The sequence below is a fragment of the Marinomonas phaeophyticola genome (assembly GCF_026966905.1).
Lineage (GTDB): Bacteria > Pseudomonadota > Gammaproteobacteria > Pseudomonadales > Marinomonadaceae > Marinomonas > Marinomonas phaeophyticola.
Map to the genome: position 1 here is coordinate 517,434 of NZ_JAPUBN010000013.1, position 57,671 is coordinate 575,104.

At 39.8% G+C, this 57,671-nt stretch carries 53 protein-coding genes and 4 pseudogenes (1 of these 57 only partly in view); 36 read left to right on the plus strand and 21 right to left on the minus strand.

Going from position 1 to position 57,671, the window contains the following annotated elements; all coding sequences use genetic code 11:
• The 8 genes and pseudogenes from lpxD to tilS form a co-directional block, all read left to right on the plus strand.
• Nucleotides 1–302 carry the 3' portion of a UDP-3-O-(3-hydroxymyristoyl)glucosamine N-acyltransferase gene (gene lpxD / locus O1D97_RS08595; protein ID WP_269124696.1) on the plus strand. Its footprint begins 727 nt before the window's first position, so the window shows 302 of its 1,029 coding nt (coding positions 728–1,029); its start codon lies beyond the left edge, outside the window; the stop codon is at nucleotides 300–302.
• Nucleotides 303–316: 14 nt separating this feature from the next.
• Nucleotides 317–754, plus strand: coding sequence for a 3-hydroxyacyl-ACP dehydratase FabZ (gene fabZ / locus O1D97_RS08600; protein ID WP_269124697.1), 438 nt, complete (start codon nucleotides 317–319; stop codon nucleotides 752–754).
• Entirely contained in the window at nucleotides 754–1,542 is a 789-nt protein-coding gene (gene lpxA, locus O1D97_RS08605) for an acyl-ACP--UDP-N-acetylglucosamine O-acyltransferase (protein ID WP_269124699.1), read from the plus strand. The genes fabZ and lpxA overlap by 1 nt, the downstream gene beginning before the upstream one ends.
• A gap of 84 nt (nucleotides 1,543–1,626) precedes the next feature.
• Nucleotides 1,627–2,799 carry a lipid-A-disaccharide synthase gene (lpxB, locus tag O1D97_RS08610; protein WP_269124701.1) on the plus strand — a complete coding sequence of 391 codons (1,173 nt, stop codon included), beginning with the start codon at nucleotides 1,627–1,629 and terminating at the stop codon, nucleotides 2,797–2,799.
• Nucleotides 2,799–3,397: pseudogene (gene rnhB / locus O1D97_RS08615) on the plus strand (ribonuclease HII). Before lpxB ends, rnhB begins: the two are co-directional and overlap by 1 nt.
• A gap of 4 nt (nucleotides 3,398–3,401) precedes the next feature.
• The gene (gene dnaE, locus O1D97_RS08620) at nucleotides 3,402–6,875 is read left to right on the plus strand and encodes a DNA polymerase III subunit alpha (RefSeq protein ID WP_269124703.1); all 3,474 of its coding nucleotides are present in this window, start codon (nucleotides 3,402–3,404) and stop codon (nucleotides 6,873–6,875) included.
• Between the two features lie 116 nt (nucleotides 6,876–6,991).
• Nucleotides 6,992–7,938: pseudogene (accA, locus tag O1D97_RS08625) on the plus strand (acetyl-CoA carboxylase carboxyl transferase subunit alpha).
• Nucleotides 7,939–8,019: 81 nt separating this feature from the next.
• Nucleotides 8,020–9,327 carry a tRNA lysidine(34) synthetase TilS gene (tilS, locus tag O1D97_RS08630; RefSeq protein WP_269124705.1) on the plus strand — a complete coding sequence of 436 codons (1,308 nt, stop codon included), beginning with the start codon at nucleotides 8,020–8,022 and terminating at the stop codon, nucleotides 9,325–9,327.
• 97 nt (nucleotides 9,328–9,424) lie between these two features.
• Here the strand turns inward: tilS and O1D97_RS08635 are convergent, their stop codons facing one another.
• The 3 genes from O1D97_RS08635 to dapA form a co-directional block, all read right to left on the minus strand.
• On the minus strand, nucleotides 9,425–9,652 hold the full coding sequence (locus tag O1D97_RS08635; RefSeq protein WP_269124707.1) for a hypothetical protein: 228 nt from the start codon (nucleotides 9,650–9,652) through the stop codon (nucleotides 9,425–9,427).
• 65 nt (nucleotides 9,653–9,717) lie between these two features.
• On the minus strand, nucleotides 9,718–10,884 hold the full coding sequence (locus O1D97_RS08640; protein WP_269124708.1) for an MFS transporter: 1,167 nt from the start codon (nucleotides 10,882–10,884) through the stop codon (nucleotides 9,718–9,720).
• A 163-nt stretch (nucleotides 10,885–11,047) separates the two neighbouring features.
• Nucleotides 11,048–11,920 (minus strand): 4-hydroxy-tetrahydrodipicolinate synthase, encoded by an 873-nt coding sequence (dapA, locus tag O1D97_RS08645; RefSeq protein ID WP_269124710.1) that lies wholly within the window; start codon nucleotides 11,918–11,920, stop codon nucleotides 11,048–11,050.
• Nucleotides 11,921–12,627: 707 nt separating this feature from the next.
• Here dapA and O1D97_RS08650 point away from each other — a divergent pair.
• The 3 genes and pseudogenes from O1D97_RS08650 to O1D97_RS19890 all read left to right on the plus strand — a co-directional run.
• Nucleotides 12,628–13,041, plus strand: a pseudogene (locus O1D97_RS08650) (pPIWI-associating nuclease domain-containing protein); the annotation flags it as partial.
• A gap of 30 nt (nucleotides 13,042–13,071) precedes the next feature.
• Entirely contained in the window at nucleotides 13,072–13,305 is a 234-nt protein-coding gene (locus O1D97_RS08655) for a pPIWI-associating nuclease domain-containing protein (RefSeq protein WP_269124828.1), read from the plus strand.
• The gene (locus tag O1D97_RS19890) at nucleotides 13,268–13,444 is read left to right on the plus strand and encodes a pPIWI-associating nuclease domain-containing protein (protein ID WP_428981109.1); all 177 of its coding nucleotides are present in this window, start codon (nucleotides 13,268–13,270) and stop codon (nucleotides 13,442–13,444) included. Before O1D97_RS08655 ends, O1D97_RS19890 begins: the two co-directional genes overlap by 38 nt.
• A gap of 133 nt (nucleotides 13,445–13,577) precedes the next feature.
• Here the strand turns inward: O1D97_RS19890 and O1D97_RS08660 are convergent, their stop codons facing one another.
• Together O1D97_RS08660 and O1D97_RS08665 are read right to left on the minus strand one after the other, a co-directional pair.
• Entirely contained in the window at nucleotides 13,578–13,856 is a 279-nt protein-coding gene (locus O1D97_RS08660) for a type II toxin-antitoxin system RelE/ParE family toxin (protein ID WP_269124712.1), read from the minus strand.
• Nucleotides 13,853–14,137, minus strand: coding sequence for a damage-inducible protein J (locus O1D97_RS08665; protein ID WP_269124714.1), 285 nt, complete (start codon nucleotides 14,135–14,137; stop codon nucleotides 13,853–13,855). Before O1D97_RS08665 ends, O1D97_RS08660 begins: the two co-directional genes overlap by 4 nt.
• A 341-nt stretch (nucleotides 14,138–14,478) precedes the next feature.
• Here O1D97_RS08665 and O1D97_RS08670 point away from each other — a divergent pair, with 341 nt between their 5' ends.
• The 14 genes and pseudogenes from O1D97_RS08670 to rpoS all read left to right on the plus strand — a co-directional run bounded on the left by O1D97_RS08670 (nucleotide 14,479) and on the right by rpoS (nucleotide 27,387).
• Nucleotides 14,479–14,904, plus strand: coding sequence for a hypothetical protein (locus tag O1D97_RS08670; RefSeq protein WP_269124715.1), 426 nt, complete (start codon nucleotides 14,479–14,481; stop codon nucleotides 14,902–14,904).
• Nucleotides 14,905–15,083: 179 nt separating this feature from the next.
• The gene (locus O1D97_RS08675; RefSeq protein WP_269124717.1) at nucleotides 15,084–15,452 is read left to right on the plus strand and encodes a MazG nucleotide pyrophosphohydrolase domain-containing protein; all 369 of its coding nucleotides are present in this window, start codon (nucleotides 15,084–15,086) and stop codon (nucleotides 15,450–15,452) included.
• A gap of 301 nt (nucleotides 15,453–15,753) precedes the next feature.
• A complete protein-coding gene (locus O1D97_RS08680; RefSeq protein WP_269124718.1) occupies nucleotides 15,754–17,025 on the plus strand; it encodes a DEAD/DEAH box helicase in 1,272 nt (423 codons plus the stop codon).
• 327 nt (nucleotides 17,026–17,352) lie between these two features.
• Entirely contained in the window at nucleotides 17,353–18,987 is a 1,635-nt protein-coding gene (gene pyrG / locus O1D97_RS08685) for a CTP synthase (RefSeq protein WP_269124720.1), read from the plus strand.
• Nucleotides 18,988–19,050: 63 nt separating this feature from the next.
• A complete protein-coding gene (gene eno / locus O1D97_RS08690; RefSeq protein ID WP_269124722.1) occupies nucleotides 19,051–20,346 on the plus strand; it encodes a phosphopyruvate hydratase in 1,296 nt (431 codons plus the stop codon).
• A gap of 113 nt (nucleotides 20,347–20,459) precedes the next feature.
• Nucleotides 20,460–20,735 carry a septum formation initiator family protein gene (locus O1D97_RS08695; protein ID WP_269124724.1) on the plus strand — a complete coding sequence of 92 codons (276 nt, stop codon included), beginning with the start codon at nucleotides 20,460–20,462 and terminating at the stop codon, nucleotides 20,733–20,735.
• A complete protein-coding gene (gene ispD, locus O1D97_RS08700) occupies nucleotides 20,732–21,439 on the plus strand; it encodes a 2-C-methyl-D-erythritol 4-phosphate cytidylyltransferase (protein WP_269124726.1) in 708 nt (235 codons plus the stop codon). The genes O1D97_RS08695 and ispD overlap by 4 nt, the downstream gene beginning before the upstream one ends.
• An 88-nt stretch (nucleotides 21,440–21,527) precedes the next feature.
• A pseudogene (ispF, locus tag O1D97_RS08705) lies at nucleotides 21,528–22,009 on the plus strand (2-C-methyl-D-erythritol 2,4-cyclodiphosphate synthase).
• A gap of 75 nt (nucleotides 22,010–22,084) precedes the next feature.
• Nucleotides 22,085–23,179: a tRNA pseudouridine(13) synthase TruD gene (truD, locus tag O1D97_RS08710; protein ID WP_269124729.1), complete on the plus strand. Its 1,095-nt coding sequence runs from the start codon at nucleotides 22,085–22,087 to the stop codon at nucleotides 23,177–23,179.
• Complete coding sequence (gene surE, locus O1D97_RS08715) at nucleotides 23,157–23,903, plus strand: 5'/3'-nucleotidase SurE (protein ID WP_269124830.1); 747 nt, start codon at nucleotides 23,157–23,159, stop codon at nucleotides 23,901–23,903. Before truD ends, surE begins: the two co-directional genes overlap by 23 nt.
• Complete coding sequence (locus O1D97_RS08720; protein WP_269124730.1) at nucleotides 23,900–24,562, plus strand: protein-L-isoaspartate(D-aspartate) O-methyltransferase; 663 nt, start codon at nucleotides 23,900–23,902, stop codon at nucleotides 24,560–24,562. Before surE ends, O1D97_RS08720 begins: the two co-directional genes overlap by 4 nt.
• Nucleotides 24,555–25,472, plus strand: a complete 918-nt coding sequence (locus O1D97_RS08725) for a DUF368 domain-containing protein (protein WP_269124732.1) — start codon at nucleotides 24,555–24,557, stop codon at nucleotides 25,470–25,472. The genes O1D97_RS08720 and O1D97_RS08725 overlap by 8 nt, the downstream gene beginning before the upstream one ends.
• 44 nt (nucleotides 25,473–25,516) lie before the next feature.
• Nucleotides 25,517–26,362, plus strand: coding sequence for a peptidoglycan DD-metalloendopeptidase family protein (locus O1D97_RS08730; RefSeq protein WP_269124734.1), 846 nt, complete (start codon nucleotides 25,517–25,519; stop codon nucleotides 26,360–26,362).
• A 32-nt stretch (nucleotides 26,363–26,394) separates the two neighbouring features.
• Nucleotides 26,395–27,387, plus strand: coding sequence for an RNA polymerase sigma factor RpoS (gene rpoS, locus O1D97_RS08735; protein ID WP_269124736.1), 993 nt, complete (start codon nucleotides 26,395–26,397; stop codon nucleotides 27,385–27,387).
• Nucleotides 27,388–27,425: 38 nt separating this feature from the next.
• On the opposite strand, the gene O1D97_RS08740 is transcribed toward rpoS, so the two are convergent.
• Complete coding sequence (locus O1D97_RS08740; RefSeq protein ID WP_269124738.1) at nucleotides 27,426–28,892, minus strand: AhpA/YtjB family protein; 1,467 nt, start codon at nucleotides 28,890–28,892, stop codon at nucleotides 27,426–27,428.
• A 143-nt stretch (nucleotides 28,893–29,035) separates the two neighbouring features.
• Between O1D97_RS08740 and serB the strand changes: the two genes are divergently transcribed.
• Both serB and O1D97_RS08750 read left to right on the plus strand, forming a co-directional pair.
• Complete coding sequence (serB, locus tag O1D97_RS08745; RefSeq protein ID WP_269124740.1) at nucleotides 29,036–29,956, plus strand: phosphoserine phosphatase SerB; 921 nt, start codon at nucleotides 29,036–29,038, stop codon at nucleotides 29,954–29,956.
• Between the two features lie 31 nt (nucleotides 29,957–29,987).
• Nucleotides 29,988–30,896: a LysR family transcriptional regulator gene (locus tag O1D97_RS08750; protein ID WP_269124749.1), complete on the plus strand. Its 909-nt coding sequence runs from the start codon at nucleotides 29,988–29,990 to the stop codon at nucleotides 30,894–30,896.
• 65 nt (nucleotides 30,897–30,961) lie between these two features.
• Here the strand turns inward: O1D97_RS08750 and O1D97_RS08755 are convergent, their stop codons facing one another.
• From O1D97_RS08755 to moaA, 4 genes are read right to left on the minus strand one after another with little or no spacing between them, the layout of a single operon-like run.
• The gene (locus O1D97_RS08755; protein ID WP_269124751.1) at nucleotides 30,962–31,390 is read right to left on the minus strand and encodes a hypothetical protein; all 429 of its coding nucleotides are present in this window, start codon (nucleotides 31,388–31,390) and stop codon (nucleotides 30,962–30,964) included.
• Between the two features lie 53 nt (nucleotides 31,391–31,443).
• Nucleotides 31,444–32,649, minus strand: a complete 1,206-nt coding sequence (locus tag O1D97_RS08760) for a molybdopterin molybdotransferase MoeA (RefSeq protein WP_269124753.1) — start codon at nucleotides 32,647–32,649, stop codon at nucleotides 31,444–31,446.
• Between the two features lie 41 nt (nucleotides 32,650–32,690).
• Entirely contained in the window at nucleotides 32,691–33,215 is a 525-nt protein-coding gene (moaB, locus tag O1D97_RS08765) for a molybdenum cofactor biosynthesis protein B (RefSeq protein WP_269124755.1), read from the minus strand.
• A 15-nt stretch (nucleotides 33,216–33,230) separates the two neighbouring features.
• Nucleotides 33,231–34,256: a GTP 3',8-cyclase MoaA gene (gene moaA, locus O1D97_RS08770; RefSeq protein WP_269124756.1), complete on the minus strand. Its 1,026-nt coding sequence runs from the start codon at nucleotides 34,254–34,256 to the stop codon at nucleotides 33,231–33,233.
• A 161-nt stretch (nucleotides 34,257–34,417) separates the two neighbouring features.
• Between moaA and O1D97_RS08775 the strand changes: the two genes are divergently transcribed.
• The gene (locus tag O1D97_RS08775) at nucleotides 34,418–35,278 is read left to right on the plus strand and encodes an acyl-CoA thioesterase (RefSeq protein WP_269124758.1); all 861 of its coding nucleotides are present in this window, start codon (nucleotides 34,418–34,420) and stop codon (nucleotides 35,276–35,278) included.
• A gap of 15 nt (nucleotides 35,279–35,293) precedes the next feature.
• Here O1D97_RS08775 and queG read toward each other — a convergent pair whose 3' ends face one another.
• Together queG and O1D97_RS08785 are read right to left on the minus strand one after the other, a co-directional pair.
• Nucleotides 35,294–36,349: a tRNA epoxyqueuosine(34) reductase QueG gene (queG, locus tag O1D97_RS08780; protein WP_269124760.1), complete on the minus strand. Its 1,056-nt coding sequence runs from the start codon at nucleotides 36,347–36,349 to the stop codon at nucleotides 35,294–35,296.
• 132 nt (nucleotides 36,350–36,481) lie between these two features.
• On the minus strand, nucleotides 36,482–36,742 hold the full coding sequence (locus O1D97_RS08785; RefSeq protein WP_269124762.1) for a hypothetical protein: 261 nt from the start codon (nucleotides 36,740–36,742) through the stop codon (nucleotides 36,482–36,484).
• Between the two features lie 423 nt (nucleotides 36,743–37,165).
• Between O1D97_RS08785 and O1D97_RS08790 the strand changes: the two genes are divergently transcribed.
• Both O1D97_RS08790 and ilvN read left to right on the plus strand, forming a co-directional pair.
• Nucleotides 37,166–38,884, plus strand: coding sequence for an acetolactate synthase 3 large subunit (locus O1D97_RS08790; RefSeq protein ID WP_269124764.1), 1,719 nt, complete (start codon nucleotides 37,166–37,168; stop codon nucleotides 38,882–38,884).
• 1 nt (nucleotide 38,885) lies between these two features.
• Nucleotides 38,886–39,377, plus strand: coding sequence for an acetolactate synthase small subunit (gene ilvN, locus O1D97_RS08795; RefSeq protein WP_269124766.1), 492 nt, complete (start codon nucleotides 38,886–38,888; stop codon nucleotides 39,375–39,377).
• Between the two features lie 131 nt (nucleotides 39,378–39,508).
• Here ilvN and ilvY read toward each other — a convergent pair whose 3' ends face one another.
• Nucleotides 39,509–40,396, minus strand: a complete 888-nt coding sequence (gene ilvY / locus O1D97_RS08800; RefSeq protein ID WP_269124769.1) for an HTH-type transcriptional activator IlvY — start codon at nucleotides 40,394–40,396, stop codon at nucleotides 39,509–39,511.
• 155 nt (nucleotides 40,397–40,551) lie between these two features.
• Nucleotides 40,552–41,748, minus strand: coding sequence for an amino acid aminotransferase (locus tag O1D97_RS08805; protein ID WP_269124771.1), 1,197 nt, complete (start codon nucleotides 41,746–41,748; stop codon nucleotides 40,552–40,554).
• A gap of 369 nt (nucleotides 41,749–42,117) precedes the next feature.
• Between O1D97_RS08805 and O1D97_RS08810 the strand changes: the two genes are divergently transcribed.
• Nucleotides 42,118–43,323, plus strand: a complete 1,206-nt coding sequence (locus O1D97_RS08810; protein WP_269124773.1) for a GGDEF domain-containing protein — start codon at nucleotides 42,118–42,120, stop codon at nucleotides 43,321–43,323.
• The gene (locus tag O1D97_RS08815) at nucleotides 43,320–44,093 is read left to right on the plus strand and encodes an EAL domain-containing protein (protein WP_269124775.1); all 774 of its coding nucleotides are present in this window, start codon (nucleotides 43,320–43,322) and stop codon (nucleotides 44,091–44,093) included. Before O1D97_RS08810 ends, O1D97_RS08815 begins: the two co-directional genes overlap by 4 nt.
• 64 nt (nucleotides 44,094–44,157) lie before the next feature.
• Here the strand turns inward: O1D97_RS08815 and O1D97_RS08820 are convergent, their stop codons facing one another.
• The 4 genes from O1D97_RS08820 to O1D97_RS08835 form a co-directional block, all read right to left on the minus strand.
• Complete coding sequence (locus tag O1D97_RS08820) at nucleotides 44,158–45,252, minus strand: GGDEF domain-containing protein (protein WP_269124777.1); 1,095 nt, start codon at nucleotides 45,250–45,252, stop codon at nucleotides 44,158–44,160.
• 409 nt (nucleotides 45,253–45,661) lie between these two features.
• Nucleotides 45,662–48,424 (minus strand): EAL domain-containing protein, encoded by a 2,763-nt coding sequence (locus O1D97_RS08825; protein WP_269124779.1) that lies wholly within the window; start codon nucleotides 48,422–48,424, stop codon nucleotides 45,662–45,664.
• Between the two features lie 370 nt (nucleotides 48,425–48,794).
• Nucleotides 48,795–51,314: an ATP-dependent helicase HrpB gene (gene hrpB, locus O1D97_RS08830; protein WP_269124780.1), complete on the minus strand. Its 2,520-nt coding sequence runs from the start codon at nucleotides 51,312–51,314 to the stop codon at nucleotides 48,795–48,797.
• Nucleotides 51,315–51,393: 79 nt separating this feature from the next.
• Nucleotides 51,394–51,708 (minus strand): 2Fe-2S iron-sulfur cluster-binding protein, encoded by a 315-nt coding sequence (locus O1D97_RS08835; RefSeq protein ID WP_269124781.1) that lies wholly within the window; start codon nucleotides 51,706–51,708, stop codon nucleotides 51,394–51,396.
• A 197-nt stretch (nucleotides 51,709–51,905) separates the two neighbouring features.
• On the opposite strand from O1D97_RS08835, the gene O1D97_RS08840 reads away from it, so the two are divergent.
• The 4 genes from O1D97_RS08840 (at nucleotide 51,906) to glsB (ending at nucleotide 54,834) form a co-directional block, all read left to right on the plus strand.
• Entirely contained in the window at nucleotides 51,906–52,796 is an 891-nt protein-coding gene (locus O1D97_RS08840; protein WP_269124782.1) for an AEC family transporter, read from the plus strand.
• A gap of 38 nt (nucleotides 52,797–52,834) precedes the next feature.
• Nucleotides 52,835–53,377: a mechanosensitive ion channel family protein gene (locus O1D97_RS08845; protein ID WP_269124784.1), complete on the plus strand. Its 543-nt coding sequence runs from the start codon at nucleotides 52,835–52,837 to the stop codon at nucleotides 53,375–53,377.
• Between the two features lie 97 nt (nucleotides 53,378–53,474).
• A complete protein-coding gene (locus O1D97_RS08850) occupies nucleotides 53,475–53,750 on the plus strand; it encodes a hypothetical protein (protein WP_269124786.1) in 276 nt (91 codons plus the stop codon).
• A gap of 175 nt (nucleotides 53,751–53,925) precedes the next feature.
• Nucleotides 53,926–54,834 carry a glutaminase B gene (gene glsB / locus O1D97_RS08855; RefSeq protein WP_269124788.1) on the plus strand — a complete coding sequence of 303 codons (909 nt, stop codon included), beginning with the start codon at nucleotides 53,926–53,928 and terminating at the stop codon, nucleotides 54,832–54,834.
• Between the two features lie 90 nt (nucleotides 54,835–54,924).
• Here the strand turns inward: glsB and O1D97_RS08860 are convergent, their stop codons facing one another.
• From O1D97_RS08860 to O1D97_RS08870, 3 genes are read right to left on the minus strand one after another with little or no spacing between them, the layout of a single operon-like run.
• On the minus strand, nucleotides 54,925–55,077 hold the full coding sequence (locus tag O1D97_RS08860; RefSeq protein WP_269124790.1) for a hypothetical protein: 153 nt from the start codon (nucleotides 55,075–55,077) through the stop codon (nucleotides 54,925–54,927).
• Nucleotides 55,077–56,072, minus strand: coding sequence for a cytochrome d ubiquinol oxidase subunit II (gene cydB, locus O1D97_RS08865; RefSeq protein WP_269124792.1), 996 nt, complete (start codon nucleotides 56,070–56,072; stop codon nucleotides 55,077–55,079). Before cydB ends, O1D97_RS08860 begins: the two co-directional genes overlap by 1 nt.
• The gene (locus O1D97_RS08870; RefSeq protein WP_269124794.1) at nucleotides 56,072–57,481 is read right to left on the minus strand and encodes a cytochrome ubiquinol oxidase subunit I; all 1,410 of its coding nucleotides are present in this window, start codon (nucleotides 57,479–57,481) and stop codon (nucleotides 56,072–56,074) included. The genes cydB and O1D97_RS08870 overlap by 1 nt, the downstream gene beginning before the upstream one ends.
• Between the last annotated feature and the right edge of the window lie 190 nt (nucleotides 57,482–57,671).

A 57,671-nucleotide genomic window follows, 5' to 3' on the forward strand; every position in this document is an offset into this window, starting at 1 on the left:
AAATTGGTGATAATACCGCTATTGCAGGTTGTGCTGCGATAGCTGGAAGTACAATTATTGGGAAAAACTGTACTATAGCTGGTGGTGTTGGTGTTATTGGTCATTTAAATATTGTCGATAATGTGCATATTACGGCTATGAGTTTAGTGAGTAAATCGATCACTGTTCCTGGATCTTATTCATCTGGAACTGGGTTAGATTCGACAGAAAAGTGGCGGCGATCAGCGGCGCGACTTAGACGAATTGATGAAATGGCAAAAACGATTGCTCAATTGGAAAAACAAATAAACAAGTTAAATTAAAAGGTCGATATTAAATGATGGATGTGAAAGAAATCCGCCAGTACTTGCCGCATAGATATCCTTTTTTACTCGTGGATAGAGTGGTTGAACTAAATTTAGGCGATTCAATAGTGGCATATAAAAATGTGACTATTAATGAGCCTTTTTTTAATGGTCATTTTCCTGATCATCCTGTTATGCCTGGCGTATTAATTATTGAAGCTATGGCTCAAGCAGCTGGTATTTTAGGTTTCAAAACGATGGATAAAACACCACAAGATGGTTCCATCTATTATTTTGTCGGATCTGATAAGACTCGTTTTAAGCGCCCAGTTGTTCCTGGTGACCGCTTACAATTAGACGCTAAAATTGTTACTGAAAAACGTGGCATTTGGAAATTTGAATGTAAAGCTACCGTTGATGGTGAGCTTGCATGTTCAGCAACAATCTTGTGTGCAGATAGGAAGGTTTAGTGAGCATTCATCCTACCGCTATTGTTGACTCTGGCGCTGAGATCGATTCAAACGTTGAAGTAGGTGCCTTTTCTATTATTGGACCTAACGTGAAGATTGGTTCAGGTACTGTAGTGAAATCCCATGTTGTAATTAATGGGCATACGACAATAGGCCGTGATAATGAGATATATCAGTTCTCTTCGGTAGGTGAAGCGAACCAAGATAAGAAATACAAAGGTGAACCAACACGATTAATCATCGGTGATGGTAATGTTATCCGAGAAAATGCAACGATACACAGAGGCACAGTCCAAGATAACTCTGAAACGGTAATCGGTAATGGTAACTTGTTTATGGCAAGTACCCATATCGGACATGATTGTATTATTGGTAGTAATAATATCATGGCGAATTACGCCGCTTTAGCCGGACACGTTACTATTGGTGATAGTATCTTGCTAGGTGGATATACTGGTGTTCATCAGTTCTGTCATGTTGGCTCTTTTAGTATGTGCGGCATGGGATCTATGGTTACAAAAGATGTGCCTGAATACGTTATGGTTTCTGGAAACCCTTCAAGTGCTCATGGAATGAATTTTGAAGGGATGAAGCGACGAGGCATGAGTGCTGAAGTGATCAAGGCTTTGAAAAACTCCTATAAAATTGTCTATTTAAAAGGTCTGAAACTAGATGATGCTTTATCTGAATTGGAGCAAACACTAGCGAAAGATTTTCAAGAGGTTGAGGCTTTTGTTCAATCCTTTAGGCAGTCAACACGGGGTGTTATTCGACCGGGTAAAAAATAAATAAAAAACCCCAGTTTATCTGGGGTTTTTTTATGACAGAAGATTGCTATTGGCTTAAACAACGGTAAAAGAGTGTTTTGTTATATGAGTGAAAAGTCATCGAAACCACGGTATGTTATTGTTGCTGGAGAAGCTTCTGGGGACATTCTTGGTGCTAATTTAATTGAGTCTTTAAGAAAACGTTGTCCGGACGCTCTTTTTGAAGGAATCGGTGGCCCATTAATGGAAGCTCAAGGTTTCCAAAGTCTAGTACCTATGGACAGGTTATCTGTCATGGGGCTAGTTGAAGTGTTAGGCCGTTTACCTGAACTGCTAAAAATTCGTAAACACGTGTATACAAATTGTCTTGACAATCCTCCCTTGGCTTTTATTGGTATTGATTCCCCGGATTTTACCTTACCTTTGGAGCGAAAGTTAAAAGATAAAGGGATACTAGCGGTTCACTACGTGAGTCCATCTGTTTGGGCATGGCGTCAAAAGCGTATTTTTAAGATTAAAAAATCCGTGGATTTAATGCTGGCCTTGTTTCCTTTTGAGATGCCTATCTACCAACAACATGGTATCCCCGTCGTATGTGTTGGACACACTCTAGCGGATGATATCCCACTGATGTGTGATAGAGCCGTAGCTAGAGCTCAGCTTAATATGGGTGAATCTAATGCCCCTGTTTTTGCGATCCTACCAGGGTCAAGACGGGGGGAGGTAGAGCGGTTAGCGCCTTTATTTATTGCATCCATGTCAGAAATACTGAGACAGCAGTCCGATGTTCGCTTTATTATTCCCGCTGTTAATGATGATAGACGTGAGCAAATCACTGAACTGCTCAATGCCGCTAATGTTGATGCCATAGTGGTAAATGGTCAGTCCAGAGATGTTATGATCGCGGCGGATGCCATACTGTTGGCTTCGGGCACCGCCGCATTAGAAGGCATGCTAGTGAAAAGACCGATGGTGGTTGCGTATCGTTTTACTAAATTAACCTATGCCATAATGTCTCGTATGATCAAAGTACCCTATGTGTCTTTGCCTAATCTATTGGCAAACAAAGCGCTGGTACCTGAGCTAATTCAGGATAAAGCTACCCCAAAGAATTTGGCGTCTACCTTGCTACGTACATGGAAAGCATTTGAAGCAGACCAAGAAATCCAACAAACCTATTTAGATCTGCATTTAATGTTACGGAAACAAGCAGGAGACACCGCTGCCGAGGCCATCGTTAATTTAGTGGAAAAAACACATATGAGGAAGGGGAACTAATGGAGCCTTTTGTAAGTGATTTGTATAAAGGGGTTTTATTTGCCGGAGTTGATGAAGCGGGTCGTGGTCCCCTTGCTGGAGATGTGGTGGCGGCGGCTGTCATTCTGGACCCCAATAAGCCGATTTTAGGGTTGGCCGATTCGAAAAAACTGTCGGAAAAAAACGTGAGGCTTTGTCTTTAGAAATTAAAGAAAAAGCACTTGCCTACTGTATTGCTCGTGCCGATGTGGCTGAGATTGATGAGCTTAATATCTTACATGCCAGCATGTTAGCCATGACAAGGGCGGTTAATGGATTAGCCATTGTGCCTGAGCATGCTTTAATTGATGGTAATCGTGTGCCGTTAAATTTGGTTTGTCCTGCGGAAGCGGTAGTGAAAGGTGATGCACGTGAGGCGTCTATCTCTGCCGCCTCAATACTGGCGAAAGTACAAAGAGATGTTGAAATCGTCGCATTAGCTGAAAAGTATCCGGGTTATGGTCTTGAGAAACATAAAGGCTATCCAACTGCACAACATTTATTAGCGCTTGAAAAACTAGGGGTTACTCCAATTCATCGTAGTAGCTTTTCTCCTGTAAAAAAAATTCTACAAAGGTAATTTTGTGAGTCGTTCATTCATTCATTTACGAGTACATACTGAATTTTCTTTGGTTGATGGCTTAGTGAAAGTTAAAGGCTTGTTGGCGGCAACGGAAAAGTTAAACATGCCCGCCGTAGCTATTTCTGATGAAAATAATTTATGTGGATTTGTTCGCTTCTATAAAGGGGCTATGTCGAGTGGTATAAAGCCTCTTTGTGGTGCCGATGTTATGGTTGCTGCTCATGGAGAATTAGAACATAACTCCAGGTTTACCTTGTTAGCCATGAATAATAAGGGTTATAAAAATATAATCGAAGTGATTTCGAAAGGGTATCAGCTTGGGCAGCATCAAGGTCGACCGGTTATTAAAGCGGAATGGCTGGAGCAACATAGTGATGATGTGATTGCTATTTCTGGTGCTCAATATGGCGATATAGGGCAATATTTAGATTCTAATCAAATAGAGCTGGCCAAGCAGCAGTTGCAACATTGGATGAAAATTTATCCCAATCGCTTTTATATCGAGTTACAGAGAACAGGGCGTAAAGGTGAGGAAGACTATATACATTCTGTGGTGCCGCTAGCCGAAGCGTTTTCTTGTCCTGTCGTAGCAACGAATGATGTTCGATTTTTAAAACGTGACGATTTTGAAGCCCATGAAGCAAGAGTTTGTATTCATGATGGGGTGACACTAGATGATCCAAGAAGACCTAAACGTTATTCTGAAGAGCAATATCTAAAGTCTCCAGCAGAAATGGAAGCACTATTTGAAGACATTCCTGAAGCCTTAGAAAATACGGTCGAGATTGCCAAACGTTGTAATGTGGATGTGTTGCTTGGGGAATATTTCTTACCTGATTTCCCTGTGCCGACAGGCATGACAATGGATGAGTATTTTCGTAAGTTATCTCACGATGGTTTGAAAGTCCGTTTTGATTTTCTAGTGAAAAAATACGGCAAGCGAGTAGAAGACCGAAGACAAGAATATATAGATCGATTAGAGTTCGAACTGAATATCATTCTGCAAATGGGGTTTCCGGGTTACTTCCTTATCGTAATGGACTTCATTCAATGGGCTAAAGATAACGACATTCCTGTGGGCCCAGGTCGTGGTTCTGGTGCCGGGTCTTTGGTGGCCTATGTTCTGAATATCACCGATTTAGACCCTCTGGAATACGATCTGCTCTTCGAACGTTTCCTAAACCCAGAGCGTGTATCTATGCCCGATTTCGATATCGATTTCTGTATGGAAAACCGTGATAAAGTCATTGATTATGTTGCTCAAACTTATGGTAGAGACGCCGTCTCACAGATTATTACCTTTGGTGCGATGGCGGCCAAAGCCGTAGTGCGTGACGTAGCGCGAGTTCAAGGTCGACCTTACAGTCTAGGGGATAAACTTTCTAAGCTGATCCCTTTTGAAATTGGCATGACACTTAAAAAAGCCTTAGAAGCTGAACCCGCGTTGCAAGAGTTTATTGACTCTGACGAAGATGCGGCTGAAATTATGGAAATGGCGTTTTCGTTAGAAGGTGTAGTACGTAACTTCGGTAAGCATGCGGGCGGAGTGGTGATTGCCCCGACCAAGTTAACCGATTTTGCCCCTTTGTATTGTGAAGAAGATGGTTCTGGTCTTGTCACCCAATACGATAAAAATGACGTTGAAGAAGCGGGTTTGGTGAAGTTTGACTTCTTAGGTTTGAAAACCCTGACGGTGGTGGATTGGGCCGTAAAAAACATCAATCAAATTAATGCCTATGACGGTAAGCCAGATCTAGATATTAGCTTGATTGATTTGGAAGAAAAAACCACTTATGACCTGCTTCAACGTGCGGAGACAACGGCGGTATTCCAATTAGAGTCCCGAGGTATGAAGGAGTTGATAAAAAAACTTCTGCCTTCTCGTTTTGAAGATATTATCGCCTTGGTTGCCTTATATCGCCCCGGTCCTTTGGGATCAGGCATGGTAGACGACTTTATTAACCGTAAGCACGGACGAGCTGAACTTGCCTTTCCTCATGTAGATTATCAACATGATGACTTGATTCCAGTACTTGAACCAACCTACGGCATTATCTTGTATCAAGAGCAGGTAATGCAGATTGCTCAGGTATTGGCGCGTTTTAGCTTAGGTGGAGCCGATTTACTCCGTCGTGCGATGGGTAAGAAAAAGCCTGAAGTCATGGCGGAACAACGTTTAATTTTTATGGAGGGCGCGAGTAAGCACGGTGTTGATAAAGATCTAGCCGGTAACATTTTTGATTTGATGGAAAAATTTGCCGGCTATGGTTTTAACAAATCTCACTCAGCCGCCTACGCTTTGGTTTCCTATCAAACGGCATGGTTGAAGAACCATTATCCAGCACCTTTTATGGCCGCTGTGTTATCGGCCGATATGCAGAATACAGATAAAATAGTGATCTTTATTGAAGAGTGTCGAGCGATGAAGTTGACGCTTCAATTACCGAACGTGAATGAGTCCATGTACAAATTCACCGTGAATCCAAATAATGAAATTGTTTATGGTTTAGGTGCGATTAAAGGGGTAGGTGAAGGGCCAATTGAAGCGATTGTTGACGCTAGAAAAGATGGGCCATTTAAGCATATCTTTGATTTCTGTGAACGTGTTGGTCGTAAAGTGAATAAGCGGGTAATGGAGGCTTTGGTACGTTCTGGCGCATTTGATACCATTGGGCCCAACAGAGCGACCTTGTTTGAAAGTATCTCGGGAGCGTTAAAAAGAGCCGATCAAAGTGCGAAGAGCCAAGATGCTGGCATGATGGATTTATTTGGCATCGCTGTAGAAGAAACCATTGAGTCGGCTTATGACGAAAATGGGGTGCAAATGGAATGGCCTAGTCGTCAGCGTTTAGATGGTGAAAAAGACACCTTAGGGCTCTATGTTACCGGACATCCAATTGATGACTATGAAAGAGAGATTCGTCGCTTTGCACGGGCTCGTATTGTGGATTTACAGCCAAAGCGTGAAGCGCAAATTATTGCGGGTTTAATTGTTGATCTTCGTATTACTAAAAGTAAAAAAGGTGGCAACATTGCTTTTGTTACATTGGATGATCGATCCGCTCGAATTGAAGTAACGGTTTTTCCAGATTCCTATGAAGAGTTCCGTCATGTCATCGTGAAAGATCAAGTGGTTGTGATTGAAGGGGAGATTAGCGTTGATGAATTTAGAGGCGGACAAAAAGTCATAGCGCGAAAAGTATTAGACTTCCCTCAAGCTCGAGTGCGTTATGTAGAAGCATTACGAATCAACTGGTTAAAAGACGAAGTAAGTGAAAAAGACATTACTATTTTGTCTGATTGCATGAAACCTTATGTTGGCGACGGTTGTGATGTGGTCATTACGTTTACAACCGATAAGGCTCAAGGGGATGTTCGTCTGGGCCCAAACTGGAAAATTATGCCCGATGACCAATTAATACACGAACTTCAGAAACATTACGGTAAACAAAATGTTCAGCTCGTGTATAATTAACCCATTTTACAGTTATTAAGAGTTAGAACGTTACGATAAGGTAGCGATAGGGATAGCAAGAAAACTCGATTGTGTTTTTTCTTGTTCTCGATGAACCATACAGCAGTGTGTATACCATGAATTTAAATTACTTACCTTTTGAACAGCCAATTGCTGAACTTGAGCAAAAAATTGAAGAACTTCGTTTAGTCGGCAACGACAATAAACTCAACATAGGCGATGAAATCAGTCGTCTAGAAGAAAAAAAGTGGCTTTAACCCAAAGCTTGTTTAGTAATTTGGGTGCATGGGAAGTATCACAACTTGCTCGTCACCCAAAGCGTCCTTATACCTTGGATTACATTGAGCATGCCTTTACGGATTTTGAAGAAATGCACGGGGATCGTCATTATGCTGACGATCGGGCGATTGTAGGTGGTATTGCTCGTTTAGATGGCCGTCCAGTGATGGTGATTGGCCATCAAAAAGGTCGTGAAGTGAAAGAGAAAGTTTTACGTAACTTTGGTATGCCTCGCCCTGAAGGGTATCGTAAAGCATTGCGCTTAATGGAAACGGCGGAACGTTTTAAAATGCCGATCATTACTCTTATTGACACCCCTGGGGCGTATCCTGGTATTGGTGCCGAAGAGCGTGGTCAAAGTGAAGCCATTGCTTTTAATTTAGCTGTAATGTCGCGTTTAAAAACCCCAATCATTTCTACCGTAATTGGTGAAGGTGGTTCTGGTGGTGCATTGGCTATAGGGGTTTGTGACGAACTCATGATGCTGCAATACGGTACTTATTCTGTTATTTCCCCAGAAGGCTGTGCTTCTATTTTGTGGAAGAGTGCTGATCGAGCATCGGATGCGGCAAAAGCAATGGGTATAACCTCTGATCGCCTAAAAGAATTAGGTATAGTGGACACCATTGTTCCAGAACCTATGGGAGGCGCTCATATTGCTCATGCACAAATGGCGCAAAGCTTAAAAGAAAATATTCTTGCTGCACTTGAACGTATGGACGAGTTTAGTATGGATGAATTGTTAGAGCGTCGTTATAGCCGTTTAATGTCTTACGGTCTGTAATTTCTCTAATCAAGAATAGCCTCCTTTATAGGGGGCTTTTTTGTTTGTAATGTGGCTCTATTTTATTTGGAGTGTTTGTCTATGCCTATTTCACTAAAAAAAGAAGATATTAATTTCTTACAATCAAATCAAATTGACACCCTTGTTATTGGTTTGAGTGGAGGTGTGGATTCGATGGTGCTATTGCATGCAATTGTGCAACTGGCTTTGTCTAAAAAGGTGATAGCCGTACATGTGCATCATGGGCTTAGTAAGAATGCGGATGATTGGTTATCGCATTGTGAGCGGTTTAGCCAAACCTTAGCTGTCCCTTTTTATAGTCATCGAGTGTCATTGGATTTAGATAAAGGCTCATTAGAAGAAAAAGCGAGGGATGCTCGATACAAAGTGCTTGAAGAATATATCTCGCCTAAAAGTGTGCTGTTATTAGGTCATCATATGGGAGACCAGGCAGAAACCATACTTTTTCGTTTATTAAGAGGGACCGGAGGAAGAGGTTTGGCTGGCATTCCTCATATTCGAAAACTGGGGCAAGGTCTTTTATTACGCCCTTTAATGCATTTGTCTAAACAAGCCCTTTACGATTACGCAAAACAGCACCATTTATCTTGGGTTGAAGACGAATCAAACTCTGATGTGCGTTATAGTAGAAACAAAATTCGAAATGAGTTAATGCCTCAGCTTAAAGCGATCGCCCCGAAAATAGAAGCGCAGCTGACCCATACAGCGAATAGAATCCACACGGATTATTCAATATTGGATCGATTAGCTGGTCGAGTGGTTGGCTCTCATATAAATGAGTGGGGTGGGCTTAGGTTAACAGACCTGCATGAACAGCCAATAGAAGAGCAAATTTACTGGTTGCAATATTATTTAAGAACACAGGATATTAATGCAACTTATGCTCAGTTAGAAAACCTAGCGAGTAGCCTTGCTGGAGAGGTTGGACAACAGCCCTTAATACAGTTATCGGATAAACGGTTGCAGCGCTTTCATGGATGTTTGTATGTATTGCCTCAGTCTGTTCCAGTTGTTACATTGCCTATTGAGGTAGGTGTTACTGTGAGCCGAGCATTTGATCAAGTGCGGGTAGAAGGTGTTGGGCAATTTGAACTCAAACCGCGTCCAAGCCAAGTTAGCTTGCTTATGCCTTCCGGTCAGCACCGGTCGTTGAAAAAATGGCTTAATGACCAACAGATACCAATTTGGTGGCGAGATCATCTACCTTATCTTTTTCAAAATGGGGTGCTGGTGGCTATAGGAAATCTTTGGCGAGAACCTGAGCAGGTTGACATCAGGATAGATTGGGTAATAAATAATAAGCTTGTGTTTCCTAAACCAAGCAAGATTCATATTCAAAACGAGCATGACTCTTGGACGCTTGAATGATTTTTAGACACTAAAGAAACTTATTTATTATTCAGAAATCCCAAGTCACTCCTTGCTGGCGCGAATACTGATATTAGCGCCAGCAAGGAGTGTCGGTTTAATTTGAATAGCGAGCGGCGTCAATGATTGACCATAGGTGAACTAATGCACCCACAATCCACATAAAGAAAAGTATCACGGTTGCGCTTAATGCATAGCACACAGCCGTTACTATAAAAAACAGAACCGCTTTCATGATGCGCCCCTGAACCAGCTGTCCCAACCCAGGTATGAAAATATTACAAATTGCGGCGATTACGTTACCGCCTGAACCTTGTTTTGCCATATTGATGTCCGTTATTAACGTCTTGTCGAGTTTTCAATTAGTTCTTAAGTGTAAGTGTAGATGCTTTAGATTGAAAGCTGTTTTCTAGCACTCACCCACACACTTAACATCGCAGCGACTATGAATGGAATCATGAGGATATTGAGTACTTCCCAGCCAAATACATTTTGCCAATAGCCCGCTAAAACACTGCCAATAGTTGCACCAGTGAAAACTAAGAAATCGTTTAACCCCTGTACTTTGGCTTTGTCGGCCGGTTCATAGGTTTTGGTCAATAGGGTAGTGGCACCAATAAAGGTAAAGTTCCAACCAATGCCAAGAAAAATCAGAGCTGTCCAAAAATACCAATAGCCAGAGCCAAACTGATTTAATATAACGCACGTCAATAATAGCAAACAACCAGATTGTATAATCTTAGTCGTACCGTATTTTTGGATTAATTTACCGGTAAAGAAAGAAGGTGCAAACATGCCCAGCACATGCCATTGAATCACGGTGGCGGTATGACCAAAATGAAATCCATGACCATGCATAGCCAGGGGCGTTGCAGTCATTACAAGTGTCATCACGGCATAACCAATGACTCCCGAGGTAATCGCGGCGACTAGATTCGGTTGCTTTAATAGCGTTTTGTAGGATCTTGGGGTACCGGTTTGCTCTTCATGGGTTGGTTGTCGAAGAGGCAGCACAAGAATGAGTAAAGTGGTAAAAATATAGAGTACTAATAAGGCCGCAAAAGCCCCGAGGTATTGGGTGTCGGGAACCATAAATTCAGCCCAAATAGCCATGTTAGGCCCTAAAATAGCGGCAATCACCCCAGCGCCCATAATCAAGCTAATGGCCTGCGGTGTTTTATCATTAGGGGCATTTTCAATCGCGGCAAATCGATATTGTTGACCGACGCCGATGGCCATTCCCAAGAGTAATGTAGCGAAACAAAATAGAACAAAGTTTTCGCTTTTTAGTGCGTAGAAAGCAATCGTAGCACCAATGATGCCAACGAGATTGCCAATGAAAAAGCCTTTTTTGCGTCCTAAGGCTCTCATCATTAACGCTGCGGGTAAGGTAATCCCCATTAGCCCTAAGAACTGAGTTGCTATTGGTAAAGTAGCTAAAGATAAGCTCGGAGCCAATTTTTGTCCAATCAAAGCCGTAACAGAGACAAGCAGAATATTGCCGGTAATCAGTAATGCTTGTCCTAGGGCCAGCCCCCAAACCGTAACTCCTAGCATGTTTGTGTCCTTTTGTTGTGTTATTGCATCATGATGAGCGGAATAATATAGCAGAATAAGAAAAGGGATTATGGCTTTTTAGATGGTCTTTTTTCATTTAAAGTTGCAATAAATGCATTTAGACAATCGATTCTTTTGTCTAAATGCATTATTTTTAGCAAAGTTAGATGAGCTGTAAGCCCATCATGGCTTGCTTGATGATTTGTTTGCTTTGATCGGATAATGGCATGACAGGTAAGCGACACTCATCCGTGCACAATCCTAATAATGACATGCCATATTTTACGCCTGCAGGACTTGGTTCGCAGAATAGGGCGTCATGCAGAGTGAAGAGTTGGTCTTGTAAGGCTTGCGCTTGAATAAACTCACCAGCTAAGCAAAGTTTATGTAACTCGGCTACTTTTGCTGGAGCAATGTTTGAAGTGACAGAGATACAACCGTGTCCACCACCTGCATTGTAAGCAACCGACGTTAAGTCGTCGCCACTTAGGAAGCTGAAGGGCTTTTGGATTAAAGCGCGTTCGCGGATTGGACGTGTAAGATCGCCCGTTGCGTCTTTTACACCAAGGATTCTTGGTAATTCAGCAAGTTTCGCCAGGGTCTCAACTTCTAATCCCACAATGGCACGAGGTGGAATGTTGTAAACCACAATCGGTAGCTCTGAGTTGTCATGTACAAAGCGATAGTGTTCATACAGGCCAGCTTGGTTGGGACGGTTGTAGTAACCTGCCACATGTAAGGTTGCATCAGCGCCGGATTTTAGAGCGTGATCTGAGTATTCAACGGCTTCGACAGGGTTATTGGAGCCCGCACCTGCGATTACAGGAACGCGTTTGTTGGTTTCTTCGACTGTGATTTCAATAACACGTTTGTGTTCTGCTTCAGACAGGGTTGGGGATTCGCCCGTGGTACCAACAGGCACCAAACCATTAATGCCCTCATCAATCTGCCAGCGCACGATGCGTCTTAAAGCGTCTTCATCCAGTTGACCATTAATAAAAGGGGTTGCTAAAGCTGTAATTGCGCCGCGAAACATAAAATTGTCCTATTTAATATGACGCCAGCAGGGGAAGTAAACAAAAAAGGAATGCCTCACAACCTGATGGCTGTCGAGGTTAAAGATACTTACTTTAAACGAGCAGCCGTAATGTAAGGTTTATTTACCTTACATTTTTTTGCTACCTGTTTATAAGAAAATACGTTCATGATGATCTCTTCAAAATTGTGCTTTTATCCTGCCTAATCCCACTGGCTGTGTCAATTAAAACTTCAACATTCTTAAGAACCTATCTCCCCTTCCCAAAACCCTAGTAGAATATAAAATATAGCTCTGGCCTTCAGGCCGACAAAGTACTTTTGAGTCATTCAAACTTTCTTGGAACGCACAAACACAAAAAGCCGGCGTCTTTTCTGCTTGCGACACTGTCGTCGTCAGCACAGAAAAAACGCAGACTTTTCATCTAGCGATCACATCACACCTAAAACGAGAATCTTCAAGGTCGGCATTTATGCCGACAAAACTATCTACCCCCGCAAGCCCTATTGGAACCTAAAATTTAGGTAGGCCCTTAGGTCAACAAAGTGTTTTAGAGGCTCGATGGTAATCGAATTTCGCCAAGCCTACGAACAAGGAGCCTTATCGACGATTGAAAAGACAACGTTGGATGGCACACTGAGTCAGTTATAGCCATGGATTCGCCACTGTATAACCGCTTAGTAGTTAAATTTCTTTTGGAATCGAGCATGGAAAAGCAAATAGAATCGTATTTGGCAACGGATTTTGAGAGGAAGTTGTTCTCGGCTTCGGCTGCGTATTTAGAGAACAAAGATGACCCGCTCAGGATTAATAGCTTTGCCTATTCTTTAAGGGAGCTTATTCGTAATGTTTTTGAGCGACGCGCTCCAGAGGAAAAGGTCAAGTCTTGCTCTTGATTCAAAAAAGAAACTGATAACGGGAAGCCAAGTAGAAAGCAGAGATATATCTATTGTGTTCAAGGTGGTCTAACTCACAAGTTCGTTTCCGACGAGTTAGGTATGGATGTTTTTGGACCATGGAAAGAGATCAAAGAAACTATCGATTCTCTTTCAAAGTTTACGCACGTCAATGAAACTACCTTCGACATAACAGATGAAAAATGCCAAAGTCTTTCTGAAGAAGCGCTTGGTATCTTACTGTCAATATTCAACATGATAGAAGATACAAGAAATGAATTACATTGTGAATTAGCCTCTCATATCGACAGCGAACTGATGAGCACATTCATTTCTAATAGCATGCCTGATATCGACATTCTCAGCCATCAAAGTTACGTTGAACACTCGGAGGTTACTGACTACGAACTAACTGACATTGATAATTTAGAGGTGATATTTAAAGGGGAAGGTGGAAGGTGTTGCTCATGTTTCTCAAAATTACGGTAAAGGTGACGATGCTTGTGAAATAAATGAGGAATACCCTTTTGAGTTTACAGGGTCTAGCAGTGTTACCAAGCCGTATGATTTATCCATACCTCCCGAAAGTATTTCAATAGATGTTAGTAGCTGGTTTGGCGAGGAATAATTTAACAAGGCTGTCTAGTACGCGCCTATCGGCGCCGAACAAATTTTCCGTTGCTCGTTTTGCACTTTAACGCTACGCTAGCACAAAAAAATCAACTACAAATTTGCCGCTAACAGCGGCGTTAGTTGCCTTCTTACTCCGGTGGAAAATTCTGTTTTTGGTGTAAAACTCGCATGATTCTAATCGTTTCACCATCAACCCAATAAGAAACAATCATTGATACTTCTGGAATAATTAGCACTCTTCCATGAAACATGTCTCTTTTTACACCCATTAGTGGATGCTCTAGTAAGCTCTCAACTTTAGTTTCAATAATTTGGTCAGTTTTTTCAGCTGCACTTGGATTAAAGTCAAAAAGAAACTCAAAGATTTTTTCACGATCATTTAGTGACTCTTCTTCCCAAAAAATCATGACTTATCTCTATTACGGATTTTTTGTTTTCTTGCTTCCATTAAGGCTTTAGCGTCATCATGTACAATAAAGTTAGCTTTTCCGTTGTCAAACTTGTTAAATGCTGCATTTATTTGTTCTTTTAACCATGTATCATGGCTCATAGATTTACGTTGTTCTTCAGCTAAGCTTTCCGTAAGTTCGCGGCATGCGTCACTTAAAGTTCTGCCTTGGCTTTCAGTCATTAGCTGCGCTAAGCGCTTAGTTTCTTCATCGACTCTAAATTGAATTCGAGTATCCATTATAAATTACCTCAAAATTATTTTTGTACACACAAATGTTAGCACTGAGGTTGTGTCAAGGCAATTAACACACCAATAATACAGGCCACCCATAAGGTTATTGATCTTTTTTTGATCACGATCTAAACTAGAAAAATCAAACTCAAGGATGAGGAAAAGAGTAATCTAAGACACCCATGTAGTTTATTTATTTCAATTAGTTAGGTGATTACACCGTATATAGATGTAAAAGAAAGTAAGTATTTGAGCGGTAATCTAGAGTTTGGGACTTCCTTTGCCGCTCTTCCTGGCGGTTTATTTGAAACTTGTAATAAAGCTGTTAGTTAAAAGGTCAGGTTAACGTGAAAAATTTTACGCTTTTATGTTTAGTCACTATATTGAGTTTCGGAGCTCTTGGTGAAACCTTTCTAGAAGGTCTTGCACTAAGTATTTCTGAAACACCGTATTCAGCCATTATTGAACCTATTAGCTATACGACCCATCATGAAATTGAAAATCACGAAATGATCACAATTGTACGAGCAAAAATGATCCGTTCTATTAGAGGGTCGCTAGCTCAAGAATTTGATTTTATTGTTGCTTCTGAAATTGGTGATACACTCGGTAAAATTGGTGAGCCAATTCTTATCTCTTTTTGTGAATTCGATGAAAATTTTTACTTTGCAGGCGTAGGTTCTGCTTTTATACCAACTAAAAACATTCAAATGCATGCAGAACGAATAGCAAAAAATGTGAGCAAGACTCAAGTTGACTATGACTTTTGTTAAATTAGGTGTTAAGTAACAGGTAACCCGGTTTATGATAAGAGCAATACAGACCCCATCATGTTATTGAATTTTCACAGTTGGGTGTCTTTGATTTCTTGTTTTAGTGTGATGATTGACTCAATTAGAGCATTAACGATCTCTTTAATTTATAACGTGTTGTGCTTTTTAGGTGGGGTTGTATGAATGAGTTTGATAAATTGCTTAGGATAGCAAAGCGTAAATCAACGTTTGATGATAGCAACAAATGGTCAAGTGGCTCAGAGACTTATCTGGTTGAAATTAAAAATGAAGTAGATGAAGTCTTAGAGGAAATGCCTAAATCTCGGAAGTGTTATTTAGAAGATGAGTTAGGCGATGTTCTTTGGGATTACCTTAATGCCTTGGTCGCTTTAGAAAAAGAAAGAGGAGTTAATGCTAGAGAGGTTATAGCGCGAGCTTGTCAAAAGTATGAAGAAAGAATATCGGCCATCGAATCAGGTGATACTTGGTCAAACATTAAAGAGAAGCAAAAAGCATCCCTAGAAAAGGAATATCAATCTAATACATAGCTCACTTTCCGTAACAAGTGTAACCTCCCATGCCGTTATGAGGTGTCCATCACTTTATTGGTACTTATATGACCACTGTCTAAAAAGAAGAGCAAACTCAAGGATGAGTTGATCATTATGATTAGGGGAAGAAGCGAATAAAATCAGTTTGCGACAGTAAGTGATTTTTTACTAAGCCTATTACCGTATCAAAACACAATAGACAAGGCCCAGTAGGGCGTCTACCATAATTTAATTCACTTAGGTTTGTAAAAATGCGCTATCATAGAGGGTTATTTTCCTAGCTTTGAGCCCTATATAAATGACCAATGTTACCATTCCTGTCAATTTCACTGAACTCGGCCTTATTTCTCCCTTGTTAGCCCGATTAACTGAGTTGGATTATCAGCAGCCAACACCGATACAGTCACAAGCCATCCCCAGTGTCTTAGCAGGACATGATCTCATCGCAGGTGCGAATACCGGTTCAGGTAAAACAGCGGCTTTTGCGTTACCTCTCTTACAGCACTTACAGTCTGATATGTCTTTAGCTGAAAAAAATGGCAAAGGTAACTATGTTAGCCGATTGATTTTAGTGCCTACTCGAGAGCTTGCGAAACAGGTAGCGGACAGCATTAAGTCTTATGCGGTTCATTTTAATGGCGCAATTAAAATCCTAGCCGTTTTTGGTGGTGTTTCGGTTAATACTCAAATGCTTGCCTTACGTGGTGGTACCGATATTTTAGTGGCAACACCGGGTCGATTGCTGGATTTGATTTCCAGTAACGCCGTTAAATTAGATAAGGTGAAAACTCTAGTTCTGGATGAAGCGGACCGCATGTTAAGTCTAGGTTTTGCCGATGAGATCGCTGAACTCTTGGCGCTAATGCCGAAGAAAAAACAAGTCTTATTATTTTCTGCCACCTTTCCAGAACAAGTGAAAACGTTAACCCAAGAATTGCTTAATAATCCTATTGAAATACAAGTGCAAAGTGCTGATGCCAGTACCTTGGTGCAGCGTGTGTTTACGGTCAATAAAGGTCAGAAAACCGCTGTCTTAGAGCACTTAGTTAAACAATATCAATGGCGACAAGCGTTGATTTTTGTGAATTCTAAAAATAGCTGTAATCATTTAGCAGATAAACTGTTGAAACGAGGGATTACAGCGGAAGTGTTTCACGGAGATAAGGCTCAAGGCGCTCGCAGTCGTGTATTAGACGGTTTTAAAAACGGTGAAGTCGATGTATTAATTGCTACCGACATTGCCGCTCGTGGTTTGGACATCGAAAAACTGCCTGTTGTCATTAATTTTGATTTACCAAGAAGTCCTGCTGACTACATGCATCGTATTGGACGAAGTGGTCGTGCCGGGGAAGTTGGATTGGCGATTTCACTTATAGACCATGAAGATTATCATCATTTCAAAGTGATTGAGAAAAAGCACAAAATTTGGCTTGAGCGAGAACAAATAGAAGGCTTTGAAGCAAATGAAGACGTCGCGATTGCAGTCGATAAGCCAATGGCTAAACCTGAAGGCAGTGGTAAGAAAAAACGTAAAAATAAAGCTTCAAGTAATATGGGCTTTGAGGGTTAAACGCGGACATAAAAAAGAGGCTTGGGCTCTGTTTGTTGATTTACGGATTTAATTGCTGAGTGTAACGGCCCTCAAACAGAAGAAAGAACTTACTGTCACTAAAAAGTCTTGGGGGTTAAGTAGTATGCTGATGGTCTGTAATCAGCGAATTTCTTTCACTTAAGGCGTTTTATACTATCGGTGAGGAAATCAAGATCACATAGGCGGGTGGATTTTTACATTGAGTGAATGGTCATCAAATGTTACTATTTTCTCCCGTCCTAATGCACACTTTGTTGTGCTATTCATACTCATACGAACATTCAATTTAAGGCGGGTTTAACACTCATGGCGACACGATATATTTTCGTCACTGGCGGCGTAGTTTCTTCTCTTGGCAAAGGCTTAACGGCTGCCTCTCTTGCTGCAATTCTTGAATCCCGTGGTTTAAAAGTGACCATGCTTAAATTGGATCCTTATATCAACGTTGATCCAGGGACAATGAGTCCTTTTCAACATGGTGAAGTTTTTGTGACCGATGACGGTGCGGAAACGGATCTTGATCTTGGTCACTATGAACGTTTCATCTCGACTAAAATGAGTAAGCGTAATAACTTTACAACCGGTCGTGTTTACCAGCATGTATTGAAGAAAGAGCGCCGTGGTGATTATCTAGGCGGTACGGTTCAGGTTATTCCTCATATTACTGACGAAATTAAACGTCGTGTGCTAATTGGTGCGGAAGGTGCTGATGTTGCTTTGGTTGAAATTGGTGGCACCGTGGGGGATATTGAATCCCAACCTTTCTTAGAAGCGGTTCGCCAATTAAAAGTAGAGTTGGGCTCTCATCGTGCAATGTTTATGCACTTAACGTTAGTACCTTATATTCGTACTGCAGGTGAAACCAAGACCAAGCCTACTCAGCACTCAGTAAAAGAACTGCGCTCAATTGGTATTCAACCTGATATTTTGATTTGTCGTTCTGAAGTGGCAATTGAAGCACCTGAACGTAAGAAAATCTCCTTATTTACCAGTGTTGATGAGCGTGCGGTCATTTCACTGCCTGACGCCGAAACTATTTACAGCATCCCAGCCATTTTGAATGAACAAGGTTTGGACAGCTTAATTGTTGAGCGCTTTAATCTTGATTGCGGTATTCCAGATATCACTATTTGGAATAAAGTGGCTAAAGCAAAATTGAACCCTGAGAAGCAAGTAAATATTGCTATGGTGGGTAAATATATGGAGCTTTTGGATGCCTATAAATCGTTAATCGAAGCAATGGATCATGCTGGAATTCATGCACGCACAAAAGTAAAGCTGCACTACATTGATTCAGAAAGTATTGAAACCAATGGCACTGAGGTGCTTAAGGGGATGGATGCCATTCTGGTTCCTGGTGGTTTCGGTGAACGCGGTGTGGAAGGTAAAATTCTAACGGCACAATACGCACGTGAAAACAAAATTCCATATTTAGGTATTTGCTTAGGTATGCAAGTAGCCGTGATTGAGTTTGCTCGAAATGTAGCGAACCTTCCTGGCGCACACAGCACAGAGTTTAATCTTAAAGCAGAGAACCCAGTTATTGGTCTAATTACAGAATGGACTAATGCAGAGGGTTCCAAAGAGATCCGGTCAGAGGAGTCCGATCTAGGTGGCACGATGCGCCTAGGTGCTCAAAACTGTAATTTGCTAGAAGGGTCAAAAGCCCACCAAGCGTATGGTAAAGCAGTTGTGAGTGAACGTCATCGTCATCGTTATGAAGTAAATAACTATTATCTTTCAGAACTTGAAGAGGCAGGTTTAACGATCTCAGGTCGTTCTGCTGATAACTCTTTGGTGGAAATGGTTGAGATTAAAGATCACCCTTGGTTTGTAGCTTGCCAGTTCCATCCTGAATTTACTTCATCACCTCGTTATGGTCATGGATTATTCAGTGCGTTTGTTCATGCGGCATTAAAATATGCTGGCAAAGAAAAGTAGTTTGAACAAACTAAGCACGAATAGTATTCATTCTTAAAAGTTTAATTTATTAAAAGGTGTGTTATGAGTCAGATTGTTGATATCAAAGCGAGAGAAGTTCTTGATTCCCGTGGTAACCCTACTGTTGAAGCCGATGTTATTTTAGCTGACGGTTCTTTTGGTTCGGCTTGTGCTCCTTCTGGTGCGTCTACTGGTTCACGTGAAGCGCTTGAGTTACGTGACGGAGATAAAAGCCGTTATTTAGGTAAAGGCGTACTAAAAGCGGTTGCTGCTGTTAATGGTCCAATTCGTGACGCCTTGCTTGGAAAAGATGCATTGGCTCAAGCTGAATTAGATAAAATCATGATTGATTTAGATGGAACTGAAAATAAATCCACTTTTGGTGCGAATGCCATTCTAGCGGTGTCTCTTGCGGCGGCAAAAGCGGCGGCTGTTTCTAAAAAAGTGCCTTTATATGCGCATATTGCTGACATAAATGGGACTTCTGGTGTCTATTCTATGCCTGTACCTATGATGAACATCATCAATGGTGGTGAGCATGCTGATAATAACGTTGATATCCAAGAGTTTATGATTCAACCTGTTGGCGCACCAAATTTCCGTGAAGCATTACGCTACGGCGCTGAGATTTTCCATGCGTTGAAAAAAGTATTAAGCGATCGTGGTTTAAGTACAGCGGTGGGTGATGAAGGTGGTTTTGCGCCAAACCTTGCTTCCAATGCAGAAGCGCTAGCGGTTATTAAAGAAGCCGTTGCTAACGCGGGTTATGAGTTAGGTAAAGACATTACATTAGCGATGGACTGTGCGGCATCTGAATTTTATGAAGACGGCCAGTATAATTTAAAAGGTGAAGGTAAAGTGTTCTCTTCAGAAGGTTTTTCTGATTACTTAGCGGATCTTTGTGAACAGTATCCTATTGTGTCTATTGAAGATGGCTTGAATGAGTCAGATTGGGAAGGCTTTGCTTACCAAACAAAAATACTCGGTGATAAAATTCAATTAGTTGGTGATGATTTATTTGTTACTAATACGAAAATTTTAAAGCGTGGTATTGATGAAGGTATTGCAAACTCAATCTTGATTAAATTTAATCAAATTGGGTCTTTGACAGAAACTCTTGAAGCGATTCGCATGGCGAAAGCGGCAGGTTATACAGCGGTTATTTCTCATCGTTCTGGTGAGACAGAAGATTCAACCATTGCAGATTTAGCGGTTGGTACTGCCGCCGGACAGATTAAAACGGGTTCATTATGCCGTTCTGATCGTGTTTCTAAATACAATCAATTACTACGTATTGAAGAGCAATTAGGTTCAAGCGTTGCATACAATGGTTTGTCTGAGATTAAAGGTCAAGCTTAATCCATTAGGCTTACTTTTAAAGGGAGAACGTGTGTTCTCCCTTTTTTTGTTTGAGTAATTCAGTACTATTGAGTTATATAAAGTAACGTAAATGTGATGTTTTTGAGAAGATTATGTGGCGTCCTGTGTTTCTGATTTTTTTAGGTGTTTTTGGATATTTAAGCTACCAGTTAATTTATGGAGAGCAAGGTATCAAGCGTCAAGAAGCGCTTGCTAAGCAAATACAATATCAAGAAAATCAAAATCAAAGGCTTTCACAACGAAATGACGCTTTGCGAGCTCAGGTTGAGAATTTACGTAAAGGAAAGGATGCGATAGAAGAACGAGTAAGAACAGAGCTTCAATACATCAAAGAAGGTGAAGTGTTTTATCGGATAGTAGATCAATGAGTGCTTGTATTTGGGTAGTCGTTCCAGCCGCGGGTGTTGGAAAAAGAATGCAATCCAACACGCCAAAACAATATTTACCACTCGGTGCCAATACGGTTTTAGATTGCACACTGGGTCAATTACTATCTCATAACAAAATAGCTGGGGTTTTACTTGGGTTAGGATCTGAAGATTCTTATTGGCCTGACTCGATTTGGTTTGGTCATGAAAAAATAAAAACCTTTGTGGGTGGTGTGGAACGTGCCGATACCGTTAGGTTAGGGCTGGATTACCTATCAAACCAACTTGGATTAAAGAATGATTTCGTTTTAGTTCATGATGCGGCTAGACCTTTAATTGCTCATCAATCTATTGATGACTTGCTTGCGAATACTAACCCCTGTGGTGGGATTTTGGCTATACCTGCAAAAGATACGATTAAGCAGAGTCTTGAAACCTCGAAGCCTTCTTGTGTCGAAAAAACCATTGATCGTAACCTTATTTGGCAGGCTCAAACGCCTCAAAAGTTCATGATCAAAACCCTAATCGATGCAATCGATTACGCTAAATCCCAAGGTGTTGAGGTTACGGATGAAAGCTCAGCCATGGAGTTATCTGGTTATCAACCAGCGTTAATTGAAGGGGATACGCGTAACTTCAAAATTACTCTACCTATTGATTTAGTTATTGCTAATGCTTTGCTAATGCATGAACCACTTCAATAGTTTGAAATATCTCAATGAATAAAAGCCACTGAATCAATGTAAAAGATGATCCGCACAACGTGATCCATTAGTTAGGAGAAAAGTCAGTATGTTGCCATTTAGAATTGGTCATGGTTTTGATGTTCATAAGTTTGGTGAAGGCGATCATATTGTTATAGGGGGGTCACTATTCCCTATGAAAAAGGCCTTATTGCTCACTCCGATGGTGATGTAGCCTTACATGCTTTAGCGGATGCCTTATTAGGCGCGGCGGCTCTTGGAGACATAGGTAAGCACTTTCCGGACACTTCCCCTGAGTTTGCCGGTGCGGATAGTCGGGTTCTGCTGCGTCATGTGATTGGGTTGCTAAGAGCGCAACAGTTTTATGTTGGCAATGTTGATATTACTATTATTGCCCAAGTGCCGAAAATGAGCCCTTATATTGAAAGCATGCGCCGTAACATCTCTGAAGATTTAGAGGTTACCCTTAACCAGGTGAATGTTAAAGCTACAACGACTGAAAAACTTGGGTTTACGGGACGCAAAGAAGGTATTGCGGTAGAAGCCGTGGCGCTTATTTTTTCTCAATAATGTTTAATGGCCTGTATGTTTCCTATACTGTCTGTTATTTCTATCTCCATACCTCCTATTTAGGCTTACAAATACATGAATACAGTTTGGCATTATGCATGGTCAAAACCCACTCTGACTGGGAATTTGAAAACAACCCCACAAGATTTCTTTGTAGAGGAAGTGTTAGGTTTCGTGCCTGATGGGCAGGGAGAGTTTGTTTTTGTTTTCATTGAAAAAGTGGGTGTAAATACCGATTATTTGGCGAAGCGCTTAGCCAGTTATGCCGACATTGATCCGAGTAAAGTGACTTATAGTGGCGTTAAAGATCGACATGCATGCACTCGCCAGTGGTTTTGTTTGCATCTGTTAGGTAAAGACATTGATTTTTCAGATCTGTCTCATGGTTTTAGGGACAATGAGCAAGTAAGGGTAATCGAAGTTGCCCGACATTCGAAAAAACTAAGAGTCGGAACGCATATTGAGAACCGTTTTATTATTCGTATACGGTCTCTTAAAGGGGACCTCATTGAGTTAGAAAATAGGCTTTCGTTGGTGAAAATGGCGGGGGTGCCAAACTATTATGGTGCACAGAGATTTGGTATTCAAGGAAACAACCTAGAAAATGGCTTGCGTTGGCTTGAGGCTGGCCGTAAAGGAAAGAAAAGATTAAGTAAAACAGAGTCTTTTTGGCTATCCGCTATGCGCTCTTGGTGTTTTAATCAGGCATTGAGCGATCAAATAGAGAGCCGGTGTTGGAATAGTGTTTTTATTGGTGATATTGCTCAAGAAGCTCATAGTTCTACTCAGTTTCGTATAAAGAGTTTAACGCCTGGATTACTGTTACGCCAAATGACAATGAAGATTCAACCTGTGCTGCCGTTAATAAGTAAAGGTTGGCAAGATGGTACGAGTGAAAAAAGAGCTCAGATGATGCGCCAATCTCTTGCTGGTAGTGAAACGATCGTTGAAGGTTTGTTGAATCTGGATTTGTCTAGGGACAGTAGGGTTACTCGATTAAGTCCCAATAATATGGAATGGGAACTGTTTAACAAAGATTCAGAGTACCCCGAGATTTTAATGCAGTTTTCTCTTCCAAAAGGCGCGTTTGCAACCAGTGTATTGCGTGAAATAGTAGATATTAATGATTGTTCAACAGAGAAGCATGATGCGAGTATTGATAGCAAATGATGATGGTATTGATGCGCTAGGGATTCAAACTCTTTATCGTAAATTGGCGTTGTCATATTCTTGTGTAGTGGTAGCACCAGATAGAAACCGCAGTGGTGCAAGTAATTCGCTTACTTTATCTAGGCCAATACAGTCTAAGCAAATCAGAGAGAATGAATACAGTGTGGATGGTACACCAGCTGACTGTGTGAATTTGGCTTTATCTGAGGTGATTAGTGGATCATTTGACCTAGTAGTGTCTGGAATCAATCATGGACCAAACTTAGGTGACGATGTTATTTATTCGGGCACGGTTGCGGCGGCTATGGAGGCTCGTCATTTAGGGCGGTCCTCTATCGCTATATCGTTACACGGCACTAGGTGCTTTGATACGGCTGCACAGATACTAGATGAGCTCTTAAAAGACAGTCACACCTTGTCTTTGCCTAAAGGGGTATTGCTCAATGTTAATGTTCCTGATCTTCCGTACGATCAACTTAAAGGGATTAAGATTACTCGTCTAGGTTATCGAAAGAGTCCTCAGCCAGCCATTTCAGCAGAACACCCCAGAGGAATATCCAGTTTTTGGATTGGTGAATTATCAGAGCCTCATGATGGTAGCGAAGGCACTGATTTTTGGGCGGTTGAAAATGGCTATGTATCCATCACGCCGCTTCATATTGACATGACTTGTTATCAAGTCATGTCGTCCCTAGAGAAATGGACCGCTAAGGTACTTTTATGACAATGGAGCATCTGCATAAGCTTACGCACTCTAATGCTAAAGCGTCTAATATGATTTTAGAGTTGCAGCAAAAAGGCATTCATCATGAAGCTTTGTTACAATTGATGTTGTCTATACCTAGGCATGACTTTGTAGAGCCTGCATTTTCTCATCTGGCGTATTCTGCCACACCATTGCCTATAGGTAAAAATCAAACCATCAGTCAACCGCTTACGGTGGCACAGATGACTCAATGGTTATTGCAATATGCTCGTTTGGGGCGAGTTCTTGAAGTCGGTACTGGTTCTGGATATCAAACTTGTATCTTGTCACACTTTTTTAATAAAGTTCATACTATTGAAAGGCAGCAGAGTCTATTTGAAAAGTCTCAAAAAAGGCTGTCATCAATGGGCATACAGAATGTTGAATTTCTCCATGGGGATGGTCATTTGGGTTGGCCAACCTCATTAAGCGTTGATGCTATTATTGTAACGGCGATGGCAAATAAGGTGCCCTTAGCATTAACAGATTGTTTAAAAGAGAAAGGCATTTTAATTATGCCCTTAGATCAGCCTGAACCCATGATAGGCTGTTGGCAGAAATGTAATGATCAATGGAAACGTTTAGATGACACTCCGGCTCAGTTTGTTCCAATGTTAGAAGGTTTAGTACGTGATTAGTTGGTTAAAGGTGTATTTCTGTGGTGTATTAATGGGAATGGCGGATGTTGTACCTGGAGTGTCAGGTGGAACAATGGCCTTTATTTTAGGTATCTATGATCGTTTAATTGGTGCTTTGAGTGGGGTGGATAAAACCAGTTTAACCATGCTGTGTAAACGAGACGTTAAAGGTATTTGGCACCATTTCGACCTCGGTTTTTTATTGGTGTTAGGTGCTGGGATTGTTACGAGTATTATTTTGTTTGCTCAAGTCATTACCTATTGGTTAAGTGCATATCCGACCTATTTATGGAGTTTCTTTTTTGGCTTGATCTTAGCTTCGTCCGTGTTATTGCTCAAACAAATCCATGTGGTGAATCGTCAAGTCGTTGTCTTTTTTGTATTGGGGGCTTGTCTTGGTGTTCTTGCTTCCGTTTTGGTTCCTATGCAGTTTGATGTGACTTATGGGATGGTTTTCTTTTCTGGAATGATCGCTATTTGTGCCATGATCTTGCCAGGGATATCTGGAAGCTTTTTACTCTTGTTGATGGGAATGTATGAAACAATCATAACGTCAATAAAATCAATGCAGTTAGATGTTATTATAATTTTTGTAGTAGGGGCATTCTTAGGTTTGATGAGCTTTTCAAAACTATTGAAATGGCTACTGACAGGCTATAAATCAATCACTCTTGCCAGTTTAACAGGCGTCATGTTAGGGGCTTTAATTAAGGTGTGGCCATGGAAAGAAACTCAAGAATGGTTGCAAGTGGGTGACAAAAAAGTATCTGCCGTTGAATCATTAATACTGCCGTGGCACTTAGAAAACTATCATATTGTAACGGATTTGGTATTACCAATTATCTGTATGTTTGCTGGCTTAATAGGTGTCTTTCTCATTAATTACATATTTTTACCAAAAGTTAAATAGAGAGACAAAAGGTCTACTTCTAGTTACGTTCTTTAGGGGGGCGTTTGTTATTTGCAAATTTGCAATGTAAAAATTTAATGAAGATACGTGACCTCATCGTTACGGCTTTTGCTTTGCTGCTGTTATCAGGTTGCGCATCGGATAGTTTTCATTATCAAAATGGAGGCGGTTCGTCTTCGTCAAATAATACGCAAGTTTCATCCATACCAAAAAGTGGTTACTATCGAGTAAAAAAGGGTGATACCTTGTTCTCTATCGCATTTCGTTATGGTATTGACTATAGAAAGTTAGCTCAAACGAATCGAATACCCTCTCCTTATGTGATTTACCCTCAGCAAAAAATTCGCTTAAAGGTATCGAGTAATACGACCAAAATAGCGAACAGTTCACCGAAAGTACAAACGAAAAAGCCCGTTGCCTCGATTAAAAAACCAAGCCAAGTTGTTAAGAGGGTGACGAAGCCAAAAGTGAACCCCCCTACAAAAAACATTTCTAAAAGTACGATACCTAATAAAAGTACCCTTAATTGGCGCTGGCCTATTAAAGGTTTTGTGGTAAGAGGCTTTTCAAATGCTGGCGTTAGTAGTAAAGGTATAGATATAAAAAGTAATATAGGCAAGCCAGTACGTGCCGCGGAAGATGGTGTTGTTGTATATTCAGGTAATGGATTGATAGGGTATGGTAACTTAGTTATTGTTAAACACAGTGAAGAATATCTAAGTGCGTACGCTTATAACCAAAGTATTTTAGTGAAAGAACAGCAAGTTGTAAAAGCAGGGGATTCTCTGGCAATTATCGGAGGGAAGGGTGAAGAAAGGCCATTATTGCATTTTGAAATTCGTCGTGATGGCCAACCGATAGATCCATTAACAGTGCTACCAGACCAGTAGGCATTATGGCTTGGAAGACTAAGGAGGTACTTATGAAAACGCTTGATCGAGATAACCAAAAAACGTTGTCAAATAATGAGGAAGTATGTGATCTAAAAGCCGATTTGGATGTATTAGAAGAAGATGCTGAGTTTGATTTAGCCGTGAGTTCTCGTTATTCATCTGAGGACAGTGGAAAAAATATTGATGTTACGCAACTGTACCTTAATGAAATAGGCTTCTCCCCCTTACTAACAGCGGAGGAAGAGGTTTATTTTTCTCGCAAAGCCTTGAAAGGGGATGAAGCTTCTCGTAAAAGGATGATTGAGAGTAACTTAAGACTGGTTGTAAAAATCTCTCGTCGTTACTTAAATAGAGGTCTTTCTCTACTGGATCTTATTGAGGAAGGCAACCTGGGGTTAATTAGAGCCGTTGAAAAATTTGATCCTGAAAGAGGCTTTAGGTTTTCAACGTACGCGACTTGGTGGATACGACAAACCATAGAACGTGCCATCATGAATCAGACAAGAACGATCAGATTACCTATTCATGTAGTTAAAGAGTTAAATGTATACCTTAGAGCGGCCCGTGAGCTGACCCAGAAACTGGATCATGAGCCTACTCCTGAAGAGATAGCCGATTTACTGGATTGCCCTGTAGAGGGGGTTCAGAAAATGCTGAAGTTGAACGAAAGAATGAGCTCTATTGATTCTCCTATGGGGGGAATGGATTCAGATAAGAGTCTAGTAGAAATATTGGCTGACACTCAGCATGTTGGTCCAGAAAGTGATCGTCAGACTAGCGATGTGTTGCAAAACATTGAAACATGGCTAGACAGCTTAAATGAAAAACAGAGAGAGGTTATTTCTCGTCGATTTGGGTTGAGAGGTTTTGAAGCGAGTACATTAGAAGATGTAGGTGCTGAAATTGGTTTAACTCGTGAAAGGGTAAGACAGATTCAAGTGGAGGCGCTTAAAAGGCTAAGAGTGATGTTGGATAAGCAAGGCTTAACATTAAGCGATGTCTTGCATGTTGAAGAAATTTAGTTAAATTTATCAAGGTAAGGGTATGAATGACATTGCCCTTACCTTGATGCTGTAATATTCAAATAGTCTTCGTCTGGATCCTCGTTATTTAATGTTGCATTTTCTTGTTGGTGCGTTGTGTTAATACTCTCGATATTGGGGCGTATTTTTAGATTTAACTTCTCTGAAATACCTTTTACCGTATACACCATGGTTTCCTCTTCTCCTTCCCCTAAGATTTCTGGTAATCCTGAAAATACTTTGTTTTGAATATCTGGCAAGGTGAATATTTCTTCGCTTAGCAGTAATGAATCAATGCTTTCAGAGCGTTTAAACTCCATCATCTGATGAATTAATGGCTGTATTCTGTCGGCATAAAATGCGTTGTCTTGAATTATTTCGTTCACATGTGGGTTGCCTTGATGCAAACTAATATGAAAATGTATAGTCGGGGTATTTTCATACATATCTGTTTTTAAAAGTTCTTTGACTACTCCTAAAAAGACTTCAGCGGTACAAACGGCATTGGTATATAAGTTATTACCGGAATTCTGTGCTGTGTAAAAAATGATGGCTGAATGACCTTCATATTGATGAACCTGCCCAAGGAAGGATTCACTTGCCTGAAATAAGGCTCTATAAATTGGCGTCAGTAAATTAGCGACCTGTAGAGGCTGCATGTTTTCGTGCCATTCTTCTAAATTGCGTATTTCAAAGAATAAAGCACAGCTTCTTTGACTTTGCTCATGCAAAATTTCATCAAAGTCTATTTCGTATTGAGGTATGTCTGCTTGGGCGGTTTCATCGTCTTCTTTTTGCCAATCAGTAGATTGTGCTGACTTGGTTGCTTCTGCTAATTGAAATGCTTCTAGATAGAAGGTAGTTGGTATATGGGCATCTTTATGTTTGTGGGATAAGGCCTCAAGAACATCGGTAATTTTATTGATAGGGGCAAATAACCAGCGACTAAAAAAGAAAATGATGCAAACGGCAAGAGCACAAATAAAGATAGCGATGCTTATTAATAATTTTTTGATGTCTGCAAGCGTTTTCTGGGAAGAGGTTCTGTCTAAAGTGATGAGTACATGTCCAACAACTTCATTACGAAACTTTACGCTTGAACTGTAAACAAGTTGAGCCTCATCTGGTCTAATCTCGGTTCCTTGGACAAAGCCTTTTACGTTACCACTGTTGGCTTCGGCAAGTAGTTCATCTTGCTTATTAAATACCCGTGCGCTAATGATGTTGTCATCAATGACTAATCGAGTCAGGAGGACATTTAAGCTAAGAAGGTCATTATTTAAAATCGATTGTGTGGCGTTAAACGCGGCTTGTGTTGCTAAACTGCTGCCAAGAACTTCTGTCTGTTGGGAAAGGTAGCTATCTAAAGCATTGGTTAATGCATACCAAAATAAGACAACAGTTAAAACCACTAAAGAAGCAAATGTGATGATCATCATCATTGTTGCGCTGAGATGACGACGACAAAAGTACAAAAAACGCTGAGATGTTTTGGTTGTTTCCATTTAAGGTATTTCCTGCAACTTGATTTTAAGTGCTTAATATCCCTTTTATATCGGCTATAAAATAGAATCTTTAGTATAAACGTGCACTTAGATAAAATTCGTATATTTGATACAATGCATCTAATTTAAATAAGGGGAACATTATGTCAGCTAGTATCACATTAATTGGGTCTATTACTTTACCTTATTTAGAAGGGTTTGAAGCATGGATAAAAAAAGGAAATCTATTTGTTAATAAACAAACATTAACAGATGATTCAGACTCTTATGATGTTGTGCGCTATAATTTAACTCAACCTTTTCCCGAATCTAAATTAACAGACATCCAAGAGTACTTGCTATCGTTATCAGATAGTACGAATATTGATCATGTATATCAATCAAAGTCTATAGATATAACAAAACCAGGCGTTGCGGTATTTGATATGGATTCAACTTTGATAAAAGCAGAGGTAATGGATGAACTTGCTGTTGATTTTGGAATTGGTGAAAAAATCTCAAAAGTTACGGCCAGTGCTATGCGTGGAGAAATCGATTTTATAGAAAGTTTTGTCCAGCGTCTGGCTTTGCTAGAAGGGCTGAGCAGTGATGTGATGGATGGGGTTTATAAGAGAATCATTCATATGGATGGAATTGCCGTATTAATGAAGGTGTTAAACCATTTTCATTGGCATACAGCGATATTATCTGGTGGATTTACTTATTTTGCTGATCGTATTGCTAAAGAATATGGCATTTCTGAAGTGCATGCCAATGTCTTAGAAATAGAAAATGGCAAATTGACGGGCAAACACCTTGGACCAATTGTTGATGCTTCTCGTAAAAGGCAACTTCTGGAAGATATTGTTTCAAAAAATGAATTGCCTTGGGATCAGACTATTGCTTGTGGTGACGGTGCGAATGATTTACTCATGTTGAATAGTGCTACTTTAGGTGTTGCACTACATGCGAAACCTTTAGTGAGAAAAGACGCGCCCCATCCAATGAGTGCCTTAGGCTTAGATGGTATTTTGTATTTATTAGGGATGACTACATCAGACATTCGAGCCATTACAAATTTATGAATGGGTTAATTTAACCTAAAGGAGAGAGTTCTTGCAGGAAATAAAGTTATCAGAAGTCGATTTGAATTTGTTGTATATACTTCAAGTGCTGATTGATGAACTGAATGTGACTAAAGCAGCCCAACGTTTAAATGTGAGCCAACCCGCTGTTAGCCGATCGTTAGCTCGTTTAAGAGAGGTGTTTGGCGACCCTCTTTTTGTTAGGACCTCTCACGGGCTTTCGCTAACAGCAAGGACTGAGAGCCTAGCGCCTTTCTTGACAGATATTTTGAAAGGGTTGGAAAATTTAATTCAACCACCAGAATTTGCACCATTGACTTCAAGCCGACGTTTCTCTTTATCGACAACGGATTTTGGGGTATTAACCGTATTACCTAAAGTATTGGATAACTTTCGTCACTCGGCACCGAACGCCGTTCTGGAAGTGAAGAACTGGCATGAAGAAACGTCTTTTGAATTAGATTCCAATGAAATTGACATTGCTGTTGCTGTGTTATCAAAAGAACCACCAAACAGTGTGCGATCCGTCAAGTTAGATACCGATAAGATGGTGTGTATTGCCCGAGCAAATCATGAGCAATTAGAGGGTAAATTAACTTTAGAATCTTATGTTAATTTACATCATGCTCAAGTGGTTCTTGGAAAAAGAGAATTGGCGGCCGTTGATAGGATATTAGCTAAAATGGGTCATCATCGTCATATTGCTGTGCAGTTACCTAACTTTGTTCCCGCCGTCCGAGTTGTTGAGAGCAGCGATCTACTGTTAACGGTTCCTAAGCTATTTGCTTCAGATATCATATCAATGCATTCGAATCTTGCTGTCTATGATTTACCTTTTGAAACAAAAGAGTTTGATTATTCAATGATCTGGCATGAGAGGCATGAATTTGATCCAGGGCATCAATGGCTAAGAGAAATAATCCAAAAAGCTTTTATTTAAACTTTAGAGACTTAAATGGTTATGCCAGCTATTAAAGCCCCGTAATGGATTGTTGAACTGCATTTTCATTGCTGGGTACTTGATAGCTGAGTAATCCATTCTTTGGTTAACATCTCAACTAAACTATAACGCCTTAAATCCATGGCATTTTCAAGATGACTAAAGTTTTCATCTAGATAATCAAACAGTATTTGTTCTCGTAATTCAATTAACACTTTCATTTGTTCACCTTGCTCAAAGGTGATGTCTTTATTTTCTAGCAGGTGGTTTAAGACTTCTTTTCTTGAGCTAACGTCTATTTGGTAATGATTTTGTAGAATGTATTTTGCTAAATCTAACATGGACGCAACCAGTAATTGAAATGAATGCTCAATAACCATTTTTTCATCTTGGTTAATAAGTTCTTTCTTCTTTTGTTTACGAAAGGTATCTAAACGCTTAATCATAGCGTGTTGATGCTCTAAGAGCGCTTGTTCCCATTCTTTATTTCTCATTGAGTTCCTTCCTTTCGTTGTCTAGATTAGTGAATACATAAAGACAGTGTAGTTTAGAAACTAGAGAATGGGTAAAAATCGTAAGTGAGATTTTCTTCAATGGTATGCTTTGCTGGTATGTGTAAGTAACCATCACACACGCAAGAGGCGAATAGTGCGCCAGAGCTTTGCTGTGCATGGGGTTGAGCTTTGTTTTGTTCAGTAAGAGACGCTCGAATAAACTCATCTCTTGCTATGGCTTTGCTGCGTCTAGCGTCTGTTTGAACTTTAAAGCGAGTCGGTCGTTTATACCGTTCTCCAGAGTGGGCCAGTATGGCGGTCCGAGCAAACCAATGGAAGGTTACAAGGGTTGAACTAGGGTTTCCGGGTAATCCAATAAAAGGGGTTTCAAAGACTCGGCCAAATACAATGGGCTTCCCTGGTTTTATGGCCACTTTCCAAAGGTTGAGCGAGCCGTTTTGCTCGATAACTTGCTTAACGTGGTCCTCTTCTCCGACAGAAACACCGCCACTGGATAAAATCAGATCGCATTCACGAGACAGTGCTTGGAGTGCATTCTCTGTTTCAATGATGTTATCTTTTGCGTGTAAGACATGCGGTATGCTATGGCCTAAGCTTTGAATTAAACTAACCAGCATGGCGCTATTACTATTATAGATTTGTCCAATTTCAAGACGGTCAGCAGCAGGAGGAACAAGTTCGTCTCCTGTGGTTAATATACCTATTTTGAGTTTTTCATAGCAGTAGACTTGTTCAATACCTAAACTTGCTAACATGCCGATATGTTGTGGCTTTAATCTTATTCCTTTTGTTAGCACTATTTGCCCTTTGGTAACATCTTGACCAGCCTTCCTAACATTGTCTCCTTTTGAACCTATATGGCTAAAGGATACCTTGCCTGATGCGTCTATATGTGCATTTTCTTGCATAATGACAGTATCAGCGCCTTTAGGAATCATGGCTCCTGTAAAGATACGAGCACAAGTGCCTGGTTGGAGTGTGTCTGGAGCAATGCCTGCAGGAATACGCTGACTCACGGAAAATAAACGCTTGTCTTGCCAATCATCGGAGCAAAGGGCGTAACCATCCATGGCACTATTGTCGGCAGGAGGGATGTTAATATCAGCAATCACATCAATGGCTAGTACTCGTTCTAATGCTTGGTTAAGAGGCAATGACTCTTTTTCTACTAAGCAGGGACTGGCGCTCTCAATAGCAAGCAGCGCCTCTTCAAAGGGCATCATGGGAGGGTGAGACATGGTTTTATCTTCCATTGAGAGTGTGCGTAGAATATAAGGTTTTAAGCGCGATAAGGGCCCAAAAGCATTTCGACGAAATTACAAGGGCGGCAAGTTGCATCTAACTGCTTCGATAGAATTTTGTTCCAAGCCGTTGTGCAAGCGTTGGTCGATCCTGGTAAACAAAAAATCAGTGTGCGATTGGCTAAGCCTGCAACAGCTCGGGATTGAATGGTTGAGGTGCCAATTTCATCATAAGAAATTTGTCTAAATAACTCACCAAATCCTTCGATATTTTTGTCGAAAAGGGGAGTCATAGCCTCTGGTGTACTGTCTCTAGAATAAAACCCCGTTCCTCCCGTAATTAATACAACATGAACTTCTTGGTTTGCAATCCATTGGGATACGACAGAGCGCATGTCATAAATATCATCTTTAACTAATTCTCTTTTAATTAGCTGGTGGCCAGCTTCGGTGAGCATAGAAACCAGTGCTTCACCGGATGTGTCTTCTGCTAAACTGCGGGTATCTGACACAGTGAGAACGGCAATATTAAGAGGTCTGAATGGAGAACGTGCTTTTGTCATGATTTTATCCAGTTGTTAACCGCCAGTGGCACTCATAAAGCGCAAAATTTGGGGCTCTTCATTTAAATTAAAGTGATGTTTCTCTGGTTTTAATGCTAGTGCTTCTACGATAGCGTCTTCTAAGGTAATCTTGTGTTCGTCTGGAGCACGTAGATAGGGTTTTAAATCCATAGAGTGCTCATTGCCTAAGCAAAGTAATAGTCGACCTTCCGCGGTTAATCGAACCCGATTGCAAGTAGAGCAAAAGTTATGACTATGAGGGGAAATCACGCCAATATGCCCTGAATGATTTTCTACATCAAAATAGCTTGTCGGTCCCCCTGTCTTTAAGCTACTTGGCGTTAAAACTAAGTGCTTCTTCAAGGTGGCAATCACGTCGTCACTGGACATATAGGCAGCGGCTCTATCGTGGTCTGTGATGACACCAAGCGGCATTTCTTCTATAAAGCTAATATCCATATTTCGTTGTAGCGCGAATTGTGCCAGATCAATTATTTCATCATCATTTTGGTGTTTTAAAATAACACTGTTAATTTTATTACGTTTAAAGTTGTATAACCCCATCTCATCAATGCCTTCTACGACTTGATGGAACTTATCTCTACGGGTCATACGTTCAAACTGCGCTGGCTTAAGTGTATCTAAGCTGACATTTATTCGTGACACGCCAACATTGAAAAGATCTTTTGACATCTTTTTTAGTTGCGAACCATTTGTTGTTAAGGTCAGTTCCTCTAAACCCGGAGAGTGACTTATTTTATCCAATGCCCAAAGAATATTTTTCCGAACAAGAGGCTCTCCTCCGGTAATTCGTATTTTTTTACTACCTAATTTGATAAAAGACTGGGCAACTTTAACAATTTCTTCTAAAGAAAGAATGTCTTTACGCGGCAAAAAACTGACTTCTTCATCCATGCAGTAGGTGCAGCGAAAATCACATCGATCAGTGACTGAAATGCGGACATAATCTATGTGACGACCAAATGGGTCAATAAGGTTTGCAGGATTCAAAGAAATTACCTCGTGAAGAATATTATCCATAAAAGCAAATTACATTTGAATATGCAAAAATGAATGCCATTATTTACATTATTGGGTCAATGCAAGTTAATTCAATGTAATAATGTTTCCTATTGATTGAGTTTGTGTAGTGAACGCTCAATTTAAACAAGCATGAACCCCTATTCCAATAAGGAGTGATCGTGAGCAAAGTTGTTGAAAATCTGATTTCATTATTAAAATTGGAACAGACGAGTGAAAATGTGTTTTTAGGGAGAAGCCAGGATTTAGGTTTTCCTAAGCTTTTTGGTGGTCAAGTTGTTGGTCAAGCTTTGAGTGCGGCACATCAAACAGTTGAAAATAGGGCCCCTCATTCTTTGCATTGCTATTTCCTTCGCCCTGGTAATGCCAGTTTGCCAATAGAATATGAAGTTGAACGAGTTCGTGATGGTGGCAGCTTTAGTGTTCGACATATCAGTGCAAGACAAGAGGGCAAAAGCATTTTGTCGATGACGGCTTCTTTTCATATAGAAGAAACGGGATTTGAGCATTTTGACCCTATGCCTAGTGTGCCAGGGCCTGATGTTTTTGAATCAGAGTTGAGTCTCTATCAGCAGCATGCCGATGAACTTCCTGCCAAGTTAAGGGCGCTTTTTCTTTCAGAAAGACCGATTGAATGCCGTGTTGTAGAAAATCAAAACCCATTTCGACCGCGTCATGGCATAGCCAAAAGCCATATGTGGATTAAAAGCATTGCCCCGTTACCTGATGACGACTTGGTGCATCAATCTATGTTGGCTTACACCACAGACTACGGATTTTTATCGACGGCACTTATGCCTCACGGTATTTCAATTGGGAATCCATACTTAAATATTGCCAGTTTAGATCATGCTATTTGGTTCCATCGCCCCTTTCGGTTAGATGAGTGGTTATTGTATGTGGCCGATAGCCCATCTGCGAGTAATGCTAGGGGATTTGTGAGAGGTCAAATATTTGATAAAGCAGGGCGCTTAGTTGCCTCAACGGCTCAAGAAGGATTGATCCGCTACCGACACAAATAAAGGTGAATAATTGCTTTATTGATTATGTCTCTTTAACGCCCAGTGAACGTGTTCTTTGACTATCTCTGATTCATGATGTTGACGTTGTTTTAACGCGTCGATAATTGTTTCAGAGGTGTTTGCATTACCTAAGGCAATGGCTATATTTCTTAACCAATTAGTATAGCCAGTACGCCGTATAGGAGAACCTTCGGTCTTTTTCAAAAATGAGGCTTCATCCCAAAGAAACAGTTCAGTGAGGTCGGCACTGTCTAAATTATGGCGAGGTTGAAAGTCTTCTTCTTCAGTGTGTTTGACGTATTTTGTCCATGGGCACACTAATTGACAGTCATCACAACCAAAAATCCGGTTTCCCATTTTTTCTCTGAGCTCTTCAGGAATACTGCCGTCGTATTCAATGGTTAAATAGGATATGCATTTTCTGGCGTCTAAGACCCAAGGTGCAACGAAGGCATTGGTTGGACATAGATCTAAACAGGCTGAGCAGCTGCCGCAATGTTTTGTGACTTGAGGTGGATCAATAGGCAGCGGCAGATTGGTAAATATTTCGCCTAATAAAAACCAACTGCCAGCCTTAGGTGTTAACAATAAAGTGTTTTTTCCAACCCACCCCATGCCTGCTTCTTCTGCAACTTGCCTTTCGAGAATTGGGGCACTATCAACAAAGGCGCGATATCCATGTTCTCCAATTTCTTCTTGAATGCGTTTAGCCAGCTGAGTCAGTCGCTTGCGAATGAGTTTATGGTAATCGCGTCCTAATGCATAACGTGCAATATACGCTTTGTCTGTTGTTTTTAAACGTTTAACCGTTTCTACCGATTGCGGTAAATAATGCATCCTTAAGGAAATGATTCTGCGGGTACCTGGGTGGAGCAAATCCGCTTTAAATCTCATGTCTCCATGGTTCTCAAGATAAGACATGGTGCCTTGATAGCCTTCAGCGATCCATTTATCAAAATTTTCTTGGTGGTGGCTGTGATCAATGCCGGTGATTTTCGCTTCTGCGAAACCGAACTCTGTAGCCCATTGCTTAATATTTAATGAGAGTGATTCAAGTGATTCGGGTGACATAACAAAGGCGTTTTTTTCTGCAGAGTCTGAAATCATAAGCGTTTGGGTAAGAAAATAAGAAGGTGGGAAAAGGGAGGCAAAATAACACGTAGCAAAACGCCTAACAAAATAGGTTTGCTAGGCGTTTTGGAATTAATACAACATAGAGTCGCCTTTGACGACATCGATTAATGCTTTTATAAACATTTTATCGGCTTCCGTCATTTCTTCAGGAATTTTCAATGTGGTTTGGTTTGACACTTCCATCGCAATTGTATGAAAAGCATCTTTGTCATTGATATGTTCTTTTGCAATACGAACCAATTCCGCAGAAAGTTCTGGTTCCATCAACATTTTACGAAAACAGCGTAAAAATTCATCAATAATACGTTGTTGGTTTAATTCACTTGCCATTTTAGACTCCTTATAACAATTATAGGCGTATCTCACCACGAAGGCTTGTTAAGAGCAATAGTTGAATGCAGTGAAGATAAAAAATGTTGACAAGCAAGCCCTAATTTTGTGAGAATCGGTTCATACTTTCAGCTAACACCCTTGCTGGAAACCCTGCTTTAGGCCAACAGCCTATCTAAAGAAAGTTTGTCTTTCTTCAAATTATGTAACACCGACATTGATTCTCTGTTTGTGTTATCTCTCGCGAAAAGACGCGTACAGTATAAAAACTGAAATTATTTTGCGTTAATTAATCAAATAATTACATATGTCTGCATATCTTGTGCAAACTTTGTCTAATCAACTTTTATCTAGTTAGCTGATGCGGTTACAATACGCATACATGACATAAGCATAAAGATAAAATATAGAGGGTATCAAAAGGTGGAGTTATTATCCGGTGGTGAAATGATCGCCCGCTTCCTCAAAGATGAGGGAGTTGAATTTATATATGGTTATCCTGGCGGAGCCGCATTGCATATTTATGATGCATTGCACCGTCAATCTGATGTTAAGCATATTCTAGTAAGACATGAGCAAGCGGCTACACATATGGCTGATGGTTATGCTCGTGCAACGGGGAAACCAGGTACCGTGCTCGTTACTTCTGGACCTGGAGCAACTAACACTATTACAGGTATCGCAACGGCTTACATGGATTCAATTCCAATGGTAATCATTTGTGGTCAGGTAATGAGTTATTTGATCGGGGAAGATGCTTTTCAAGAAACAGATATGATTGGTGTGTCTCGTCCGATAGTGAAGCACAGTTTTACAATTAAACACCCATCAGAAATTCCAGGTGTCTTGAAGAAAGCGTATTATATCGCGTCTTCTGGTCGTCCAGGACCTGTGGTTGTGGACATTCCAAAAGACATGACGATGCCGAATGACAAGCACGAATATGCTTATCCTAAATCGGTTTCTTTACGTTCTTATACCCCTCCAACAAAGGGTCACAGTGGTCAAATTAAAAAAGCCGTTGACTTGATTCTTGCTGCCAAACGGCCTGTGTTTTATACGGGCGGTGGTGTGATTTTAGGTGGTGCTTCTGAGTTATTGATCGAGTTGGCTAAAACCTTGAACTTCCCTGTCACTAATACGTTAATGGGGTTAGGTGCTTATCCAGCAACAGACGAGCAGTTTGTTGGTATGTTAGGCATGCACGGCAGCTATGAAGCCAATATGACCATGCATCACAGTGATCTGATTGTGTGTATTGGAGCTCGCTTCGATGACCGAGTGACAAATGATCCTGATAAATTCTGTCCAAGTGCTCGTATTGTTCATATTGACATTGATCCGGCTTCGATTTCTAAAACAATTCGTGCGGATGTACCTATTGTTGGTCCAGTTGATCAAGTCTTAACTGAAATGCTTTCACTTGTTAAAGAGTCAGAAAAGAAACCTGATGCAGCAAATAATGCCAATTGGTGGAAGCAGATCAATGAGTGGCGTTTAGTTCATGGTGGTCGTTACGATACCAGCAGCGATAAAATCAAACCGCAAGCGGCGATTGAAGCATGTTGGAGAGCAACCAATGGAGATGCCTATGTAGCATCCGATGTAGGTCAGCATCAAATGTTTACGGCTCAGTATTATAAGTTTGATAAACCAAATCGTTGGATTAATTCTGGTGGGCTTGGAACCATGGGCTTTGGTCTACCAGCCGCTATGGGTGTGAAACTGAATTTTCCAGAGAGTGACGTTGTTTGTGTAACCGGTGAAGGCAGTATTCAGATGAATATTCAAGAGCTTTCTACCTGTTTGCAATATGGCTTACCCGTTAAAATACTGTGTCTAAATAATGGTTATTTAGGAATGGTTCGCCAATGGCAAGACATGAATTATGAAGGACGTCATTCTAATTCCTTTATGGATTCATTACCTGACTTCGCTAAGCTGATGGACGCATACCAACATAAGTATGTTGAGATAGCGACGAAGGATGAGCTTGATGAAAAAATGGCAGAAGCGTTTGCTATGAAAGATCAGCTGGTATTTATTAATTGTTTTGTAGACCCAGAAGAGCATGTTTATCCTATGCAGGTTCCTCGTGGAGCTATGCGTGATATGTTCTTGAGCAAGACGGAGCGAACCTAATATGCGACATATAATCTCAGTTTTAATGGAAAACGAACCGGGTGCTTTGTCGAGAGTCGTAGGTTTGTTTTCTCAGCGTAACTTCAACATAGAATCGTTAAACGTTGCGACGACGGATGACCCTACATTGTCTCGATTGACATTAACCACATTTGGTTCTGATCAAGTTGTAGAGCAAATTACTAAGCAACTGAATAAACTAATTGATGTTATTAAATTAGTGGATTTGACTGAAGGCCAGCATATCGAACGTGAGCTTATGTTAGTAAAAGTTCGTGCTACTGGCGCTCAACGTGCAGAAGTAAAAAGAACGGTTGATATATTTAGAGGTAACATTGTCGATATGTCGCCTTCTATCTATACGGTTCAAATAGTGGGTGAATCTGACAAGTTGGATGGTTTTTTACAAGCATTGGGTTCAGTTCATTTGCTTGAAGTTGTTCGTACCGGCGTCTCTGGTATTGCTCGTGGAGAAAAGGTACTAAGTGTTTAAATGACTTAGTCTTATTTTCAAGGGATTTACTTTGAAACCGTATAGATATTTTTAATGTCTATACGGTTTTTTTGATTTTTAGTCCGTAAAGCGAGGCTATCGATGTTTTTCTTATACTATTTAATTTGTATTTAGCGGACGCCGATTTGCTCCCAAAATGCACTGACAATGGGGTTACTTAAGCTTTTCTTTAAAGTGAAGAAACCAACGTCAAAAGCTTCAAGTTCTGGCTGGATATCTAAAATAGTAATTTTGCTGGCTAATGGGCTGTTATCTAATACTATTTTTGGTACAACACCGACACCAAACCCAAGCGAAACCATGCTGACAATGGCTTCATTGCCTGAGACCTGAGCATAAACATTAGGTTTAATCCCCTGTTGCTTAAACCATTGGTCAGAACGGGACCGAGCTAAACCTTCCTCAGATAGGATCATCGGAATTTTATCCCACTGTAGAGCTTGTTTGTTTGAAACGCCTAATTGATTGCTTGTCAGTGCATCATTAGGAGATATAAAGACTAGAGGAGAAATCGCGATGCGTTTAAAGGCTAAATTATTGGGGACATGGGGCGGTCTAGCGGCGATGGCGATGTCTTCGTATTTCTCAATAACTCTTGATAGTGCTGGAGCAGGGTCGCCTGTATGCAGTTTCATTTCTATTTTTGGATGTAGTCTTCGAAACTGACTTAAAATATCGTATAAAAAGCTGTAGCTAGCCGTAACGGAGCAATAAAGACTAATCTCACCAGTTAACTGTGTATTTTGTTCATCTAAGGATTGTTTCAATACGTGCCAATGGGCAAGGCTTTCTCGGCAATAAGTTTGAAATATTTGACCTTCTCGCGTAAGAGACACAGAGCGGTTGTCTCTGGTGAGTAAACAACAGCCTAAACTTTCCTCCAATTGCTTAATATGACGGCTAAGCGTCGAGGGGCTAATATGGAAAGCGTCACTAGTGCGACTGAAGTGAAGTGATTCGGATAAATGGAGAAAGATCTTGAGTGTTTTGATATCCAAAAAGAGAGCCTGCTAACGTTTTGTAAAAAGAGAATTCTACAGACATTTTCTATAGAACAACAATGACGTTTTATAGCAATGACAGTGAGTAACTTAAAAGAAAAGCGCTGATTGATTGAACAAACCAGCGCTTTAGTATTATAAGTATAAAGAATCTAGCCAACGACCGTTGCAATAGCATCACAAAGATAATCAATATTATTATCGGTAATGCCGGCAACGTTCATACGTCCAGTATCCGCAATATAGATAGAATAGTCATTTCTTAATGTGTGAACTTGATCAACCGTTAACCCAGAGTAAGAGAACATACCGCGTTGAGCGCGAATGAAACTAAAGTCTTTTTTGGTATTAGATGCCGCTAACTTCTCGACAAGTTGATTACGTAAGGTATTGATGCGATTACGCATTGCACTTACTTCTTCTACCCACTCTGCTTTTAATTCTGGGTCGTTCATAATGGTGTAAACAACAGCCGCGCCATGAGCTGGCGGCATAGAGTAGTTGGCGCGAATGGCTAAGCCAATAATAGAATAAGCATTACTTGCTTCTTCAGACGTTTCTGCGATGACACTTAGACCGCCACAACGTTCACGGTAGATACCGAAGTTTTTGGAGAAAGAGTTACAGATTAGCATATTTGGAATAATAGAAGCCATGTGCCTAAGGCCAGCCATGTCTTCATCTAAACCATCTCCAAAGCCTTGATAAGCGGCATCGACTAAAGGTAGTAATCCTCGCTCTGCCACAAAGGAGGTTACTTCTTGCCATTGTTCAAAAGATAAATCTACCCCTGTCGGGTTATGGCAGCAAGCATGCAGTAGTATGGTATCACCCGCTTTTGCGTCAGCTTTTAATGTTTTCATCATGTCATCAAAACGTACGCCATTGGTTTCTGGATCGTAGTAGGGATAAGTTTCAATACTAAGGCCTGCACTGCGGAAAATCGGTAAATGGTTGCCCCATGTTGGATCACTTACCCAAATTTTAGGATTAGGTAAACTGGAACCGATAAAATCAGCGGCAACTTTCAATGCGCCAGTACCACCAGGTGTTTGAGCTGAAAAAATGCGTTTGTCTTTAATTATGGTATTGTCTTTACCTAAAAGTAATTCTTGAATCACCGCAGCAAATTCTGGTGCGCCATTAATGCCAAGGTAGCTTTTTGAATCCTCTTGTTGTAGCAAAATGGCTTCGGCTTTTTTCACGCTGTTTAATATTGGCGTGTTGCCATTATCATCTTTATAAACACCCACACCTAAGTCGACTTTATTGGGGTTTGGATCATTCCGGTGAGCAATGATAAGAGCGAGTAATGGGTCACCGGGAACGGCACTAAGATGTTTAAACATGAAAAAAGGGTCCTAAAAAGAGAGCTAAAAGCAAGCGCTTTAACTATCTGTTCTAAAAAACGTCCTACAGAGATCTGCCGATAAGCATTTCGTGTAGTATATTCTTATAAAACTAGATATTGTAAAGCCATTGATAAAATCGCAATAGGCGAATAGTCGTGTTATCTAGTACTTTAATAGTGTTGATAACAGTCGTTAATTGTGCCCTTTTTTACGCGAAATACAATGCTAAATCGTATAAAACTGAGGCTTTTTTGTAGTAGTATTTAATTATCGCTTTTAGTCTATAAAGCGGAAAAACTAGGTGAACATTTTTTCCTGTATGAACTAAACTGTAAATCTATAGATGTTGTAAGAATGAGGGAAAGAATGGAAAAGGAAGCGCAACAGTTTCATTTGAAATCAAGCTTATTGAAGCTCGCTTATAAAAATAATTTATACAGTATTCTGGTAAACCTTACAGCATTCTTATGTGTTTACTATCAGGTTGCTTCCTTTGATATTCCCTATATCGATTTGTGGTTCTATTGTACTGTACTCTTCATGGCCGTTCGCTTGCTTATTGATATCTTGTTTAGACGCTATTTTGCTCCTGACACAGTGCAATTTACCGAAAAGACATTGCATACTTGGAGTCATTATCACGCGTTTGGTGTGATTTTAGGCGGTTGTTCTTGGGCGATTATCGCTGTTATTGCTTTGCCTAATTTAGGGTTAGAAGAGCGGTTTGTTGTAACCGTTATTTCCAGCGCACTAGCTGGAGGAGCAACCGGTGTGCTTGCTCCTAGTAAAATTGTTGGAAAGTTGTTTATTATTTTAACCCTTCTTCCTGCCAGTATCACATTAATTTTTATTACGCCTTCTTTGCCTTTACTTGGTTTTCTTGGTTCTTTCTTTTGTGTTGTTATGCTAGTGGGACACAGTAATAATTATCGTCAAATTTTAAGTAATATAGAATTGACCTTTAAAAATGATGGATTGCTTGATAGCTTAAAAGAGCAAAATCAGCAAATTTCAGACCTCAATCAACGTTTGGAAAATCGAGTTAGAGAAAGAACTGCCGATTTAGAAAGAATGGCGTTAACGGATCGACTTACTCAGCTTAATAATAGAGAAGGTTTTTTAGAACGTTGTGGGCGCCTAGCTCTTATATCCAGCTCTTTGAAATTTTATTTTTTCGATTTAGATCGCTTTAAACAAATTAACGACAGTAAAGGGCATGAAGTCGGTGATTTGGTGTTACAGCATATTAGTAACTTACTGATTGAAATTTTACCTAAACGAACTGTCGTGGGCCGTTGGGGAGGAGATGAATTTGTCATTTGTTCCGTAGACGACCTTGAATCCTTAGGGGTATTAACTCATCTATGCAATTCATTCTCTGAATCCGTTTATATACGAAATAAACGGATTGAAGTACGTATGACAATTGGCTCTGCACATTATCCTGAAGACGTAAATAGTATTGAAGAGGCGATACATGCCGCTGATTTAGCGGCTACCTACTTAAAGCGTAAAGGCGATCGTGGGGGGTATTACGATATAATCATGAATTGGCTCGAACAAGTGAATTGACATCAGTTTTAATTAATATTCTTCAGGAAAGGGATTATGATGATTTTTTTCATTTAGAGTATCAAACGATCGTTGATGAAATTGGCGGTATATCTTCAATTGAAGCCTTGTCTCGTTTAACGCACCCTCAGCTGGGAAACATTCCACCATTAGAATTTATTCCTGTTATTGAAAATACAGGGCATATCATGCAATTCGGGAACTGGGTATTAGAAAAATCGATAATTTACATAAAGGAGCTACGCCTTGTAGATTCAGACATTACCATCTCTGTAAATGTTTCTCCGATACAATTAAAAGAAGAATACTTTTACAAGACGGTACAGTCACTGCTGTTAAAATACGCATTGCCCGCATCCGTATTAACATTAGAGATTACGGAAACGGTATTAGAGGATACTAATTACAAGGGTATTATTGCTCAAATAGAGTTGTTAAGAAACATTGGTGTTAACATACATATTGATGATTTTGGTACAGGTTACTCCTCGTTAACAAGGCTAAGGACGCTCCCTGCGAACACGTTAAAGATTGACCGAAGCTTTGTTCTTGATATGGGGGTTCAAGGTGATGGGTTAATTAAAGGTATTATGAGTATTGCTGGTCAATTTAATCTAGATATTATCGTTGAAGGTGTGGAGACTGAGGAGCAGTTTTTACACCTTAAAAGTCTTGGATGTAAGAAGTTTCAGGGCTTTTACTTCTCAATACCTAAGAAATCGAATGATGTCTCCCTGTCCTCTTCTTTCATGCCTTCATCAGGTTATTAAATCTATTATTAAAGTCTAAGAAACGTTAATTGAATTACATAGAATACGTTTTAAAAATAGATTTCTAATCAGAAAAAATACAGTTCCGGCCATGATTTTTGGCTTTATAGAGATGTTTGTCGGCTCTATTTATAGCCGCATCAACAGTTTCTTTTTGATAATCAAAGCGAGCGATACCAAAACTAAGCGTTATATGAAAAGGGTTATCTAATGCTCCGAAACGTATTGATTCAATGCGTTTTCTGAAGCGTTCAACCTCAGGTTGGATTATGTCAAATAAGCTAGAAGGAATAAAAATTAAAAACTCTTCACCTCCCCAACGGCTGATATGTGCATCTTTTCCCCATGTTTCCTTAAACTCATTTGATAGTTTGATCAGAACTTCATCACCAACATTGTGTCCATATTGATCATTTACTTTTTTGAAGAAATCGACATCACAGATTACAATAGCATTATCAAATATTTTCTTCGAGGCATTATTGTCTCGAATGATTTCTAGCATTCCCCGACGGTTTAATAGATTTGTTAATGGGTCCGTTTTTGAGGCTTTTTCTAAGTCCTTACTGATATTCCTTAATAAATGGATTGATTTCATGCGCGAATATTCATAAAACGCGGATAAGAACCCTAAGACTAAGAAGGAGTAAACAATGCGTTTTTTTAACTCTGCTGACCAATTGTAGGTGGCACCAATTTCATTTGGAAATAGAAAAATCAGGATTAAAATAATAAGAAAAAAAGTGATCTCAATCAAACCCCGTTTTAGTCCATGCAAGAACATGGCGACAGGAGCTATACAATAAATCCAAACAAACCCGGTTTGAGCAACGCCTCCAGAATAAAGCAGGAAGAACATCAACATGAATAAAGGGTACAAGATGATGTTTGAAGAAACTTCGTAATTAAAAGTAAGGCGTAAGTAGATGTGATTAAACGTATACAAAGAGGCTATTGATAAAGTGGAAGCGGCGATCATCATATCGCCATCTATAAATGCAAGAATACCATGGGGAAGTGTAAATAAAACGCCCACTAAGCAGAATAAATTGATGAGCAAAATACGTCTAGACTGCTCAGATAAATCCTCACCTGATAAGCCGCCAAATGCGTAATTGTGTATTATTGCTTTAAAGCGGGGGGCTAGAAGCTTGAACATCAACACCTTCTATCAAAGCTATGAATAGATTTCCAATGTAAAATTGTAACAGTTGGTTAATTTGAATACAATTTTAATCTAATTATCTTTGGGATGGTATAATTTCATTACGAAACGTGTAAAAAAATGTGATTTCTTGATTGTGAAATTCCTTTAAGCCAGAGTATTAATCGCTATGGCAATGACTTGAAAGAAAATCGAATAAATAAAACAAGGTTTTTAATATTTTAAGTTATAACTTAATGGCGTATTTATTCTTTTTAATTATTACATTGATTGGGTATATGTGACTTGCTATTGAAATACTCTACTAATTTTACTTTTTTTATTATTTACATAATGTTGTTAAATGTAATCTTATGAAATGTTATGTAAATTGATGGTTTAATGTCACGCATTAAGAAAATGATTATTTATTGATGCAGTTTAGTGGTTTGCCAATACCGTATCCTTGAGCATAATCTATTCCAATTTCTTTTAGAACAGCCTTAATTTCATCGTTTTCTACGTATTCAGCAACCGTTTTCATATTCATCATTTTTGCTATAGAGTGAATGGATTTAACAATAGCGTAGTCAATAGGGTCTGACGCGACTTGTGTTATCAGGCTACCGTCAATTTTTAAGTAATCTACTGGTAAGTTTTTTAGGTAAGCAAAAGAGGATTCACCGCTCCCAAAGTCATCTAAAGAGAATTGAATACCGTAAGATTTCATTTCTGTAATAAAGCTAATCGCTCTAGCCATTTGAGAAATTACCGCTGTTTCAGTAATTTCAAAGCAGATATTTTGAGGTTTTATTGTGGATGACTTAACTAAGTGAATAATGTGTTTAATAAAGTCTTTGTTACTGAGGCTGATTCCCGAAAGATTGATGGATACACGAGTATTTTTATCAGGAAAGAATTCTGTATATCGAGACAACACCGTTGTTATCACCCATTGGTCAATAAGAGTAATAACCCCGTGTTTTTCTGCGGCGGGTATAAACAGTCCTGGCGAAATAGCGATGCCTTCGCGATTATTAAACCGTAACAATATTTCATAGTAATTCTGGGTGAATCCATCTTCTTGTAACGAAGAGATAATTTGCTTTACTAAGAAAAACTGATTACGTTCAATTGCTTGAGATATGTTGGCAATATAACCAATTTGAGCCGCTTCATTAAACAGATCATTATTATGTTTATCTGCAATAAAGACACGACCGCGCCCTAATTCTTTTGCTTTGTAGCATGATAAATCTGCTTTGCTAAGCAGTTCTGTTTCGTTGAATTCTCCGGATACTTCAACCATACCGATACTGACACCGATATCGAAGGCTCGATCATGCCATGTGAATTTATAATGGCTGATACTTTTGATGATTTTTTCACAGACGGTTTGCGCTTCTGATTGTGAATTGGAAAAAATTAAGGCACCAAATTCATCACCCCCTAATCGTCCTAAGACATCATTGTCATTAAGGCTGTTTTTTATAATATTTGATACTTCTATTAACATGGAGTCGCCAACTAAATGGCCCACCGTGTCATTTACTAGTTTAAAGCGATCTAAATCCAAAAAGCATAAAAATACCTTTTCATGCTGTTGTGATTCTTTTTGTGTATATTGTTTTAATTTATTGTTAAAAGTGGATCTGTTTATCAAATTAGTAAGGCTATCGTAGGACGCTTGATAAGTTAATCGCTCCGTAAGGTGATGTTTTTCAGTGATTTCTTTGCAGATTCCTCGATAACCAATGAAATTATGTTGATTAGAGTCGTAGATAGGACGACCCTTAATTTGAAAGATTTTCACTTCATTGTTTTTTTGTTTTACTTTAAAGATAAGATTTTCTAACTCTTCCTGGTTAGCGACAGCGTTTTTATAATTACTCAAGGGAAAATCAAGAATGAATTTTTGCTTAACTAGATCTCTGATAGATTTGCCAATCATTTGTGATGGAGTATGGTTAAAAGGTAGGAGTGAGTCACCTGATACGTAATTAATGTTATTCAGTGTATCTGTTTCCCAGAAAATATTAGCATCTACACTGGCTAAGTCTTTGTATCTTTGTTCATTCTCTTGAAGTATTTTTCTCGTTAAAACCCCTCTACGGATGATTTCAGATAATAAAATAATGATTAAAATAAATGTAATGAAGGCACTGCCCACAATCCAAACAATGGATTTATACTCTTCATAAAAGCTTTTATCCGTGTTTAATAAAATAGCATCTCTAGGTAAAATAGTTTTTTCTATATGATATTGCCTGAGTTTTGAGTCATCAAAAAACCATTGGCTTTTCGCTTTTGTTATAGGTTCTATTTCGTTAATAGGTGTTTTTGAAAGAACTTTTTTTATTAAGCCTGATGCTTGCTTCGCATGTTGTATCCCATTGAGCTCATCTGCTCCTGTGGCGCCAAAATCTAATGTTGTAATGGCGATAGTGAAAATGGGTTTTGGGGTTTGTTGAGATACCTGTTCGGTACTGTAGTTCCAACTTAAGAGTTCATTGTTGGATTGAGGGTTGATTAATTGACCTATTAAAAAAATGGGTATGTTATTTGGAAATGGTTGAAGAACAGAATGAATGTTTATAACCGACAGATCCTCAATAACATGAATCTTGCTAGGTGCCTCATCACTTCCAAGTATACTGGTTATTTTTTCTAAATTTGCTTTACCGGTACTAGTTGAATCTGAAATTACAATAAGTTCATCAAGTTCGGTAATCGCTTTAATATCAATCACTGTTTTTGCTAAATCCCTATTCTCAAAAACACCTGTCATGTTTTTTGTATTAAGTATTTCATTTGATACCTTGTTAATCCCAAGGAAAATAATCGGAACATTAGGAAATAGGTGGCGGCGATTATCTCTGATAAATTGCATCGCAGGATCATCCGTTACCGCAATAACGCTCAATTTTGTCTGTGAGTATTTATTTTGTAAGTACTTCAAAAAAGAACTTTTAAACTCGTTGGTTGGAAAACGCTTTGCGTCAAGGAACTCATGAAAAACACGTGTTTTTGAGTAATCAGAAAAACTTTCGTCAAACCCCTGTTTAAGAAAGCCTGTCCAGATGTGTTCATTATGATAAGAGTGAATGATGAGAATATCATCTCGAGCATGGGCTGAGATAGTTAAGTTGCATGTTATTAGCAACAATGCGAGAAGAGGTAAATGCAACGTTTTTATCATACTTGATTAAGTAGCAATGCAATGGACTAATGTCCACAATAACGCTTACTAATCTAATTTTCTAGTTGTTAATGTGTTTAATTGTTATTTAATTGTTATTTAATTGTTACTTATAAGTTAGTGATAAAATATTATAAATAATCCTCTTTGCATATTTCAAATAGAGGCGATTCCTATTTTTTAATAAGCGTGGTAAAAAATTATACTAGATAATAAAACTAAGTATTAAAAATAAAATGTTGTCCCTGAATTATTGCTGAGCCTAATATATAAAAATAGAAAAAATACAGTGTGATATTTTTTAGGTACAGACATTTTGTACATTCAAACAGGTAAACTGTCGTAATCTCCCTTGTTATTACTTATGAATTAATGCTCTTTTTGTCTTATGAGTGGCTAATGCCGTTAAAGGATCATCTGGCCATGGGTGTTTAGGATATCTTCCCCGCATCTCTTTTTTTACTTCTGGATAAACCTCCTTCCAGAAGAAGGGTAAATCTTGAGTAATCGCTAATGGCTTCCTTGCTGGTGACAGTAGGGCTATTTTAACGGAGACTCCACCTATCTTCGGTGTCTCTAAACAGCCAAACATTTCTTGTAGTTTCACTTCTAGGCTTGGTGGGTTGCTCGAATAATCTAATTTGATATTCGATCCTGATGCGGCTTTAATAGATTCAGGCGCTAAGGTACTTAACTCTTGTTGTTGCTTCCAGCTTAATTGATCTAATAATATTTGTTTTAAATTGAGTTTTTTTAAGTGATTCTTATGGGTCGTACCTTCTAAATAAGGGGCTAGCCAAGCTTCTAAAGAATCCAATAATAACGTGTTTTCATAACTAGGCCATGCAGTCCGAGATACGTTTTCATGTAAGAAGTTAAGCCGTTCTTGGAGCATCCTGCTTTCATTATCCCAAGGTAAACAGTGTATACCAACAGCTCTAATGTATTGGCAGGCACACTGGCTAATTTCCTGACGAGACACGTGCGTTAACGAAGATTCACGAATAATGAGTTTCCCTAGCATTGTTCGACTTTTAGCCGTTAATGCGTCTTCGTTTTTTGCCCAGGTTAAATGAGGCTGTTGACGGGTTTTATCTGTTAACTCGGTTTCAATAAGTGTTGCGGGCAGATCGCAGGCTAAATAAATAACTTCGTTTTTAGCCGTGGTCGCGCTGCCCATGTCTATGGCTACGATCCATTCGGATTGATTCAAACTATCTTCTATGGGTAAGTCCGCTATGCGGCCATTTGCTAATTTATATGAAGTTTTTCGATCATCTTTGGATAATTGTCGCTTACCTACTCTATCAGGAAAAGCGTTGGCAAGCAGTCTTGCTGTTTCCAGTGGTTCATGAAATACATTGTCGTCTTGGTAGTGGGAATGTAGCTGAATTTGCTTACTTAATTGATGGATAAGCTTTTTATGTTGGCGAGTGTGATTGTCTGTCCCCTTGCTTAACCAAGACAACCTTTTTTCTATGTCACTTTGTTGTATCTGTTGTAATGGGTCTTTTTCGCTGAGTAGGCTAGCGAGTTTAAGGGCCAGCTGTTGAGATTGTACTGAATTTGCCGCTAATATGAGTCGAGAAATGCGAGGATCTAAGGGGAGAGAGGCAATGGTTTCTCCTAATGGAGTTAGTATAAAGCTGTCGTCTTTTAATATATCAAGCTGGACAAGCTGTTCCTGTGCTTGTTTAACGTGTGCTTTTGGTGGTGTATCTAACCAAGATAATTCATTGACAGAATCTACGCCCCAACGAGCGAGTTCGATAACTAAAGGAGCCAAGTCCATTTGATAAATTTCTGCGGTTGGTTGCGCTTCTAAGCGACTTTGTTGTTCTTGACTCCACCAACGGTAGCCAATGCCTGGAGCGGTACGACCCGCTCGACCAGTACGCTGTATACTCTCTGATTGAGTCACTTTGCGAGTATGTAAACGAGTAATGCCAATGTTGGGATCGAATATTGCTTCTCTACTAAGGCCACTGTCAATGACAATACGTATGCCTTCTATGGTCAAGCTTGTTTGTGCAATATTGGTTGATAAGACGATTTTCCGACGATTGTGTTTATTTGTTTGTATCGCTTCCTGCTGTTTAGAAAATGCAAGGTTACCATACAAGGCAACGATTTCTAATTGGGTATTATTATATTGTTCTTCAAGTCGACTTTTGATCGTACGGATTTCTTTTTGACCTGGCAAAAAAACTAAAATATCCCCCTCATGATTCAGCAATGCATGGTGAATTTGTGTGATGATGGTGGGTAAAATTTGATCTTGTTTGAGCGTGAGATTTCCATATTCTATTTCGATAGGAAACGTTCTACCTGAGCAGTGAATACGACTCGTATTTAAGAGTTTTTCGAGTGATTGGGTGTCCAGTGTGGCAGACATTACCAGCAATTTAAGGGGAGACTTTTCTCGAAAGAGTGATCGACCTTGTAAGCAAAGAGCCAATGCAAGGTCTGAGTGGAGACTGCGTTCATGGAACTCATCAAATATGATTAAACCTATGTCTTCTAAACTGGGGTCTGTTTGTAGCATTCGAGTAAGAATACCTTCTGTGACCACTTCAATTCGAGTCTGTTTTGAGATTTTTGTTTCATGGCGAATTCGATAACCGACAGTTTGCCCAATGGATTCATTCAATAGTTCAGATAACCTTTGAGCTGCAGACTTGGCGGCTAGACGTCTAGGTTCCAACATCACTATTTTACGGTTGTTTAACCAAGGTTCCTCTAGTAATGCAATGGGGACTAGCGTTGTTTTGCCTGCACCGGGTTCGGCTTCTAAGATTGCATTATCATTTAGTAAAAGGTGTCGCTTTAATAAAGGAATAATCGAATAAATAGGTAAAATTTCGGTCTGTTTTATCATGAAGAAAGGTCATTAAAGAGAATGATTATATAATACGGATTTGACTCTCTCTTTGTAAGTTTCGTTTGTATGAAAGGGGCTACTTTTTGGCGCTATTTTTGCTTTTTGTAGTCGGTCTTGCTAGTAATGTGAGATCACTTCTGCATTTTGCAATGCAGGGAAGTATGTAGTCATCCGCGATTTCTTGGCTATTTAGGCCTCTTGGAGTACGCCCATGATAATCAATGTCACCCGTTATTAGTTTCATAAGACAAATGCCGCATGCGCCGTTAATACAGGCTTTTTTTGTGTATACACCATGCTTTGTCAATGCCTCTAAAATGGTTTCATCAGCATGGAGCGAAATGTTGCTATCTTGTTGAGCGAGTGAACGATAAGTGCATTGGTAGAGCATTTGAATTACCTTAGAAAAAAATGATAAGACAGTATATTATCATCAAAAAGACATAGCCTATCGGTATTTCGCTTTAATAATCGCGCTCGGAAAACCTGAAAATTCACTTTAATTTGCGCGTTCGGATAGCGCCATAAGATGTAACTGGTTAAACTATTTGAACAGACATCAACCAATTTTATGGATAAGAGGTTTTTTTGGACGCTTCATCATCAGTTTATCTGAAAATATTTGAAACAGTATTTCCGTTATTTGCCATTGTGCTTGTTGGTTTTTTCTACGCTAGGGCACGGCCAACAGATATGAGTATTCCCAACAGAGTAAACATGAGTGTGTTTATTCCTGCTTTAGTTTTTTCTGTCATGGCTTCAAAAAACTTTCAAATTGCGGATTATCAAACGTTAATAGTCGCTTGCACTGTTATTATTATTGGTTCAGGTCTGGTTGTGTGGCCTATATGCCGTTTATTTGGTATTTCAGGAAAAACTTTACTTCCTCCTATGATGTTTAATAACAGTGGTAACTTAGGTGTGCCATTATTTGTATTGGCTTTTGGGGAGTCCGCCTTACCGATTGCGGTTATTTTATTTTTGACAGAGAATATTTTGCATTTTACGCTTGGGATGTATTTGATGAACCCGAGAACAAATCCCTTAAATATCGTAAAAATGCCAATGGTTTTAGCCACAATTTTAGGGTTTTTTTGGAGTTTGAATGGATGGCATTTACCTGTTGCGCTAAGTGTGCCTATTGATATGATTGGTCAAATAGCGATTCCTTTAATGCTTTTTTCACTTGGTGTTCGGATGACTCAAGTGGATCTAAAAAATTGGAAAATAGGGGCATTAGGTGGCATTTTGTGCCCTCTTAGTGGGCTGATTGCATTAATGATATGGAATATGATCGCGCCGCTTAACGAGACCGATTTCACCTATTTGTTAATTTTTGCTTGTTTACCGCCTGCTGTTTTAAATTACATGGTCGCTGAGTTGTATCAACAAGAACCGCAGAAGGTGGCTTCAATTGTTTTAATTGGGAACTTATTTAGCTTGCTTGTTATTCCATTGGTGTTATTTTTTGTGCTGTAAGCTCGTTATTGTATTCAAGATATTAGGGTCGGTTAAAAATGAAAATACTGTTAGTGTTACTTCTAATTGCTGGATACTTTTTAGTATCGCGGCTTATGCGAACCAGTGTGCAGTTATTGGGACAGAAAAAATCGGTTGGAGAAATGCGTATTGGCTACGTGAGTAAAATGCTGAACTTAGGATTAACAGGGACAACCGTCATTATTGCCTGTTTAATCTTGGGAGTTGAATATGGACAATTGACTGTATTTTTCTCATCCGTATTTGCGGTTATCGGTGTCGCATTATTCGCTCAATGGTCAATTTTAAGCAACATTACCGCCAGTTTATTAATCTTTTTTGGCTTTCCGTACCGTGTCGGCGATTGGGTTAAGATATGTGATAAAGATGAAGATATAACGGGCCATATTGTAGAGATTTCAACATTTCACGTAATACTGCAACGCTTAAATGGCGATATTGTCACTTATCCGAATAGCTTGATTCTACAGAAAGCCGTGATAAAGCTTTCCCATGAAAATGTTGAAATACTTAAAGCGTCACGAGAACCTAGTATTGAAAGTAAGCAATCTGAGAGTTAATTATTACCTGAAGATGGTTGGTTAAAAAATAAGCAATAAATCAAGCGCCACTTATGAGATACTAGTAAAGTAAGTCCATTTAATAAGTGGTGTATTGATGATCTCTGACCCAAAAGAGTTACTTAAAAAAAATGAAAAACTGATCCATTCTGACTCCTTAAAAGTTATTTCCCATGTGCAGCGCCCGAAGGATGAGTGGGTTTTGCATACTTTAATGCTTGAAGGTTGTGATGTTCCTTTTCGTTTTAAACGTCAAACTAAATATATGTCGTTAAAAGGCAGTCGAGTAAATCTTACCTATTATGCCGATACTGAATTGGTTGCTGGTATGCCCATTGAAGTGATGAAAGTCGTGAGAATAAAGCGTTCTTAATGGCGCTTAGCGAGATGTCACTCTCTATTTTTTAGAATATTTCGTTTAAGCTTATTACAATATGATGTTATTAAAAGGTGTCTTATTTCCAGCGCTTTGCTTTATACTTGCGTCGAAAAAGCGAGCTTAATTTACGCTTGAACATGGCATAAATACATTCAAAGTAGGCACTACATTGGACACTATTTTAAAAGAAATTGTAAAGCAAGTGACTCCTCTCATTGGTTCTGGTGAAGTAGCCAGTTATATTCCTGCATTAAAAAAAGTCGATCCAAATCAATTTGGTATCGCTATTTATAGCAAGAGTGGTGAGCTTTATGAAATAGGCGATTCAAGGGTGGATTTTTCTATTCAAAGTATTTCTAAAGTATTTAGTCTGACTCTTGCAATGAAGCATTACGGTGAGTCTATGTGGGAGCGAGTGGGTCGAGAGCCTTCTGGTCAACCTTTTAATTCGCTTGTACAGCTTGAATATGAATATGGAATACCACGAAACCCCTTTATTAATGCCGGCGCACTTGTGGTGAGTGATATGAACCAATCTCGATTTGCTTCCCCACAACATGCCATGCGAGAGTTTGTGCGACGTCTTTCTGGTAATAAACAAATTCAATATGATCGTCAAGTGGCGGACTCTGAGTTTGAGTTTCGCGCTCGTAATGCTTCTATGGCGTATCTGATGCAGTCATTTAATAATTTCGACAACGATGTTGAAAAAGTGTTGCGTAATTATTTTAATAACTGTGCGATCAAGATGAACTGTGTGGATTTAGCAAAAGCCTTTAGCTTTTTATCTAATAAAGGTGCTTGTCCCCATAGTGGTGAAAGAGTGCTAACAGGACAAGAGACAAAGCAAGTGAATGCGCTCATGGCGACTAGTGGGCTCTACGATGAAGCCGGTAACTTTGCTTATCGAGTGGGTCTTCCTGGAAAAAGTGGTGTTGGTGGAGGTATTGTTGCCATTGTTCCTGACCAATTTTCTGTTTGTGTTTGGTCGCCAGAACTGAATAAGGCTGGTAACTCTTTGGCGGGAATGGCCGCTTTAGAGGCGTTGTCCGAAAGTATTGGCTGGTCCGTGTTTTAATCTGTTTTGTAACGCCAGAATAATTGAATCGATATTCACTTTTGATTAAATATCGATTCAATTTGCTTGGTTGTTAATCTATTGTTGGGTTTATAAGAAGCTCATCATTCCTTTTAATGTATAAGCAAAGCCGGTTAAGGTAAGGAATCCAAAAATATAGAGGCCGATAAACCATTTCCATTGCTGAGTGGATTGAGAGGCTTCTTTATCTTTCACTGCCTCTAAAGGCGTTTTGTTTAACATTAATAACCCTCCTGATAATCTTCGACTTTCCCTGAAAATACTCGATATCCCCACAAAGTATAGCCGCAGATTAAAGGAACAAAAATACAGATTCCATACAGTAGGAAGCGTAAGCTGGAGTCTGGAGCCGCGGCGTCCATAAAGGTTAGGTGTCTTGGTATTAAGTAAGGAAATAAACTTACTACAAGACCTGCAAAACCTAATAAAAACAAACCGGCAACGCACCAGAAAGGGCGACTTTCATGATTCACATTGCTCAAACTAACCCAGGTTGTGTATCCCAATGCGATGCTTAAAACAGGTAATGGGCTCAAGAGGAAGAAGTTGATGCCATCAAACCAGCGATGACGAATTTCGGGTTGTGCGACTACTGTCCATAAGCTGACGACCAACATAAATAGCAATATCAATATTAACAACGTACGTGCGTAGCGGGATGCTCGTTGTTGCATATCATCTCGACTTTTCATGTATAAGTAACATGCGCCTAGTAACGCATAGCCGGCCATGACGGAAAACCCCGTTAAGATGGAAAAAGGTGTTAACCAGATCCAGCTTGATAACTCGATGGCATTAATAGGAACACCTTGAACGATCGCACCTAAAATGACGCCCTGACAGAATGCAGCAACCGTTGAACCTGCACTAAAAGCAAAGTCCCACCAAGGTTTTGAACGATCAGATTTGAACCGATATTCAAAGGCGACACCTCGAAATATTAGTGCGAACAGCATCAGCATAATAGGGAGGTAAAACGTGGATAAAATGGTGCTGTAGGCTTCAGGAAAAGCGGCAAATAGAATCACGCCTCCAAATACGAGCCAAGTTTCATTACCATCCCAAACGTGTGAAATTGAGCGCATTAAATGGTCTTTCTGATGATGTTCTTCGAACCAAGGAAATAAGATACCAATACCGAGATCAAAGCCATCAAGTAGTACATACATGAAAATAGCAAAACCAAGGATGAGGAAATAGAAAAAAGCTAAGTCCATTATTTTTCTCCTTGTTCAGAGTGATTAAGGGTTTTTACCCAAGCGAGTGCGTAACCTGGGGCCTTCATACCAATTAACTGCTGTTCTAAAGTGGCCATACTAGGCGGTCCCTTTTTAATGAGTTTGCGCATAAAGTAGAGATAAACACCAAATAACAGAGAATAGATTACAATGAATAAAGTTAATGAAAAAAGTACCCGTTCAGGAGGTAAAGGCGAGACAACATCCATTGTTCTGACTAAGCCTTGAACAAGCCATGGTTGACGACCAACTTCAACAACATACCAGCCAGCCAGTACGGCAATGACACCTGTTGGCGTAAATAAGGAGACTAAAAATAGAAAAGGTTTATTGTGATAGAGGGCATTTTTGCGTCGTAACACGAGAGCACACAAAGCGATACCAATCATACCGAAACCAATGCCAACCATGACTCGGAATGACCAAAATACAAGTGGAACGTTTGGACGATCTTCTGCAGGAACCGATTTCAGTCCTTGTACGGCGCCATCCCAAGAGTGAGTTAAAATTAAACTTCCTAAGTTTGGTATGCCTATCTCGGCATGGTTTTTTTCTGCTTCCATATCCGGTAGGGCAAACAGCAGTAATGGTACATTTTCCTCTTCTGCTGGCCAGATTCCTTCCATCGCGGCGAGTTTAATTGGCTGGTGTTCTTTTACATTTAAGCCATGCATGTCACCAATAAAAGCTTGTAATGGCGTTAAGATAAGCGCTATCCACATACACATTGATAGCCCTTTTTTTGCCATATTGAGGTGTTGTTTCTTTAATAAGTAATAAGCGCAAATACCTGCGACGACAAAAGTGGCTGTTATAAAGCTAGCCATTAGCATGTGTGTAAAGCGATAGGGCATGGAAGGATTAAAGATGACCTCAAACCAGCTTGCCACTTCAAATTTACCATCCACAATCACATGGCCTGCGGGTGTTTGCATCCAAGAGTTGGCCACAATGATCCAGAAAGCCGAAATCCAAGTACCTATAGCGACAACAATGGTTGAGAAGAAATGCATTTTAGGGCTGACTCGCTGCCAGCCAAACAACATAACCCCTAAGAAACCCGCTTCTAGGAAAAAAGCAGTGAGTACTTCGTAAGCCATTAATGGGCCTAATACGGCACCTGTGAGTTCGGAAAATTTAGAAAAGTTGGTACCAAACTCATAAGATAAAACGATACCTGACACTACCCCTGTACCAAAGGTGATGGCAAAAGGCTTAATCCAGAATTTGGCTAGCTGAAGATAGTATGGGTTGTGTGTTTTCAACCAAAGTCCTTCCCAGATCGCTATTAAGGTGGCTAAACCAATAGTAATACTAGGGAAAATAATGTGAAAACTTACGGTAAAAGCAAATTGGATTCGAGACAGAATGGCAACATCAAGTTCCATAGTTTGGCCTGCTTAAATAAAGTGTAAATTGAAACATGCTTCTAAAAACATGGATTAAATGCGGCGTTTAATTAACGCGGTTATGCTTGGTAAAAGTGCTAAGCATATAAGGCTGCTGATGGTGATGATCTCCATCAATAAAATATGGTTATTCATGTCGCTACCCCTAATTAAAAGAAAAAACATTGAG

Coding starts and splice junctions, on each gene's coding strand:
- O1D97_RS08720 (WP_269124730.1), top strand. CDS start 23,900: ATGACAATGGAGCATCTGCATAAGCTTACGCACTCTAATGCTAAAGCG.
- O1D97_RS08695 (WP_269124724.1), top strand. CDS start 20,460: ATGTGGCGTCCTGTGTTTCTGATTTTTTTAGGTGTTTTTGGATATTTA.
- O1D97_RS08850 (WP_269124786.1), top strand. CDS start 53,475: ATGATCTCTGACCCAAAAGAGTTACTTAAAAAAAATGAAAAACTGATC.
- O1D97_RS08680 (WP_269124718.1), top strand. CDS start 15,754: ATGACCAATGTTACCATTCCTGTCAATTTCACTGAACTCGGCCTTATT.
- pyrG (WP_269124720.1), top strand. CDS start 17,353: ATGGCGACACGATATATTTTCGTCACTGGCGGCGTAGTTTCTTCTCTT.
- O1D97_RS08820 (WP_269124777.1), bottom strand. CDS start 45,252: ATGTTCAAGCTTCTAGCCCCCCGCTTTAAAGCAATAATACACAATTAC.
- eno (WP_269124722.1), top strand. CDS start 19,051: ATGAGTCAGATTGTTGATATCAAAGCGAGAGAAGTTCTTGATTCCCGT.
- O1D97_RS08675 (WP_269124717.1), top strand. CDS start 15,084: ATGAATGAGTTTGATAAATTGCTTAGGATAGCAAAGCGTAAATCAACG.
- ilvN (WP_269124766.1), top strand. CDS start 38,886: ATGCGACATATAATCTCAGTTTTAATGGAAAACGAACCGGGTGCTTTG.
- O1D97_RS08870 (WP_269124794.1), bottom strand. CDS start 57,481: ATGGAACTTGATGTTGCCATTCTGTCTCGAATCCAATTTGCTTTTACC.
- O1D97_RS08660 (WP_269124712.1), bottom strand. CDS start 13,856: ATGATTTTTTGGGAAGAAGAGTCACTAAATGATCGTGAAAAAATCTTT.
- O1D97_RS08755 (WP_269124751.1), bottom strand. CDS start 31,390: ATGAGAAATAAAGAATGGGAACAAGCGCTCTTAGAGCATCAACACGCT.
- O1D97_RS08860 (WP_269124790.1), bottom strand. CDS start 55,077: ATGTTAAACAAAACGCCTTTAGAGGCAGTGAAAGATAAAGAAGCCTCT.
- rpoS (WP_269124736.1), top strand. CDS start 26,395: ATGAAAACGCTTGATCGAGATAACCAAAAAACGTTGTCAAATAATGAG.
- O1D97_RS08665 (WP_269124714.1), bottom strand. CDS start 14,137: ATGGATACTCGAATTCAATTTAGAGTCGATGAAGAAACTAAGCGCTTA.
- tilS (WP_269124705.1), top strand. CDS start 8,020: ATGCCTATTTCACTAAAAAAAGAAGATATTAATTTCTTACAATCAAAT.
- hrpB (WP_269124780.1), bottom strand. CDS start 51,314: ATGATAAAACAGACCGAAATTTTACCTATTTATTCGATTATTCCTTTA.
- O1D97_RS08805 (WP_269124771.1), bottom strand. CDS start 41,748: ATGTTTAAACATCTTAGTGCCGTTCCCGGTGACCCATTACTCGCTCTT.
- O1D97_RS08740 (WP_269124738.1), bottom strand. CDS start 28,892: ATGGAAACAACCAAAACATCTCAGCGTTTTTTGTACTTTTGTCGTCGT.
- fabZ (WP_269124697.1), top strand. CDS start 317: ATGATGGATGTGAAAGAAATCCGCCAGTACTTGCCGCATAGATATCCT.
- ispD (WP_269124726.1), top strand. CDS start 20,732: ATGAGTGCTTGTATTTGGGTAGTCGTTCCAGCCGCGGGTGTTGGAAAA.
- O1D97_RS08655 (WP_269124828.1), top strand. CDS start 13,072: ATGATAGAAGATACAAGAAATGAATTACATTGTGAATTAGCCTCTCAT.
- O1D97_RS08835 (WP_269124781.1), bottom strand. CDS start 51,708: ATGCTCTACCAATGCACTTATCGTTCACTCGCTCAACAAGATAGCAAC.
- O1D97_RS08810 (WP_269124773.1), top strand. CDS start 42,118: ATGGAAAAGGAAGCGCAACAGTTTCATTTGAAATCAAGCTTATTGAAG.
- moaA (WP_269124756.1), bottom strand. CDS start 34,256: ATGGATAATATTCTTCACGAGGTAATTTCTTTGAATCCTGCAAACCTT.
- O1D97_RS08635 (WP_269124707.1), bottom strand. CDS start 9,652: ATGGCAAAACAAGGTTCAGGCGGTAACGTAATCGCCGCAATTTGTAAT.
- lpxB (WP_269124701.1), top strand. CDS start 1,627: ATGAGTGAAAAGTCATCGAAACCACGGTATGTTATTGTTGCTGGAGAA.
- O1D97_RS08785 (WP_269124762.1), bottom strand. CDS start 36,742: ATGGCAAGTGAATTAAACCAACAACGTATTATTGATGAATTTTTACGC.
- O1D97_RS08760 (WP_269124753.1), bottom strand. CDS start 32,649: ATGTCTCACCCTCCCATGATGCCCTTTGAAGAGGCGCTGCTTGCTATT.
- serB (WP_269124740.1), top strand. CDS start 29,036: ATGTCAGCTAGTATCACATTAATTGGGTCTATTACTTTACCTTATTTA.
- surE (WP_269124830.1), top strand. CDS start 23,157: ATGCGAGTATTGATAGCAAATGATGATGGTATTGATGCGCTAGGGATT.
- moaB (WP_269124755.1), bottom strand. CDS start 33,215: ATGACAAAAGCACGTTCTCCATTCAGACCTCTTAATATTGCCGTTCTC.
- dapA (WP_269124710.1), bottom strand. CDS start 11,920: ATGTTTCGCGGCGCAATTACAGCTTTAGCAACCCCTTTTATTAATGGT.
- cydB (WP_269124792.1), bottom strand. CDS start 56,072: ATGGACTTAGCTTTTTTCTATTTCCTCATCCTTGGTTTTGCTATTTTC.
- O1D97_RS08845 (WP_269124784.1), top strand. CDS start 52,835: ATGAAAATACTGTTAGTGTTACTTCTAATTGCTGGATACTTTTTAGTA.
- O1D97_RS08640 (WP_269124708.1), bottom strand. CDS start 10,884: ATGCTAGGAGTTACGGTTTGGGGGCTGGCCCTAGGACAAGCATTACTG.
- truD (WP_269124729.1), top strand. CDS start 22,085: ATGAATACAGTTTGGCATTATGCATGGTCAAAACCCACTCTGACTGGG.
- queG (WP_269124760.1), bottom strand. CDS start 36,349: ATGTCACCCGAATCACTTGAATCACTCTCATTAAATATTAAGCAATGG.